The 55,050-nt window shown below is 72.6% G+C and carries 58 protein-coding genes and 2 pseudogenes (1 of these 60 running past the window's edge); 35 read left to right on the forward strand and 25 right to left on the reverse strand.

The genetic code is table 11. From position 1 onward, the window contains the following. A pseudogene (locus AAT21_RS35915) lies at positions 1-196 on the forward strand (class I SAM-dependent methyltransferase); the annotation flags it as partial. A 10-nt stretch (positions 197-206) separates the two neighbouring features. Here the strand turns inward: AAT21_RS35915 and AAT21_RS20475 are convergent. Together AAT21_RS20475 and AAT21_RS20480 are read right to left on the reverse strand one after the other, a co-directional pair. Then, entirely contained in the window at positions 207-698 is a 492-nt protein-coding gene (locus tag AAT21_RS20475; RefSeq protein ID WP_046778219.1) for a hypothetical protein, read from the reverse strand. A gap of 415 nt (positions 699-1,113) precedes the next feature. Then, a complete protein-coding gene (locus tag AAT21_RS20480) occupies positions 1,114-1,878 on the reverse strand; it encodes an alpha/beta fold hydrolase (protein WP_046778220.1) in 765 nt (254 codons plus the stop codon). A 345-nt stretch (positions 1,879-2,223) separates the two neighbouring features. On the opposite strand from AAT21_RS20480, the gene AAT21_RS20485 reads away from it, so the two are divergent. Further along, a complete protein-coding gene (locus AAT21_RS20485; RefSeq protein ID WP_046778221.1) occupies positions 2,224-2,412 on the forward strand; it encodes a hypothetical protein in 189 nt (62 codons plus the stop codon). 230 nt (positions 2,413-2,642) lie between these two features. On the opposite strand, the gene AAT21_RS20490 is transcribed toward AAT21_RS20485, so the two are convergent. Beyond that, the gene (locus AAT21_RS20490) at positions 2,643-2,834 is read right to left on the reverse strand and encodes a DUF5302 domain-containing protein (RefSeq protein WP_046778222.1); all 192 of its coding nucleotides are present in this window, start codon (positions 2,832-2,834) and stop codon (positions 2,643-2,645) included. Between the two features lie 218 nt (positions 2,835-3,052). Between AAT21_RS20490 and AAT21_RS20495 the strand changes: the two genes are divergently transcribed. The 3 genes from AAT21_RS20495 to AAT21_RS20505 all read left to right on the forward strand — a co-directional run bounded on the left by AAT21_RS20495 (position 3,053) and on the right by AAT21_RS20505 (position 5,765). After that, positions 3,053-4,414 (forward strand): FAD-dependent oxidoreductase, encoded by a 1,362-nt coding sequence (locus AAT21_RS20495; protein WP_046778223.1) that lies wholly within the window; start codon positions 3,053-3,055, stop codon positions 4,412-4,414. Positions 4,415-4,578: 164 nt separating this feature from the next. After that, entirely contained in the window at positions 4,579-5,241 is a 663-nt protein-coding gene (locus tag AAT21_RS20500; RefSeq protein ID WP_046778224.1) for an NADPH-dependent F420 reductase, read from the forward strand. A gap of 128 nt (positions 5,242-5,369) precedes the next feature. Next, positions 5,370-5,765: a hypothetical protein gene (locus AAT21_RS20505; RefSeq protein ID WP_046778225.1), complete on the forward strand. Its 396-nt coding sequence runs from the start codon at positions 5,370-5,372 to the stop codon at positions 5,763-5,765. A 56-nt stretch (positions 5,766-5,821) separates the two neighbouring features. On the opposite strand, the gene AAT21_RS20510 is transcribed toward AAT21_RS20505, so the two are convergent. Both AAT21_RS20510 and AAT21_RS20515 read right to left on the reverse strand, forming a co-directional pair. Then, positions 5,822-6,340, reverse strand: coding sequence for a mycothiol transferase (locus AAT21_RS20510; protein ID WP_046778226.1), 519 nt, complete (start codon positions 6,338-6,340; stop codon positions 5,822-5,824). Between the two features lie 80 nt (positions 6,341-6,420). After that, positions 6,421-7,935: an MFS transporter gene (locus tag AAT21_RS20515; protein WP_046778227.1), complete on the reverse strand. Its 1,515-nt coding sequence runs from the start codon at positions 7,933-7,935 to the stop codon at positions 6,421-6,423. A gap of 153 nt (positions 7,936-8,088) precedes the next feature. Here AAT21_RS20515 and AAT21_RS20520 point away from each other — a divergent pair, with 153 nt between their 5' ends. From AAT21_RS20520 to AAT21_RS20530, 3 genes are read left to right on the forward strand one after another with little or no spacing between them, the layout of a single operon-like run. Continuing rightward, positions 8,089-8,526, forward strand: coding sequence for a MarR family winged helix-turn-helix transcriptional regulator (locus tag AAT21_RS20520; protein ID WP_046778228.1), 438 nt, complete (start codon positions 8,089-8,091; stop codon positions 8,524-8,526). Continuing rightward, positions 8,526-8,909 (forward strand): DUF4180 domain-containing protein, encoded by a 384-nt coding sequence (locus AAT21_RS20525; protein ID WP_046778229.1) that lies wholly within the window; start codon positions 8,526-8,528, stop codon positions 8,907-8,909. The genes AAT21_RS20520 and AAT21_RS20525 overlap by 1 nt, the downstream gene beginning before the upstream one ends. Beyond that, on the forward strand, positions 8,906-9,484 hold the full coding sequence (locus AAT21_RS20530) for a HutD/Ves family protein (RefSeq protein WP_046778230.1): 579 nt from the start codon (positions 8,906-8,908) through the stop codon (positions 9,482-9,484). The genes AAT21_RS20525 and AAT21_RS20530 overlap by 4 nt, the downstream gene beginning before the upstream one ends. Before the next feature lie 15 nt (positions 9,485-9,499). Here AAT21_RS20530 and AAT21_RS20535 read toward each other — a convergent pair whose 3' ends face one another. Then, positions 9,500-11,308, reverse strand: coding sequence for a galactose oxidase early set domain-containing protein (locus AAT21_RS20535; RefSeq protein WP_046778231.1), 1,809 nt, complete (start codon positions 11,306-11,308; stop codon positions 9,500-9,502). A 311-nt stretch (positions 11,309-11,619) separates the two neighbouring features. Between AAT21_RS20535 and AAT21_RS20540 the strand changes: the two genes are divergently transcribed. Beyond that, positions 11,620-12,285 (forward strand): DUF4360 domain-containing protein, encoded by a 666-nt coding sequence (locus AAT21_RS20540; RefSeq protein ID WP_046778232.1) that lies wholly within the window; start codon positions 11,620-11,622, stop codon positions 12,283-12,285. 86 nt (positions 12,286-12,371) lie between these two features. On the opposite strand, the gene AAT21_RS20545 is transcribed toward AAT21_RS20540, so the two are convergent. From AAT21_RS20545 to AAT21_RS20575, 7 genes are all read right to left on the reverse strand, one after another. Next, positions 12,372-13,415, reverse strand: coding sequence for a LacI family DNA-binding transcriptional regulator (locus tag AAT21_RS20545; protein WP_046778233.1), 1,044 nt, complete (start codon positions 13,413-13,415; stop codon positions 12,372-12,374). A 58-nt stretch (positions 13,416-13,473) separates the two neighbouring features. Continuing rightward, positions 13,474-14,502, reverse strand: a complete 1,029-nt coding sequence (locus tag AAT21_RS20550; protein WP_046778234.1) for a glutathione S-transferase family protein — start codon at positions 14,500-14,502, stop codon at positions 13,474-13,476. Between the two features lie 9 nt (positions 14,503-14,511). Then, positions 14,512-14,865 (reverse strand): PRC-barrel domain-containing protein, encoded by a 354-nt coding sequence (locus AAT21_RS20555; protein ID WP_046778235.1) that lies wholly within the window; start codon positions 14,863-14,865, stop codon positions 14,512-14,514. 93 nt (positions 14,866-14,958) lie between these two features. Then, a complete protein-coding gene (locus tag AAT21_RS20560) occupies positions 14,959-15,564 on the reverse strand; it encodes a hypothetical protein (RefSeq protein ID WP_157879749.1) in 606 nt (201 codons plus the stop codon). 10 nt (positions 15,565-15,574) lie between these two features. Further along, on the reverse strand, positions 15,575-15,817 hold the full coding sequence (locus tag AAT21_RS20565; protein ID WP_046778237.1) for a hypothetical protein: 243 nt from the start codon (positions 15,815-15,817) through the stop codon (positions 15,575-15,577). Between the two features lie 147 nt (positions 15,818-15,964). Continuing rightward, a complete protein-coding gene (locus AAT21_RS20570; RefSeq protein WP_079025828.1) occupies positions 15,965-17,155 on the reverse strand; it encodes a carboxylate-amine ligase in 1,191 nt (396 codons plus the stop codon). A gap of 144 nt (positions 17,156-17,299) precedes the next feature. After that, entirely contained in the window at positions 17,300-18,136 is an 837-nt protein-coding gene (locus AAT21_RS20575) for a class II glutamine amidotransferase (protein WP_046778554.1), read from the reverse strand. A gap of 127 nt (positions 18,137-18,263) precedes the next feature. Here AAT21_RS20575 and AAT21_RS20580 point away from each other — a divergent pair, with 127 nt between their 5' ends. Next, a complete protein-coding gene (locus tag AAT21_RS20580) occupies positions 18,264-20,696 on the forward strand; it encodes a SpoIIE family protein phosphatase (protein ID WP_046778238.1) in 2,433 nt (810 codons plus the stop codon). Between the two features lie 78 nt (positions 20,697-20,774). Here AAT21_RS20580 and AAT21_RS34985 read toward each other — a convergent pair whose 3' ends face one another. The 3 genes from AAT21_RS34985 to AAT21_RS20595 form a co-directional block, all read right to left on the reverse strand. After that, positions 20,775-21,296, reverse strand: a complete 522-nt coding sequence (locus AAT21_RS34985) for a hypothetical protein (RefSeq protein WP_046778239.1) — start codon at positions 21,294-21,296, stop codon at positions 20,775-20,777. A 1-nt stretch (position 21,297) separates the two neighbouring features. Then, positions 21,298-21,840 (reverse strand): hypothetical protein, encoded by a 543-nt coding sequence (locus AAT21_RS20590; RefSeq protein ID WP_046778240.1) that lies wholly within the window; start codon positions 21,838-21,840, stop codon positions 21,298-21,300. A 90-nt stretch (positions 21,841-21,930) separates the two neighbouring features. After that, on the reverse strand, positions 21,931-23,046 hold the full coding sequence (locus AAT21_RS20595; RefSeq protein ID WP_046778241.1) for a CapA family protein: 1,116 nt from the start codon (positions 23,044-23,046) through the stop codon (positions 21,931-21,933). 82 nt (positions 23,047-23,128) lie between these two features. Here AAT21_RS20595 and polX point away from each other — a divergent pair, with 82 nt between their 5' ends. Beyond that, positions 23,129-24,856, forward strand: a complete 1,728-nt coding sequence (gene polX / locus AAT21_RS20600; protein WP_046778242.1) for a DNA polymerase/3'-5' exonuclease PolX — start codon at positions 23,129-23,131, stop codon at positions 24,854-24,856. A gap of 104 nt (positions 24,857-24,960) precedes the next feature. Here polX and AAT21_RS20605 read toward each other — a convergent pair whose 3' ends face one another. Beyond that, positions 24,961-26,382 (reverse strand): glycoside hydrolase family 16 protein, encoded by a 1,422-nt coding sequence (locus AAT21_RS20605; protein ID WP_046778243.1) that lies wholly within the window; start codon positions 26,380-26,382, stop codon positions 24,961-24,963. 198 nt (positions 26,383-26,580) lie between these two features. Further along, positions 26,581-26,796: a hypothetical protein gene (locus tag AAT21_RS20610; protein WP_046778244.1), complete on the reverse strand. Its 216-nt coding sequence runs from the start codon at positions 26,794-26,796 to the stop codon at positions 26,581-26,583. Positions 26,797-26,823: 27 nt separating this feature from the next. Between AAT21_RS20610 and AAT21_RS20615 the strand changes: the two genes are divergently transcribed. From AAT21_RS20615 to AAT21_RS20630, 4 genes are all read left to right on the forward strand, one after another. Further along, positions 26,824-27,411, forward strand: coding sequence for a MepB family protein (locus tag AAT21_RS20615; RefSeq protein ID WP_079025829.1), 588 nt, complete (start codon positions 26,824-26,826; stop codon positions 27,409-27,411). Between the two features lie 41 nt (positions 27,412-27,452). Further along, positions 27,453-28,037, forward strand: coding sequence for a GNAT family N-acetyltransferase (locus AAT21_RS20620; protein ID WP_046778245.1), 585 nt, complete (start codon positions 27,453-27,455; stop codon positions 28,035-28,037). Positions 28,038-28,393: 356 nt separating this feature from the next. Beyond that, on the forward strand, positions 28,394-29,584 hold the full coding sequence (locus AAT21_RS20625) for an exonuclease SbcCD subunit D (RefSeq protein ID WP_046778246.1): 1,191 nt from the start codon (positions 28,394-28,396) through the stop codon (positions 29,582-29,584). A gap of 1 nt (position 29,585) precedes the next feature. Next, positions 29,586-32,597 (forward strand): AAA family ATPase, encoded by a 3,012-nt coding sequence (locus AAT21_RS20630; RefSeq protein WP_046778247.1) that lies wholly within the window; start codon positions 29,586-29,588, stop codon positions 32,595-32,597. Between the two features lie 122 nt (positions 32,598-32,719). On the opposite strand, the gene AAT21_RS20635 is transcribed toward AAT21_RS20630, so the two are convergent. Next, positions 32,720-32,938, reverse strand: coding sequence for a hypothetical protein (locus AAT21_RS20635; protein ID WP_157879750.1), 219 nt, complete (start codon positions 32,936-32,938; stop codon positions 32,720-32,722). A gap of 248 nt (positions 32,939-33,186) precedes the next feature. Between AAT21_RS20635 and AAT21_RS20640 the strand changes: the two genes are divergently transcribed. After that, positions 33,187-33,426, forward strand: a complete 240-nt coding sequence (locus tag AAT21_RS20640) for an acyl-CoA carboxylase epsilon subunit (protein WP_157879751.1) — start codon at positions 33,187-33,189, stop codon at positions 33,424-33,426. 50 nt (positions 33,427-33,476) lie between these two features. On the opposite strand, the gene AAT21_RS20645 is transcribed toward AAT21_RS20640, so the two are convergent. Beyond that, positions 33,477-35,111: an FAD-dependent oxidoreductase gene (locus tag AAT21_RS20645; RefSeq protein ID WP_046778250.1), complete on the reverse strand. Its 1,635-nt coding sequence runs from the start codon at positions 35,109-35,111 to the stop codon at positions 33,477-33,479. Positions 35,112-35,385: 274 nt separating this feature from the next. Between AAT21_RS20645 and AAT21_RS20650 the strand changes: the two genes are divergently transcribed. The 11 genes and pseudogenes from AAT21_RS20650 (at position 35,386) to AAT21_RS20695 (ending at position 43,319) form a co-directional block, all read left to right on the forward strand. Continuing rightward, positions 35,386-36,483 carry a SchA/CurD-like domain-containing protein gene (locus tag AAT21_RS20650; RefSeq protein WP_046778251.1) on the forward strand — a complete coding sequence of 366 codons (1,098 nt, stop codon included), beginning with the start codon at positions 35,386-35,388 and terminating at the stop codon, positions 36,481-36,483. Between the two features lie 119 nt (positions 36,484-36,602). Further along, positions 36,603-37,046, forward strand: coding sequence for a cupin domain-containing protein (locus AAT21_RS20655; RefSeq protein WP_030965476.1), 444 nt, complete (start codon positions 36,603-36,605; stop codon positions 37,044-37,046). Beyond that, positions 37,043-38,314: a beta-ketoacyl-[acyl-carrier-protein] synthase family protein gene (locus tag AAT21_RS20660; RefSeq protein ID WP_157879752.1), complete on the forward strand. Its 1,272-nt coding sequence runs from the start codon at positions 37,043-37,045 to the stop codon at positions 38,312-38,314. The genes AAT21_RS20655 and AAT21_RS20660 overlap by 4 nt, the downstream gene beginning before the upstream one ends. Next, complete coding sequence (locus AAT21_RS20665) at positions 38,311-39,549, forward strand: beta-ketoacyl synthase N-terminal-like domain-containing protein (RefSeq protein WP_046778253.1); 1,239 nt, start codon at positions 38,311-38,313, stop codon at positions 39,547-39,549. Before AAT21_RS20660 ends, AAT21_RS20665 begins: the two co-directional genes overlap by 4 nt. A gap of 53 nt (positions 39,550-39,602) precedes the next feature. Further along, positions 39,603-39,805: acyl carrier protein (locus AAT21_RS39220; protein WP_235438969.1), on the forward strand; the 203-nt coding region annotated here is incomplete at its 3' end. A gap of 1 nt (position 39,806) precedes the next feature. Further along, positions 39,807-39,938 (forward strand): annotated as a pseudogene (locus AAT21_RS39225) (acyl carrier protein); the annotation flags it as partial. Between the two features lies 1 nt (position 39,939). Further along, positions 39,940-40,419 (forward strand): SRPBCC family protein, encoded by a 480-nt coding sequence (locus tag AAT21_RS20675; RefSeq protein WP_046778255.1) that lies wholly within the window; start codon positions 39,940-39,942, stop codon positions 40,417-40,419. Between the two features lie 21 nt (positions 40,420-40,440). Further along, on the forward strand, positions 40,441-40,782 hold the full coding sequence (locus AAT21_RS20680) for a TcmI family type II polyketide cyclase (RefSeq protein WP_030965470.1): 342 nt from the start codon (positions 40,441-40,443) through the stop codon (positions 40,780-40,782). A 210-nt stretch (positions 40,783-40,992) separates the two neighbouring features. After that, positions 40,993-41,625, forward strand: coding sequence for an NADPH-dependent FMN reductase (locus tag AAT21_RS20685; RefSeq protein ID WP_046778556.1), 633 nt, complete (start codon positions 40,993-40,995; stop codon positions 41,623-41,625). Between the two features lie 63 nt (positions 41,626-41,688). Next, positions 41,689-42,606, forward strand: a complete 918-nt coding sequence (locus AAT21_RS20690) for a MurR/RpiR family transcriptional regulator (RefSeq protein WP_046778256.1) — start codon at positions 41,689-41,691, stop codon at positions 42,604-42,606. A gap of 326 nt (positions 42,607-42,932) precedes the next feature. Further along, the gene (locus tag AAT21_RS20695; RefSeq protein ID WP_030965466.1) at positions 42,933-43,319 is read left to right on the forward strand and encodes a hypothetical protein; all 387 of its coding nucleotides are present in this window, start codon (positions 42,933-42,935) and stop codon (positions 43,317-43,319) included. 6 nt (positions 43,320-43,325) lie between these two features. On the opposite strand, the gene AAT21_RS20700 is transcribed toward AAT21_RS20695, so the two are convergent. Beyond that, entirely contained in the window at positions 43,326-43,700 is a 375-nt protein-coding gene (locus AAT21_RS20700) for a hypothetical protein (protein WP_046778257.1), read from the reverse strand. Between the two features lie 185 nt (positions 43,701-43,885). On the opposite strand from AAT21_RS20700, the gene AAT21_RS20705 reads away from it, so the two are divergent. From AAT21_RS20705 to AAT21_RS37675, 4 genes are all read left to right on the forward strand, one after another. Beyond that, the gene (locus AAT21_RS20705) at positions 43,886-44,398 is read left to right on the forward strand and encodes a hypothetical protein (RefSeq protein ID WP_046778258.1); all 513 of its coding nucleotides are present in this window, start codon (positions 43,886-43,888) and stop codon (positions 44,396-44,398) included. Between the two features lie 43 nt (positions 44,399-44,441). Then, positions 44,442-44,690 (forward strand): hypothetical protein, encoded by a 249-nt coding sequence (locus AAT21_RS20710; protein WP_046778259.1) that lies wholly within the window; start codon positions 44,442-44,444, stop codon positions 44,688-44,690. 45 nt (positions 44,691-44,735) lie between these two features. Next, on the forward strand, positions 44,736-45,677 hold the full coding sequence (locus AAT21_RS20715; protein ID WP_327152753.1) for an aldo/keto reductase: 942 nt from the start codon (positions 44,736-44,738) through the stop codon (positions 45,675-45,677). Positions 45,678-45,924: 247 nt separating this feature from the next. Continuing rightward, positions 45,925-46,098 (forward strand): hypothetical protein, encoded by a 174-nt coding sequence (locus AAT21_RS37675; protein ID WP_157879753.1) that lies wholly within the window; start codon positions 45,925-45,927, stop codon positions 46,096-46,098. 20 nt (positions 46,099-46,118) lie between these two features. On the opposite strand, the gene AAT21_RS20720 is transcribed toward AAT21_RS37675, so the two are convergent. Beyond that, complete coding sequence (locus AAT21_RS20720; protein WP_046778260.1) at positions 46,119-47,423, reverse strand: MFS transporter; 1,305 nt, start codon at positions 47,421-47,423, stop codon at positions 46,119-46,121. A gap of 75 nt (positions 47,424-47,498) precedes the next feature. Here AAT21_RS20720 and AAT21_RS20725 point away from each other — a divergent pair, with 75 nt between their 5' ends. Together AAT21_RS20725 and AAT21_RS20730 are read left to right on the forward strand one after the other, a co-directional pair. After that, on the forward strand, positions 47,499-48,569 hold the full coding sequence (locus AAT21_RS20725; RefSeq protein WP_046778261.1) for an AI-2E family transporter: 1,071 nt from the start codon (positions 47,499-47,501) through the stop codon (positions 48,567-48,569). Further along, the gene (locus AAT21_RS20730; protein WP_046778262.1) at positions 48,559-50,586 is read left to right on the forward strand and encodes a prolyl oligopeptidase family serine peptidase; all 2,028 of its coding nucleotides are present in this window, start codon (positions 48,559-48,561) and stop codon (positions 50,584-50,586) included. The genes AAT21_RS20725 and AAT21_RS20730 overlap by 11 nt, the downstream gene beginning before the upstream one ends. A 462-nt stretch (positions 50,587-51,048) precedes the next feature. Here AAT21_RS20730 and AAT21_RS20735 read toward each other — a convergent pair whose 3' ends face one another. Continuing rightward, positions 51,049-51,510: a hypothetical protein gene (locus AAT21_RS20735; RefSeq protein ID WP_052757900.1), complete on the reverse strand. Its 462-nt coding sequence runs from the start codon at positions 51,508-51,510 to the stop codon at positions 51,049-51,051. Positions 51,511-52,046: 536 nt separating this feature from the next. Here AAT21_RS20735 and AAT21_RS20740 point away from each other — a divergent pair. Beyond that, positions 52,047-52,868 (forward strand): class I SAM-dependent methyltransferase, encoded by an 822-nt coding sequence (locus AAT21_RS20740; protein WP_046778263.1) that lies wholly within the window; start codon positions 52,047-52,049, stop codon positions 52,866-52,868. Between the two features lie 45 nt (positions 52,869-52,913). Here AAT21_RS20740 and AAT21_RS20745 read toward each other — a convergent pair whose 3' ends face one another. Further along, on the reverse strand, positions 52,914-53,921 hold the full coding sequence (locus AAT21_RS20745) for an NAD-dependent epimerase/dehydratase family protein (protein WP_046778264.1): 1,008 nt from the start codon (positions 53,919-53,921) through the stop codon (positions 52,914-52,916). A gap of 78 nt (positions 53,922-53,999) precedes the next feature. Next, on the reverse strand, positions 54,000-54,506 hold the full coding sequence (locus AAT21_RS20750; protein WP_046778265.1) for a GNAT family N-acetyltransferase: 507 nt from the start codon (positions 54,504-54,506) through the stop codon (positions 54,000-54,002). Between the two features lie 200 nt (positions 54,507-54,706). Between AAT21_RS20750 and AAT21_RS20755 the strand changes: the two genes are divergently transcribed. Further along, a protein-coding gene (locus AAT21_RS20755; protein ID WP_235438973.1) for a L,D-transpeptidase crosses the window boundary here: on the forward strand, positions 54,707-55,050 show its beginning. The gene runs 1,054 nt beyond the window's last position; 344 of the gene's 1,398 nt are visible here — the first part of the coding sequence; its start codon is at positions 54,707-54,709; its stop codon lies beyond the right edge, outside the window.

The following is a 55,050-nucleotide window of genomic DNA, read 5'->3' on the forward strand; positions in this document are numbered from 1 at the left end:
ACTCACCGACGCCGACCTCTACCGTGAACGCGACTTGCAGGGCGGCCTCGCCTACACACCCGAATCGCTGCGCTGGATCTTCTCTGACCTGGCAGAGGTCGAACTGCGCCGCATGCGTGAGGAACCGCCTGGGTCAGCGCTGTTCGGCGTGACGTTCCTGTGGACCGCCTTGTTCCGTCGGAGTGCGGCTGCCTAGGCTCGGTCTGTCAGGTGTCGTACTCGCCGTTCCACGGAGCCGAGAAGCCCAACCTGTCCGGATAGAGCTCGGCCCAGTCGTGCTCGCCGTTCCCGTCCTCGGCATGGCACTCCGTGATGAGGCCGAAGACCACACCGCCAACGGTGAGCCGGAACGGCCGGATCGCGATGTCGCCGTACTCACGCTCTGCGAGGCCGGCGAGGAGGTCGGCCAGCCGGGCCTCCGCGCGGGCGACCACGGAACGCTCGTCATACGGGCGCTTCATCTGCTCCGCCCACGTACCGGCGCACCAGATGTCGGACTCCTGGTGGCGCCCGTCGTGGTCGAACGTGTGCAGCACGGCGAAGAGCCGCTTCGGCTCCTCCCAGCCGTCCCCCATCGCGAACCCGTCCGGGAACGCATAGGTGACCGAAGCCAGAAACTGGCCGCCGCTGAACCGGCCGATGGTGCTCGTTCGGTAGTCCGGCTCATGGGCGACAGGGATGATCTCGGGGACAGTCATGCCCGCACCTTAAACACCAGGTGAGCCACGGCCCTTCATGGGGCACAGCGCAGGCGGGGCGGCGGGCGCGGGCGGTGGCGGTGGCGAAACGATCCTGTGGCGTCGGCGTCGGTTCGGCAGACACGGGCCGCACGGAGCCGAAGGGCTCGCGTACGGGTCACGCATGCTTCCGCTGACGCTCCTCCCGACGGCCGGCAGCCACGTGCCCGGCACCGGTTTGCGCTCCTGTGCGGGGGCGTGTTGGGCGGGGCCTCGCGTCGCATGACCGAACCCGCGTACCTCCGCGCAGCGATATCGGTGCGAGGGGCCATGGCCGTCCGGGACCTGTCGGGCGAACTGCCCAGAGAATACGGACTGGGTGCGGCCACTCCTGACGAACTGAAAGGCCCGAACACTCCCGGCCTCGCCGCCATGGTCAGACGTGCGCGGTGCCGCGTGTTGAACCCGTGGCGTGACTCAGGACGAACTCGCTTACGAGTGCCGCCGTGGCATGGCTGGCCTCGAGGGTGACGCCGTGCCGGATGCGCGGCAGGAGTTCGAGCCGCGCACCCGGAATCCGGGTTGCGGTGAACTCGGCGACCGAGGAGCGGACGATCGGGTCGTCCGCCCCGTGAAGAACCAGAGTGGGTGTGGTGATCTCAGCCAGGCGGGCCGTGCAGTCGTGGTCCTCGACCGCTGCTGCGCGACGCGCACCGGCGTCCGCCGGGCGGACGCGCAGGGCGCGTGCGAGGACGGCGACCAGTTCCGGGTCGGCAGCCCGGCCCTCTGGGCTGAGGACGAGGTCCAGCATGAACTGCTCCCGCTCGTCCGGCCCCAGGGCCGCGATGCGGTCCGTGAGGTCCTCGGTCATGGACAGGCTGGGGGTCGTTCCTACGAGGGTGAGGGATGCGATCCGTCCCGGGTGGCGGAGCGCCAGCCGCATGGCGATGATCCCGCCGAACGAGGCTCCCAGGACGTGGACGCGCTCGTGGCCCAGTGCGTCGACGAGCCCGGCACAGTCGTCGGCCAGCCGGTCAAGGTCGTAGGGCTCCGGCCCGTTACGGGTGTCTCCGGTGTCGCGCTGGTCGTAACTGATCGCGCGTATACCTCCGTCCAGCAGGGAGCGGAATGTGTCGAACTGACCACGGTGCCCTTCGCCCCCGTGCAGCAGGACCAGCGGTTCCCCCTCGCCCGAGGTGATGTAGGCGGTCTAGACTCCGTCGACCGTCATGTGCTCGTACGCAGTGGAATGCATCCACACATTCTCTCCGCCGCCGCTGACCACCCGGGGAAGACGGCAAGTCAGCGCCATCCGACTGACTGCGAAGCCGGGCACATGGCCTGCGGGACGGACGAGGACGGTCAAGCTGCAGGGACTTCGGACGAGGCCACTGGCAGAAGGTCCTCGACAGGTACGAGGCCACGCACCCCGAAACCCACCTGCTCCGGGCCCAGACCGCATCCTCCAGCCCGCCGAGTGGAGCCGGCCCGCCGACGGGCGCGGCAGGGCGCCGGTGCAGGCTGGGCGGTAAGGGACGGACGGCCGGTGGTCGACGTCCTGGAATGGGACGGCAGCGTCACCCCCGCCCGCCCCACAGGGGTGCAGACCGCGCTGATCAGGGCCAACTACCGAGCGGGGCCTTGTGGGGAAGCGGGCTGGCAGGAGCCGATCGCCACTCCGCCCGAGACGGCCGCCGGCAGTGAGTGCGAGGACATCGACGTACCGGCGGGCTGACCGGGCGCCGGCCGCACCCTCAGGGGCCGTCGCCGGCGGATGCGCGGCCGGCCGGCCGGGTCGGGTGAGGGCGGTCGCCCTGCGCGAGAGCACTCTGTCCGGGTGGCGCTCACCCCTCGCCCCAGCGTGGCCAACTCATTGAGGCTGAGCACGGATCCACCCCGGCCCCATGCTTCCGGACCCCCGGTCCGCCGCGGTGGCGGCGGACCGGGGGTCGGCTGGCCGGTGCGTCAGCCGCTCTTGCGGCGGACCTTCTTGTTCTTGCCGCTCGCGGCGCTGCTGGAGCCCTGGACCTTGGCCCGGTTCTGGTGGGACTGCTGCGCGTGGGCCTTCGCGGCGTTGCGCTCCATGGCCTCCCGGAAGCGGCGCTTGGCGGCTTCGGCCGGGGACTCGTCCTGCGGGGTGCCTGCTTCGTCAGCCATTCGTCCTCCTGGAGTGATCAAGCGGCTCCAGTCTGACAGTCGCCGCACGCGCTGACCAGCGACTTCCTGGATGCCCCAAGGGAGGCTTGGAGAGGTCATAAGATTTGTTTATGGGGTCATAAGGCGATACCGGGTGCTGGGTTAGGTTTACCTTCGTTTAGAGTTCCCTCTGATCAACTCTTGCTCCGCCCTGCCGTCGCTCGAAGGGAACCTCTGCCATGCCTCGCCCTCTGCGGGTAGCAATCGTCGGTGCCGGCCCGGCCGGCATCTATGCCGCCGACGCGCTGCTGAAGTCCGAGGCCGCCGTCGATCCCGGTGTGTCCATAGACATCTTCGAGCGCATGCCCGCGCCCTTCGGCCTGATCCGCTACGGCGTAGCCCCGGACCACCCGCGCATCAAGGGCATCATCACCGCCCTGCACCAGGTGCTCGACAAGCCGCAGGTCCGCCTCTTCGGCAACGTCGACTACCCGGGCGACATCAGCCTCGACGAGCTGCGGTCCTTCTACGACGCCGTGATCTTCTCGACGGGCGCCACGGCCGACCGCGCGCTGGACATCCCCGGCGTCGACCTCGACGGCTCCTACGGCGCCGCCGACTTCGTCTCCTGGTACGACGGCCACCCGGACGTGCCGCGGACCTGGCCGCTCGAGGCCGAGAAGGTCGCCGTACTGGGCGTCGGCAACGTGGCCCTCGACGTCGCGCGCATCCTCGCGAAGACGGCCGACGAACTGCTGCCCACCGAGATTCCGGCCAACGTCTACGACGGCCTCAAGGCCAACAAGGCCCTCGAAGTGCACGTCTTCGGGCGCCGCGGCCCGGCCCAGGCCAAGTTCAGCCCCATGGAGCTGCGCGAGCTGGACCACTCGCCCAACATCGAGGTCATCGTCAACCCCGAGGACATCGACTACGACGACGGCTCGATCGCCGAGCGGCGCGGGAACAAGCAGACCGACATGGTCGCCAAGACCCTGGAGAACTGGGCGATCCGCGACATCGGCGAGCGGCAGCACAAGCTGTACCTGCACTTCTTCGAGTCGCCCTCGGAGATCCTCGGCGAGGACGGCAAGGTCGTCGGCCTGCGCACCGAGCGCACCGAGCTCGACGGCACCGGCAACGTCAGGGGCACGGGCCGGTTCACCGACTGGGACGTCCAGTCCGTCTACCGTGCGGTCGGCTACCTTTCCGACGAGCTGCCCAAGCTCCCCTGGGACGTGGCGACGGGTACCGTCCCGGACGAGGGCGGCCGCGTGATCGACGCGGGCGGCCACATGCAGTCGACGTACGTGACCGGCTGGATCCGCCGCGGCCCGATCGGCCTCATCGGCCACACCAAGGGCGACGCGAACGAGACCGTCGCGAACCTGCTCGCCGACCACGCGGAGGGCCGCCTGGCCACGCCGGCCTCGCCGGAGCCGGAAGCGGTCGAGACCTTCCTCGCCGGGCGCAGCGTGCGCTACACGACGTGGGAGGGCTGGTACCGGCTGGACGCCGCGGAGAAGGCCCTCGGCGAGCCCCAGGGCCGCGCGCGCGTGAAGATCGTGGAGCGCGAGGAGATGCTCGACGCGAGCGGAGCCTGAGCTCGGCGGGGGGCCGGGACCGGACGGGTCCCGGCTCCCCGCACATGCGGCGCCCCCCCCGGCGTCCCTCGTCCGGGGGACGGCCGCTGCGGGGGCGGAATGCCGGGCCGCCGAAGGGAGTTGGACACGAGCACGACACCGACCCCGCAGGCACTGGAGGGCTCATGAAGATCGGCATCATCGGAGCGGGCAACATCGGCGGCAACCTCACCCGCCGGCTCACCGCCCTCGGACACGAGGTCGCGGTGGCCAACTCACGGGGGCCCGAGACCCTGACCGCGCTCGCGCAGGAGACCGGCGCCACCCCCGTCACCGTGGACCGGGCGGCGCAGGGCGCCGAGATCGTCGTCGTGGCCATTCCGTTCAAGAACGTGCCGGACCTGCCCGAAGGGCTCTTCGACGGTGCCGCACCGGGCTTCGCCGTCATCGACACCGGCAACTACTACCCGCGCCGGCGCGACGGCCGGATCGCCGGCGTGGAGGACGACGGCCTGACCGAGAGCCGCTGGACCGAGCGGCAGCTCGGACGCCCCGTGATCAAGGCCTTCAACGGCACCTACGCCGAGGACCTCCTCGACCGCCACCGCCCGGCCGGTGCTGCGGACCGGATCGCGCTGCCCGTGGCGGGTGACGACGAGGCGGCGAAGAAGGCCGTACGCGACCTCATCGAGGAACTCGGCTTCGACACGGTCGACTCGGGCGGCATCGACGACTCCTGGCGGCAGCAGCCCGACACCCCCGTCTACGGACTGCGGGAGGGAATCGAAGGGGTCACCCGGGCCCTCGCCGAAGCCTCCCCGGTCCGCCCGGAGGCCTTCCGCGGCTGACGGCCGTGGGAACGGCAGGCCGTGCGCCTGCGTCTGTGCGGTCATAGTGATCGGGGCCGGACCGGACGGCCGGACGGCGGTGAAAGGGCGGGGCTGTGCGGGAACGCCGAGGGGCAGGAGCGGCGCTGGTGGCCGTCGCGGTGGGGGTGCCGCTGCTCGTGGCCGCGACCGTCATGGCGGTCGTGTTCACCGGGACCGGTGTCGTGGGGCGCAGCCCGCTGCACCGGGCGGTGGACCAGTACCTCGACGCGGTGGGCGGCGGCGGTCCCGCACCGGCCACCGGACCGGGCAGCGGGTGCCCCGGCGGCGCCCCGGACCCCGCGGACGCCCTGCGCGGCCTCGCGCCACGCTTCGGGCACCGCATCGTGTCGTCCACCGAGAGCGGCGACAGCGCCGCCGTCAACGTGGACCTCACCCCGGTCGGCGGCGACCCGGTCGCGGTGCTCCTGGAACTGCGCCGGACCGGGGACCGCTGGGACGTGTGCACGGCCTCGACGGGCCGGGCCGCGATCGACCCGTTCTGAGTGCCGGGTTCCGGGTACCGCGCGTTGCGTTCGGTACGGCCGGACCCGCGGGGTGCTCAGGAGTCCCGGCCCCGCTCCAGCACACCTCGGACATAGGCCGCCTGGCCGGCGTGCTGGAGGTCGTCGGCGATCACACTGACCAGGCGCACGCCGAGGGTTACCGGCGGGTCCCAGCGCTCGTCGACCACCCGGTCCAGGTCGGCGGCCGTGAGCCCGCGGACGAAGTCCAGGGTCTGCTCGTGCACCGCGTCGAAGTAGCCCAGGAGCAGCTCGCCCGAGTCGACCCGGACCGTGCCCGCCTGCCGTGCGGAGTGGCCGTAGCCGGTGGACGCGGCGGGCAGCGGCAGGCCGAACCTGTCCGCCCAGCCGCCGGTCTGCCACACCTGTTCCCGGGCCGCCGCGGCCGCGAGGTGGTCGTCCTGGATCCGGGTGAGGTGCCAGACCAGCCAGGTGATCGAGTTCGCCGCGGGGTCGACCCGGGCGTCCAGCAGCTCCACCGGCAGCCCGTCCACGGCCTCGTGCACGACCTCCCGGATCCGACCGAACCCGTCCGCGATGACGTCCGTAGCCTTCATGCACCCACCATGCAAGGCCCGGCGGCCCGTCCTGCGCGAACGACACGCGGGGGCGGGCCGCCGGGCCGGCGGTCGCCGGGTCAGCCGGCGGCGTCGGCCTTCACGGGCTCGGCGCTCGCGGCCGGTCCGGCCGCGGCGGGCCGCGCGGGGGCCGCCGTGGCGGGCCGGTGGCCACCGCGCAGGCCGAATCGTCCGATCAGCGCGACGAGGGCGAAGGCGGCGGCCCCGATCGCGAAGGTGAGGGTGAACCCGGACTCGGCGGGCAGCGGCGGCACCCCGGCGGGCAGGTGCTCGATGGTCCGGGACGCGAGGATCGTCGTGACGACGGCACTGCCGATCGCACTGCCCGTCGAGCGGGAGATCGAGTTGATGCCGTTGGCGATGCCGCTCTGGTGCGGCGGGACGCTGGACATGATCACGGCGGGCATGGCGGCGTAGCCGAAGCTGACGGCCGCGCCGACGACCAGGCCGGCGCCGATCACCGAGAAGGCGTGGCTGTGGTCCACCACGAGCCAGGCGAAGCCGGCCGTGCCCAGTGCGGCGGCCACGCCCAGGGCCGCGCGCGGCCCGCGGTGGCGCACGATCCGGCCGCCGAGCGGCGAGGCCAGCAGCGAGACGACCGCGCTGGGCAGCAGGAACTGCACGGAGGCGCGCAGGATCGACGCGTCGAAGCCGTAGCCGGTGAGCGCCTCGGGCATCTGCACGAGGTACGAGACGCCGAGGAAGCTCGCGAACATGCCGAAGCCGACGAGGAGGCCGGCCAGGTTGGCCATGAGCACCGGGCGGTGCACGAACATTTTCATGTCGACCAGGGGTTCGCGGACCTTGAGCTCGGTCACCACCCACACGGCGGCCATGACGGCGGCGCCGGCGAAGCTGCCCAGCGTACGGCCGGAGGCCCAGCCCCACTCGTGGCCCTGCGAGATCGCCAGCAGGAGCAGCAGCAGTGCGGCGCCGAGGGTCAGGGCGCCGAGGAAGTCGGTGCGCCCACCCGTCCTGGTGCGGGTGGCGGGCACCAGCACGAGGACCGTGAGCAGGGCGAGGACCGCGAGGCCGGTGGCCATCCAGAAGGCGTCGCGGTAGTCCGCGTCTGGTCCGGAGGTGAGCAGGCCGGTCGCGACGAGCGCCAGGCCGCTGCCGAACGCGAGAGTGCCGCTGACCAGTGCCATCGCACCGGGCAGCTTCTGCGGGCGGATCTCTTCGCGCAGCACCGAGAGAGCGAGCGGGAAGATCGCGGTGGCGGCGCCCTGCAGGACGCGGCCCAGGATCAGCAGCGGGAGCGAGGAGGCCAGCGCCGTGAGGACGGAGCCGGCGACCATCACACCGAGGACGGCCACCAGGGTGGGCTTCTTGCCGTGCTGGTCGCCGAACCGGCCGAGGAGCGGCGTGAAGACCGCTGCCGACAGCAGGGTGGCGGTGGTCACCCAGCTGACGTCGGCGGTCGAGACGCCGAGGTCGTCACGGATCAGGCCGAGGATGGGGACCGGCAGGGTCTGCATCATCGACACGACCATCGCGGCGAGGCTCAGGGCGAGGACGACGACCGTCTCGTTCCGCTGCCCGGTGGCCGGGGCTGCGGGGGATGGGGTGCTCATGGCTGCGGGGACCTTCTTCGTGTTTCGGAGCTGAGGAGCTTCGGAACCCAGATGTTTGATGTCATCAAGTAACTCGGTCGAAGGTAGAGGTCGATATTTGAGGTAGTCAAGTAAACAATTGATAATGTCAAGCGTTCTGAGTAGGCTCCGGGTATGAGCGAGACCGCCACCCCCGCCCCCACGAAGGTCCAGCTGCTGGAGCTGCTCGCCGCCATCGGCACCGCCCAGTGGCGCGAGTTCGCCGCAGCCGCGGCACAGCACGGCCTCACACCCACCCAGGCCCGCGTTCTCGCCCAGCTGGAGGGCCCCGTGCCCATGCGCGGCCTCGCCGTTCTGCTGGTCTGTGACGCCTCCAACGTGACGGGCATCGTGGACCGCCTCGAAGCCCGCGACCTGGTGCGCCGTGAACCGGACCCCCACGACCGGCGCGTCAAGAACGTCGTGGCCACGGACGCCGGCCGCCAGGTCATCCGGCGCGTACGGGAGGAGATGCAGGCGGCCCACGGCGCGCTCGACACCCTCGACGAGGCCGAGAGCGCGACGCTCTACGCCCTGCTGGCCCGCCTGCGCCCGTCGATGGAGAAGGGCTAATGTCGAGCCCCGTGGACACCCTTCAGACGATCAACGACGTGCCCGTCCTGATGTGCGCGGCCGAGGGCGGGACCATCGCGGGTGAACGCGAGGCCCTGGACTTCATCGGAAACGCCTCCTACCAGGGCGCCGAATGGGCCGTCATCCCCGTCGAGCGGTTCGACGAGGCGTTCTTCCGGCTGAGCACCCGGGTCGCTGGCGAGATCATCCAGAAGTTCGTCCAGTACCGGGTGGGCATCGTCGTCCTCGGCGACATCTCCCGCCACACGGCCGCCAGCCCGGCGCTGCGGGACTTCGTCCGCGAGTGCAACCGGGGGCGCCAGACGTGGTTCCTCGCCGACACCGAGGAGCTGCGCGAGCGGCTGACCCGGGGCTCGGCGTGAACGGCGGCGGCGACATCCGCGTCCTGAGCGCGGCCGACCGGCCCGCCACGGTGTGGAAGAACGGCGGGGGAGTCACCCGCGAGATCGCCGCCTGGCCCGCGGACGCGGACATGGAATCGTTCCGCTGGCGGGCGAGCCTGGCCGAGGTGGCGGCGGACGGCCCCTTCTCGGTCTTCCCCGGGATCGACCGCACCCTCACCCTCGCCGAGGGCGCGGGCATGGACCTCGTGGTGGCGGGCGCGCACCGGCTCGTGGACGAACGCTTCGTGCCGCAGGACTTCGCCGGGGACGAGCCGACCGACTGCCGGCTCCTCTCCGGTCCCGTCGTGAACTTCAACGTGATGTACCGCCGCGGCGCGGCCACGGCGGAGACCGCCGTCGTACGGGGCCGGCTCGGCCTGACTGCCGAACCCAGCGAGACCCTGCTGGTGGTCGCCCTGGACGGCACGGCGACGCTCGAAGCCCCATGGGGTCCGGGCCACGCCCTGGGCCCGTACGACGCGGCCCTGGTACGGGGCCCGTTCACCGGCCTCGTACGGACCGCCGGCCGCGCGGCCGTGGTCCGCCTCCGCTAGTGCTGTGACGGCGGCTCAGCGGGCGCCGAGCTTGATCCATTTCGCGGTGCTCGGTACGCCCTTCGCGTCGAGCAGGAAGAGCATGTAGAGGCCGGGCGGGGCGTCGGCCGCGCCCGGCGGGGTCCGCAGCCCGATCCTGTCGCCCCGGACGCCGGTCATCCGCAGATCCAGGTGGCGCTGGCTGGTGTTCACCGAATGGGTGACGGTGGTCGGGGCGAGCAGGACGGCCCGCCGGGCGTCCTTCGCCGTCGAGCTGGACACCTCGAAGGCGGTGTCGTACGGCAGGTCGCCCGCCGGGACCCGGTCGAGCACCGGCCGGGCGCCCCGGTGCAGATAGGCCGGCTCGTAGAGCTCGATGCTCCCGTCCATCCCGTCCGTGATGTCGGGGTCGTTGGCGATCTGCTGGAGCTCGTCGCCGGTGACCATCATCCGGCCGTCCGGCAGGATCAGGGCGTTGGAGTGGTAGCCGCGGGGCAGCCGCTGGGCCGGCCCCAGCGTCCACCGGCCGCGCGCGTCGCGCAGTTCGATCTGCCGGTACTTCGGATCGGCCTTCGGGTTGAACGGGCCGTGTCCGTAGTCCCGGGTGTCCAGGGCCCCGTTCACGGTGATCAGCGTGCCGTCCGGCAGGATCAGGGTGCCGTCCTGGGTGCGGCCGAAGGCGCGGGGCTCCTCGGTGGTCCAGCGTCCGCCGGACAGCCGGTACGTGTGCGGGTCGCGCGGGTCGCCGCCGAGGACCAGGACGGAGTCCGGGCCCCGGAACCCGGCCGGCAGCGGGACGGCCGAGCCGTAGCCCCGGAAGTCGGCGGGCCGCCGCGGCAGGTCCCTGCGTACGTCCCCGACCGGGTCGAAGAGCCACTGCTGGTCCGCGTCGCGCCCGAGCCCGTAGATCATCCCGTCGCGCAGCGAGAAGAGGTGCGGGTAGTCGTTGCGGAAGGGGGCGTCCGAGCGGAGCCGCCCGGCGGGGACGCCGACCGGGATGTCGTACGGCCGCCAGGGCACGCGGTGTCCGAGCGCGGGGAAGCGCTCCACCACCGGGGTGGGGGTGCCCGTACCGCGCTCGGACTGGCCGGACATGATGACCTGCCGGCCGTCCGCGCCGGTCACGACCGAGGGGTACCAGCGGCCGACCGCCATGTCGCGGTTGCGGAACCACTTCTCGGTCCACGGATCGAAGACGAAGGACAGCCTGGCGCCGCTGCCGCCCTTGCCGCCGACGTTGCCGCCGAAGACCCCGACCATCCCGTTGGGCAGGTAGGAGTGCCCGGCGCAGAAGAACGGCGCCGGGCGGGGGGAGTAGGTGCCGTCGGGCACCAGCACCACCGGGGGCGGCACGTTCGTGAAGGCCCCCGCCCCGGTCCCCGCGGCGGGGTCCCACAGCCAGGCGCGGCCGGCGTTGGTCCGGCCGACGGTGTTCGTCGGCCCGGTCTCCTTCGTGGGGTCCGCCTCCACGCGCTCGAAGGAGAACAGCAGCACCTTGCCCGTGGGCAGCAGGGCCACGTGGACCCCGAAGTCGGGGGAGGGGAAGAACCGTGTGAAGCGGCCGAACCGGGCGGCGCCGAAACCGGCGTTGGCCCTGCGCTGGGACTCCTTCAGCGCCGCCAGGCTCGCCGTCCGCCTCGACTGCGGATACCCCTGGGTGCTCCTGGCCGCCTGGCGCAGCTGCGCGTGGGTGCGGGCGTGGTCCTCGCCCAGCACGGCGGCCTCGTCGCCGGTGTGGTGGACCGCCGCCCGGGCCGGCGCGGGCGGCGGCCCGGCCACCGGGAGGGTCAGGGCGGCGGCGAGCGCCAGCACCGACAGGACGGCGGACCGCGATGCGCGGGACATGGGACTGACTCCTCACCGCAGAAGGGCCCGGTGCCGGGGCCGGCTCCGGCACCCGCTGATGCCCTGAAGGATCTCGGCGATACTAGGACAAAGCGGAAGCGTGAGCGGTTGCGACCCGGCCCGACCGGTGCGTTCTCGGGGCCACTTGGGGCCACTTGGGGTGATGTGGGGCCACTGAGGTGACGTGGGGCCGTTCGGCGGGTCGGTATATGGCGGTTTATCGTTTCTGCGGTGAACCGTTTCGGCCGTCAAGGTGAGAGCGCGTACCCGTCGACCCCATCCGCCCGCCGCCGACCGCTATCCATGTCGGTGTGATCAAGTCGCTCCGTACCGGTTTCACCGCAGCCGCCGTGACCGCAACGCTCGTCACGCTCAGCCCCTCCGCCGGGGCCTCCTCCTCCCCCTCCTCCCCCGCCGCCCCCGCCGACCGCGTGACCGTGGACATCGCCACGGTCAACGGATCGGGCTGCCGTCCCGGCAGCGCCGCCGTCGCCGTGTCACCCGACAACTCGGCCTTCACCGTCACCTACAGCGAGTACGTGGCCCAGGCCGGCGGCGGCGTCCCCGCCGTCGAGGGCCGCAAGAACTGCCTGCTGTCCCTCGTCGTGCACGTCCCGCAGGGCTACACCTACGCCATCGCCAAGGCCGACTACCGGGGCTTCGGCAGCCTGCAGCCGGGCGCGGTCGGCACGCAGAAGGCCAGCTACTACTTCCAGGGCATGAGCCAGACCGCCTACCGGACCCACCGGTTCGACGGCGCGCTCGACGACAACTGGCAGGCCACCGACACCACGGGCATCGAGGCCCTGGTCTGGTCCCCGTGCGGCGAGCAGCGCAACTTCAACATCAACACCGAACTGCGCGCGGAGGTCGGCACGTCCGACCCGTCGAGGACCAGTTTCATGGCCCTTGACTCGACGGACGGCAGCATCAACAGCGTGTACCACTTCTCCTGGAAGCAGTGCCCGCAGCGCTGACCGTGCCGGACCCGGGGCCCACGACGGGCCCCGGGCCCGCCCGGGTTCCGCGTTCGCCCGTGTCGCGCGTCAGCCCGTGTCCCGCGTCAGCCCGACGCGCGCTGCACCAGAGCCGTCTCGGTGATCACCGGGCCCGGGACGGTCCGGCCCTCACGACCGTCGGCCAGCCGCTCCATCAGCAGCCGCGCCATCATCCTCCCCATGCCCTCGATGTCCTGACGCACCGTCGTGAGCGGCGGGTCGGCGCTCTCCGCCAGCGGTTCGGCATCGTCGAAGCCCACCACCGCCACCTCCCCGGGAACCGACCGGCCACGCTCCCGCAGTACGCGCAGCGCACCCGTCGCCATCAGGTCGTTGCCGGCGAAGACGGCGTCGATCGAGGGGTCCCGGTCGAGCAGTTCGGCCATCGCGCGGACCCCTCCCGCCGCGGTGAAGTCCCCCACTGCGACCAGCTCGCGCCCGGCGGCCGGGAGCACGTCGTGGTAGCCGCTCAGCCGGTCGGCCGCCGACGTCTGGTCGAGCGGGCCGCAGATGTGCGCGATCCGCCGTCGGCCCTGCGCCAGCAGATGCCGTACGGCGTCCCGGGCGCCCCCGCGGTTGTCCGCGTCGACGTACGTCACCCGGTCGTCCTCGCCGGGCCCGGGGGTCCAGCCGGGACGGCCGCCGTAGACCATGGGCATGCCCATGCGGGCGGCGATGGCGGGCAGCGGATCGTCCGTGTGCAGGGAGAAGGCGAGCGCCCCGTCGACATGGCCGCCGGCCAGGTACCGCTCGATGCGGTCGTAGTCGCAGCGGTCCTCCACCAGCAGCAGCACCAGCTGGGTGTCGTGCGCCGTCAGCTCCTTGCTGATGCCGCGTATCTGACGGGAGAAGAAGGGGTCCGAGAAGATCCGGGCCTCGGGCTCGGGGATGATCACCGCGACGGCGCCGGTGCGCCGGGTGACCAGCGTCCGCGCCGCGTGGTTCGGGATGTATCCCAGTTCCTGGATCGCCGTCTGCACCCGGTCCGCCAGATGCGGGCGGACGCCGTCGCCGCCGTTGACCACGCGGGAGACCGTGGCCCTCGAAACGCCCGCGAGCGCCGCGACGGCCTCCAGGGTGGGGCGGCTGCCGGAACGCGGTTCGGGCACGTGATTTCCTCCATGATCAACAGGCGGTGGCCTCGCCGAACAGAAGGGTAACGGGTGATCAACGCAGGGTGTGAGGTCGGGAGGCGAGCGGGGTGTGCTCCGGTGGTACGGCCTCCTGCGGGCGGACCGGCGCGGGCGGTGTGCCGTCGCCGAACGGACGGCCGCCGAGCGTCTCCCGGCGGTGCGGTACGAGCCAGTCGGTCAGGTCCGGCCCGGCGGGCACGATCCCGGTCGGGTTGATGTCGTCGTGGACCAGGAAGTAGTGCCGCTTGATGTGATCAAAGTCCACGGTGTCGCCGAACCCGGGGGTCTGGAACAGGTCCCGCGCGTAGGCCCACAGCACCGGTGACTCGGACAGCTTGCGCCGGTTGCACTTGAAGTGGCCGTGGTAGACGGCGTCGAAGCGCACGAGGGTGGTGAACAGCCGCACGTCCGCCTCGGTGATGGTGTCACCCACCAGGTAGCGGGACGCCGCGAGCCGCTCGCCGAGCAGGTCCAGACGGGCGAACAGCCGCTCGTACGCCGCCGCGTAGGCCTCCTGCGACCCGGCGAACCCGGCGCGGTAGACGCCGTTGTTCACCTCCTCGTAGACCACCTCGTTCACCGCGTCGATCTCCGGTCGCAGCGCCCGCGGATACAGGTCGGGGGCTCCCGCACAGTGGTACGCCGTCCACTCCGTCGACATGTCGAGCGTGATCCGCGCGAAGTCGTTGGTGACCACCCGGCCGGTCGGCACGTCGACGATCGCGGGCACCGTGACACCCCGGTCGTAAACCGGGTCGCGGGCCAGGTAGGCCTCCTGGAGCCGCTCGATGCCGAGCACGGGATCGCGGCCGCCCGGGTCCATGCCGAAGGTCCAGCTGCGGTCGTCCTGGGTGGGGCCCGCCACGGCCATGGGCAGGGCCTCCTCCAGCCCGAGGAGCCGCCGTACGATGACGGCCCGGCTCGCCCACGGGCAGGCCCGGGCCACCACCAGCCGGTAGCGGCCGGCCTCCACCCGGAACCCATCACGCCCGTCGGCCGTGATCCGCGTGGTGAGGTACCGGCTGTCGCGCGTGTACTCCCGGCCGGGACTCACGTACCTCATGGGCGCCCCTCACATGTGGGACTGGCCGTAGTAGTGGCCGAAGCGGTCCATGAAGTTCGGTTCGCCGGCGTACTTGGCCTCGTCGTAGTCGGGTGCGTTCTTGATCTGCTCCTTGGTCAGGTTGAGGTAGACCTTCTCCTCGGCCGCGTCGATGCGTTCGACGGTGCCCGCCGGGAGCAGGACGTGCTTGCCGAAGATCCAGACGCCCGTGTCGACGACGATGTGGGAGGCCTGGAAGTCCGCCGAGTGCTTGTCCACCTTCCCGATGGGGCCGTCGGTCGCCTCGACCTTGTAGCCGACGAGATCGATGCCGCTGTGGTGGCCGGAACCCTCGTGGTATCCCCAGATGTCCTTCTCGGTCACGGCTCTCGCCTCTCTCGTGGCGGTACGTGGCGGTACGTGTACGTGTACGGGTGCCGGTGCCGGTGCCGGTGCCGGTGCCTGGGCCCGGGCCGGTCAGGTCGGGCCCGGCCTGGGCAGACCGCGCAGGCCGCGGCGCCACACGGCCTCCGCCGCATGGGGTGTCGCGGCCCGGCCGCGGGCCTCCCGGGCGAAGAGCTGCGACGCGCAGGCGCTGCGCATCGCCTCCAGGGCACGGATCTGCCGCTCTGCCCGCTGGAGGAGCTCCTCGATCAGGGCGGTGTCGATACGGGGGTCGGTGCGGGCCAGGCTCCGCAGCGAACGCCAGCAGGCCGCCTTGCCCTCCACCCCCACGCGCATCGCTTCGAGCTCCAGGACGTCGCTGAGCGGAGAGCGGGACAGGATGCGTCCGTTGAGCTTGAGCCTCCCCACCTTCTCGGCGAGCCGGCCCAGAGCGGCCCTGGTCCGCATCACGGGAACGTCGAGATCGGCCATCAGGGTGCGCAGGCTCAGCCGGTCCTGCGCCACCTGCTCGGCGAGCGACTCCAGGGAGGTGCCGAGGACCCCGCCCCGGCGGGCGTCGGCGGCCCGGCGGAGCATCTCGACGCCACCGTTCGCACCGGTCAGGTGGTCGTTGAGGTAGATGGCCAGGAAGCTGGGGGCGCGGCCCATGGGCGGCCGGTGACTCCGGTTCCGGTTCACGCGGGCCTCCTCAGTGCGACCGGCGAGGGTCGGCGGGCCGTTCCTCGTCCGGACCCGTCCACCGCGTGCCCCGGCCCGGCCCGCCGGACTCCACCGGCCGGTCCAGCCGGCTGGCCTCGTCGGTGTCCGCGGCCCGCGTGGTCCCGTCGTCCCGCTTCGGCTTCCCGGCCCGTTGCCCGGCGTGCGGAGCCCGGTGCCGGCCTTCGTCGTCGTGGTGCAGCGGGACTCCTCCTGCGCCGCCCTGGTCGTCCATGACAGCTCCTTTCGTGCCCCCGGGTCCTCTCACCTCTTCCCGCGGTCCACTCGGGACCCCGGAGCCTCCCCTTCCCCGGCGCGTGCCCGGCCGGGGTGACCGGAAACCTGGGAGACCTCGTACGAGGGGCCGGTCCCGGCCCGCTGCTCACGCGGACGCCGTCGCCCTCGCCAGGCCGTCGACCACGTCGGTCAGCCTCCCGCGCCGGACATGGTCGGCACGCTGACGGGCGGCCCCGCCGCCCTCCGCGCGCAGCCGGTCGAGCACGGTGTCCACCAGGTGCAGGTCGCCGGCCGCGGCGAGCCCGGGAGCGGCCCGCTCGCGCAGCCGGTCCAGCATGTCCCACATGGGTATGTGAGCTCCGCTGACCGGATCGAGGCCCTCACCGCCGCACAGCCCGTGCAGGGCCGCGAGCCGGTGGGCCTCCCGCAGCCGCCCGCACTCCAGGAACGGCGGCGGCCGGCCTTCCTCGCGCTCCGGCAGCAGCACCCCCGCGAGCCCGCGGACGAGCGCCGCGAGCAGCACGACGGTGTCGAGGCGCGCGTTCACGTCGGCGACGCGGATCTCCAGCGTCGGGACGTGTTCGGACGGACGGGCGTACCAGTAGATCATCCGCCGGTCGAGCAGGGCACCGCACTGCACCAGATCATGCGCGATGCGCTCGTAGGAGGCCTCGTCGAGGAAGGGCGCGGGCCCCACGGTGGGCCAGCGGGCGTGTTCGACCGCCCGCCAGCTGGCATGCCCGGTGTCCCGGCCCCGGTCGAAGGGGGAATTGGCACTGAGGGCCTGCAATGTGGGCAGCCAGGGCCGGATGCGGTTGGCCAGGTCCAGGGCCTGCGCCCGGGAGGACACACCGATGTGGACATGGCAGCCGCACACGGGCTGGTCGTAGCCCCCCACTGCGGAGGCGAAACGGACCTCCATCCGTTGGTACCGCTCGTCCGTCGTGATGGCCAGCGGAGCCTCCGGCGGGATCACCGGAGTTCCGGTCCCGACGAGCAGGCAGTCCGCCGCGTCGGCCGCACGGACCAGCTCGGCCCGCAGCCACGCGAGCTCGGCCCGCAGCACGGCCGTGCTCGACGTGGGGCTCGTGCACGACTCGACCTGCGCGGTGAAGAACTCCGGCTGGACCAGCGGTCCGAGTCTGCCCGCGGCCGCCTCGATGACCCGGGCCGCCCGGCCCACCGGGGCCCGGGTGCGGCGGTCGACGAGCAGGAACTCCTCCTCCACGCCCATGGTCGGCACGGTGGCCGCGGCGGAGCCGCCGCTTCCCGGTCGGAGGGGCGCGAGGGTCCGGCTGCCGCGGTGGGGCGCCGACGTGGACACGGCCAGTGACATCGGGGGTCCTTCCGGGTGGGGGTGGGCGCCGTCGGCAACCGGTGGACACCGGCTGGACCGAGGCGGTGGTGCCGTCCTTCCAGGCCCTCCCCAGAGCTTCACCTACCCGCCGTACCGTCCTTCACTCAAGGGCACGGCCGTGGGTCAGAACTCCGGAATGAAGGGGAGATAGTCCACGTCCGGGCCGGACGGGATGACTGCGTAGCTGCTCTCGGGGAGTTCGTTCCACACGCCCGGCAGGTCGCCCAGCGGCTCTGAGACCACGATCCGGGTCTCGTCGGAGACCTCCCTCAGATAGTCGATCTCCGGGTAGAGGTGGCGGACCGTGTCGGCCCTGCTGCTGTAGTAGAGCGAGCGGGACCTGCCCTGGCTGGAGTACCGGAACGCCCACACGCGCTCGCCGTCGCTGACCGCCACCGTCATCTGGAGCGGCTCGGCCACGCCGTGCTCCTTGCCCAGTCGCTCCACCAGCCCCGCCATCCTGGCCACGGCGCCCGGAACGTCCTGGTCGAGCCCGTAGGTGACCGCCAGGTAGAACATCACCTCGGAGTCCGTGGACCCCTCGATGCACGGGAACAGGGCCGGGTCGACGGCCATGCACAGATCGCGCTGGAGCCGGTTGAAGTCCCCGATCGCCCCGTTGTGCATCCACAGCCAGCGGCCGTGCCGGAACGGGTGGCAGTTCGTCTGCTGGATCGCCGAGCCGGTCGAGGCCCTGACGTGCGCGAAGAACAGCGGGGAGCGGACGTGCGCCGCGAGCTCCTGGAGGTTGCGGTTGTTCCAGGCCGGGCCGATGTCACGGAAGACCGCGGGCGTCCCGTTGCCGTCCGCGCTGTACCAGCCGAGCCCGAAGCCGTCGCCGTTGGTCGACTCCACACCCATCCGGGACCGCAGGCTCTGGTTGATCAGCGAGTGCTCGGGGCGGTAGAGCACGGTGTCGAGCAGCACGGGCGTACCCGAGTAGGCGAGCCACCGACACATGCGCACCATCCCTTTCACGGCTTGCTCCGAGGGTAACTCCGCGGGCCGCCCCCTTCCCGCGGGGCGCACGGCGCCCCGGGCCCGCAGCCGGGCGCGCACCCGGGAACCGCCGTGCCATCCTCAAGGTATGACGCACCACGTCGTGCCTCCCGACGAAGGTGCCTCGCCCGAGGTGCTGGCGTTGGCCAAGGTGGTGGCCAGGCTGCGGTCGGAGATCGCGGACCTGGAGGGCATCGCCGCGGCCACAGCCGTGCTGGAGCGCGCCAAGGGCGTCCTGATGGCCCAGACGGGAATCTCCGCCGACGCGGCCTACGAGGAGCTGCTCGAACGCGCCGCCCGGCGGCACCGGACCCTGATGGAGGAGTGCTGGCTCGCGCTGGGCCGGATCCGCTCCGACCGGCCCCCCGCACCCCTGACCGGCCCGTCCCCGCCGCCCGCCACGGCCCAGGACCGGACCCGGCGGCAGCCGGACGCCGGCTCCGCGGTCCCGTGCGACGGTCCGCCCGACGAGGACGGGCTGCGCCCGCTCCTGGCCCGGATCGCGGAGTGCCTGGCCGAGGCGGGCGACGAGGCGGACATCGCGGAGCTGCTGCGGGCCGTGCTGGCCGAGCCGGTCGGAGTGGACGCCGTCATGATCTACACCGTCACGGCCGCGGGCAGCCTGGAACTGACCGGACACGCCGGCATCGACGAGGAGCTGGCCGATCAGTGGAGCCACGTGCCGCCGCTCGGCGGCGTCGCCGCCTTCGAGGCGATCGAGGCGCGGCACCCGGTCTGGCTGGAGGACCCGGTGGCGGACGCACACCGCTACCTGCTGATCGGCAACCCGCCCGAGCGGTGGCCCTCGCGGGCCTGGATCCCCGTGCCGTCCGACGGACTCGCCAGGGCCGCCGTGGGGTTCCTGCGCACCCGGCCCGGCGCCTTCGACCCCGCCACGCGGACGCTGCTGCGCCAGGCCGTACGGCTGTGCGGCGCGCTGCTGCGCGCCTTCGGCACGACCGCGGGCGCCGAGGACGGGGCGGCGATCGCCCCCGACGTCGTGGAACAGGCCCAGCGGATCCTCGACGTGCTGTCCGGGCCCGCCGTGCTGCTCACCCCGCTGCGTTCCCCGGCGGGGGAGATCGAGGACTACCGGATCGACGCCGCCGCGCCGGACTCCGTCGACGTGGCCGGCCGCCGGGGCAAGGAGCTCATCGGGCGGAAGGTCCTGGAGACCTACCCCACCGTGGCGGGGACCGCGCTGTGGGAGGGCTACCGGGACACGCTCGCCACCGGCGCGGTGTACGAAGGCGAGCCCTTCCGCTACCAGGAGGTGGGCGCCGGCTTCCCCCAGGAATCCGTGTACTCCGTCCGGGCCACACGCCTCGGAGGACGCCTGATCGTCTCCTGGATCCGGCACGACACCAGCGAACGGGAACTGCGCAGGCTGGCCGACATGCAGCGGCTGGGCAACCTCGGCTGGGCGGGATGGCAGCTGACGACGGACCGGGTCGCCTGGTCCGACCAGGTCTACGCCATCTTCGACCGCGAGGCCGCCCTGGGGCCCATCGGCCTGGAGGAACTGCCCCGCCACGTGCTGCCGGAGGACCAGGCGAGGCTCGCCGCCGCCGTCCGACGGCTGCTGAGGCTCGGACACCCCGTGGACCAGCCCTTCCGGATCACCACCGCGGACGGCGTACGGCACCTGCGCATCGTCGCGGAGGCGCAGACCGACGCCAACGGCACCCCGGTCGAGGTGCACGGGTTCTTCCAGGACGTCACCGCCCAGCGCGACGCCGAACTCGCGCTGCGCGAGAGCGAGCGGGCCGTCCTCCTCCAGCGCGGCATGCTCCAGGCCGAACGCGCCCTCGCCGCGCGGCTCCAGGCGACCCTGCTGCCGCTGCCCGAACAGTCCCTGGAACTCGCCGGCCTGTGCGTCGGCGTGGCCTGCATACCCGCCGACAGCGGGGTCAACGTCGGCGGCGACTGGTACAGCGCCATCGAACTGCCCGACAGGAGCGCGCTCTTCGTCGTCGGCGACGTGGCCGGCCACGGCCTCGCGGCCGTCGGCACCATGGCCCAGCTGCGGTTCACCGCCAAGGGCATGACCATCACCGGATCGGCCCTCATCGACGTCCTGCGCCGGCTCAACAACCTCCTGCTCCACCCGGATTCGGAGCCGTCCGCCACCGCGACCATGTTCATCGGCCGCTACCAGCCGGAGGAACGGCGTCTCACCTGGGCGAGGGCCGGGCACCTGCCACCCCTGCTGATCCGCGACGGCCGGGGGAGTTTCCTCCCGCAGCCCGACGGCTGTCTCCTGGGCGCCGCCCGCGACTCCGTCTACCGACAGGCCGTCATCGACCTCCTGCCGGGCGACCGCCTGCTGGTCTACACCGACGGGCTCGTGGAGGAGCCGGGCGAGGACATCGGTCTCGGACTGGAACGGCTCGCGCAGGACACCGTACGCCTCCTGCGGGACGGCCTCGACGAGCAACTCGCCCACACACTTGCGGGGCGGCGCCTGGCCAACCGGGACGACATCTGCGTCCTGGACATCCATGTGCCGGACGAGGCGTGACCTTGTCCGGCACATGGGGCACCCGGGGCCGGCGGACGTCCGGGCGGACCGGGCGGTTCAGGTCCTGAACCGCCCGGTTCAGGTCTTGAGGAGACGGTTGAAGAACGAGCGGTAGTGCTGCAGCGCCACCCGCAGATCCTCCGTCGCCACCTGCTCACCGCGTCCCCACTGGCCCTCCAGGCCCTGCTTGCGCGTGGAGAAGCTGCTTGCCAGGTCCTGCATGACCTCCGCCACCAGGGTGTCCGCCGACCGCACGGCGTCCTGCGGATCGTCGACGAAGCGGCCCTGGATCTCACTCCACTTCCTGCGGTACTCCTCGGTGTCCGCCGTGCCGAGGAGCGGTTCCTCGGTGTCGGCGGCCACGTGTTCGCCGGTGTCGGCCCGGCCGGCCGACTCGGCGGTGCCGGCTCCGTCGGTCCCGGCCGGCTCCTCGTCCCGTGCGCCGCCCGGCCGCTCGGAGGTGGCCTCCCCGGGGTAGAGGGGCGCCTGCCCCTCGTCGCGCGCACCCGAATTCGTATCGCGCGCACCCGAGTTCATGATGTCTTCCGTGGTCGGACCGGATTCGCCGGCCCGGGCCTCCTGGTCTCCACGTATCCGCATGTCAACGACTCCTCTGATCCGTCAGAAGTTCTTGGAACAGGGCGCGGTAGTGCACCATCGCCCCGCGCAGTTCCTCCGTGGTCGCCCCGCCGTCGCCGCTGCGCACCTTGACGTCGTGCGCGGCCCGGTAGTGGTCGAGGGTGCGCCCGTGTTCGACGGACAGGTCGCGCAGCCGGCCCTCGTACCCGGTGGTGGGGTAGCCGCGCTCGTCCATCAGCCTGGCGACCAGGTCGTCCGCCTCCGCCACGGAGCTCTCCGGGCGGTCCACGAAGTGTTCCTGGACGTCGCTCCAGGCGTCGGCGTACTCGCGCCGCCGCCCGGCGGGGAGTTCCTTGATGTCGAGCTGTTCGTGCCGCTGTTCACGGGCGCGCAGGTCGCGCTCGGCAGCCCTCGCGCCGCCCTCCTCCTGCACGGTGCGCTCGTACTCGGGGCCGAACCGGTCGCGCAGGTGCCGTCGGCGCGCCGACAGCCACAGCGTCGCGATGATCGCGAGTACCACGACCGCCGCGATGACGATCAGCAGTACGAGTGTGGTGGTGGACATGTCCGCACTCCATTCCGGTGCCTTTGCCTGTGTGTCACGCGGCTGCCCGCACTGCGGTGGGCCAAACCCGGACGTATCCTGCTCGGTCGCTCACCGGGCCGTATGGACGGACAGCGTGTCCTGCGGGGTACGGGACACCGCGGTGCCGAACGTACGGCCGGCGCGGGTGAGCGCCTCGCCGAGCCCGTCGGCGTCCGCGCGCGAGGCGCGGCGCAGCCGCATCCGGTGGGCCTGCAGGGGGACCAGGCTCGCGTCGTCGAGGAGTCCGGTGTCCGGCTCCAGGCGCAGGAGGTACAGCAGCCGGAGGTCGTCCCGGTACTGCTCGTGGCCGCCGATCCCCTCGTAGTCGTCGATCAGATCCCCGCAGCCGTAGAGGACCGGATGCCCCCGGTACACCTCGATCGGGCGCGGATGGTGCGAGGAGTGCCCGTGGACGACGTCCGCGCCGCCGTCGACGAGGGCGTGCGCGAAGCGGACCTGCTCGCGGGGGACGGCGTAACCCCAGTTGGAACCCCAGTGCACGGAGACGACCGCGAGGTCGCCGGACCGCTTCGCCCGCCGGATACGGCCCGTCACCTCGGCCGCGTCCCCCTCCGAGGACTCGTCGACGAGGTCGACCCCGCTCCGGCCGGCCCCGGCCGCCCAGCCGTGGGGGATCCCGCTCGATGCCGACCCGAGGGCGAAGACCAGCACGCGCCGGCCCCCGGGCAGGGGGACCACCGCGGGCCGCCGCGCCGCGTCCAGGTCGCCGCCCGCACCCGCCGTCCGCAGCCCGGCGGCGGCGAGCGCGTCGAGGGTCTCGGCCAGACCGCGCCGCCCGTAGTCCATGACGTGGTTGTTGGCGAGGACGCAGACATCCGGACGGGCGACGGCCAGCGCGGGAAGGTTGGCCGGGTGCATCCGGTAGTGGACCGCCTTCCCGGGCGCGAGGTCGTCGCTCACGGTGACGGAGGTTTCCAGATTGACGATACGGGCATCCGGCGCGGCCGCCTCCAGGACCGGCAGGGCCTCGCCCCAGGGCCAGGTGTACGGAACCCGGCGCGGGACGGCGCCGTTCGCCGCCTCCGCCAGCTCGACGTAGGTGCGGGCATCACGGACGTACGCCTCCGGCAGCGCGGGGTCACCGGGGTGCGGGAGGATCTGGTCGACGCCGCGGCCGAGCATCACATCACCGGCGAGGAACAGCGTCACGAACGCACCGTCCACCCCTCCAGGCTATGCCCCGCCCGCCCCCGCGCCGCACGTCCGTCCGGGTGCCCGCCCCGCACCCGCGGGGCACCCTGGAGGCATGGCACGAGCCAACGACCAGGTCGAGGCGATGCTCCAGGAGTACGCGGACCTCATCGCGATCCGGGGCGGAGAAGCGTTCAAGGCCCGCGCCTACGAAAAGGCCGCCCGGGCCGTCGGCGGCCACCCCCAGGACGTGGCCACCCTCGATGCCGAAGGTCTGCGCGAGATCCCCGGCGTCGGCCGGTCGGTCGCCGGCAAGATCCTCGAATACCTGCGGACCGGCCGCATGACCGTCGTCGACGAGGCCAGGGCCTCCGTACCGGCCGGAGTGCGCGAGCTGATCGCGATCCCCGGACTCGGACCGCGCAAGGCCATGATGCTGTACGAGGAGCTGGGCATCACCTCCGTCGACCAGCTCCTCGAAGCCGTCCACCAGGAACGCCTGCGCGACCTCAAGGGCTTCGGCGAACGCACCGAGGACAACATCCTGCACGGCATCGCACTGCTGCAGAAGGCCGGCGAGGGCCGGATCCTCCTCGGCGCCGCCATGGACGCCGCCGAACAGCTCGTCGCCGAACTGTCCGCCGTCCGCGGCTGTGTCCGGTGCACCTACGCGGGCTCCCTGCGCCGCATGCGGGAGACGATCGGCGACATCGACATCCTGGTGGCGGCCCGCAGGTCGGCGCCGTTCATGGAAGCCCTCACCTCCCTCCCGTACGTCGCCGAGGTCATCGCGCGCGGCGAGAAGAAGACCTCCGTACGGACCGCCACGGGCCTCCAGGTCGACCTGCGCGTGCTCCCGCCCGCCTCCTGGGGCGCCGGACTGCAGTACTTCACCGGATCGAGGGCGCACAACATCCGCACCCGTGAACTCGCCGTGCGGCAGGGCCTGAAGCTCTCCGAGTACGGGCTCTTCGACGCCGAGAGCGGCGAGAGCATCACCTCGGAGACCGAGGAGTCCGTCTACGAACGGCTCGGCCTGCCCTGGATACCGCCGACGCTGCGCGAGGACCGCGGCGAGATCGCGGCCGGGCTGCGCGGCGAACTGCCGGCCCTCATCCAGGACAAGGACATCCGCGGCGACCTGCACACCCACACCGACCTCACGGACGGACTCGCCCCGCTGGAGGACATGATCGCGGCGGCGGCCGCCCGCGGGTACGCCTACTACGCGGTCACCGACCACGCCCCGGACCTCTCCATGCAGCGCATGACCGGCGAGAAGATGCTCGCCCAGCGCGAGCGGGTGCGCGAACTGGACGGCAGGCACCGCAGGATGCGGCTGTTGCACGGCACGGAACTCAACATCGGCCCGGACGGCTCCCTGGACTGGCCCGACGAGTTCCTCGCGGACTTCGACCTCTGCGTGGCCTCGGTGCACTCGCACTTCAACCAGAGCAGGCAGGACCTGACCCACCGTCTCATCCGCGCCTGCGAGAACCCGCACGTCGCCGTGATCGGCCATCCGACCACCCGCCGCATCGGCAAACGCCCGGGCATCGACGCCGACTTCGACGCGGTCTTCGAGGCCTGCGCGCGGACCGGCACCGCCCTGGAGATCAACGCCCACCCCGAGCGGCTCGACCTGTGCGACGAGGACATCCTGCGGGCGAAGCGGTACGGCGTGAAGTTCGCGGTGAACTCCGACGCCCACGCCACCACCCATCTGCCCTACATGCGCTACGGGGTGGGAACGGCGCAGCGCGGCTGGCTGACGGTGGACGACGTCATCAACGCCTGGCCGCTGACACGACTGCGCCGCTTCCTGGACAGGAAGGCCGCCTGACGCGGGCGCGCACGGTGGTGCGCGCCCGCGCCCGCGCCGGCGCCGGCGCCGACGGCCGCGCGCGCAGCTCGGCCAGGGCGGGCCAGGCCGGGGCGGGGCAGTGCTCAGTGACCGAAGTCGAACCAGTTGACGTTCACGAAGTCGGCCGGCTGGCCGCTGGTGAAGGTCAGGTAGACGTCGTGCGTGCCCGTGACCGCGGTGATGTTCGCCGGTACCGTGCGCCAGCTCTGCCAACCGCCGGTGTTCGCGACGGAGAAGCTGCCGACCGGAGGCGAGGTCCTGCTGTCGAGCCGTACCTCGACGAGCCCGCTCACTCCGCCGGCGGCGCCGCTCGCGACCCGGCCGCGGAACTGCGTCGCCGGGGCGGAGCCGAAGTTCACCCCGCGGAAGAGGGCCCAGTCGCCGTTGCCGAGGGCCGCGAGGTTCCGGCCGCCGCCCGTGTCCGTGGATGGCTCGGTCGCCGTGCCCGACTGGCCGTCGTACGACTCGGCCTGGATCGCGGCGTACGCGTCACGGTTGCCGGCCGGCGGGGTCGTGGGCGGCGTGGTCGGGGGAGTGGTGGGCGGGGTCGTGCCGCCCGTCGACCGCAGGACCGACACGTAGTCGACGACCATGGCGTGGCCCGGCTCGGTGCCGGCGTCCGGCCCGCCCCCGAAGGCATCGGGGAAGCCGCCGCCCATCGCGACGTTCAGGATGATGAAGTAGCCGTGGTCCGTGGCGTCGGCCCAGGTCGTCGCGTCCACCTGATCGGCGCGCACCGTGTGGAAGTTGAGCCCGTCGACGTAGAAGCGCATCTGCTCGACGGCGGTCGAGCGGTCCCACTCGACCGCGTAGGTGTGGAAGCCGGCCTGGCAGGTGGCCCCGGGGCAGACGCGCTGACCGCCGATGCCGGATGTCTCGTTGCAGGGGCCGCCGGGGCTCGTGCCGCAGTGCACGGTGGCCCAGACGGTGTTGAGGCCCTGGACGTTCTCCATGATGTCTATCTCGCCGATGCCCGGCCAGTTCCACCAGTTCCCGCGGTACGGGGTGCCGAGCATCCAGAAGGCGGGCCAGTAGCCCTTGGCCGCGGGGCCGGTGACGTTCGGCATCTGGATGCGGGCCTCGGTGCGCAGGGTGCCGCCGGCGGGGGGCTGGAAGTCGCCGCGCCGGGTCTCGACGCGGCCGGACGTCCACCGGCCGGCGGAGTCCCGCCGGGGGGTGATGCGGAGATGGCCGGCGCCGTCGAGGGAGACGTTGGCGGGGTCGGCGGTCATCGTCTCGATCTCGCCGGTACCGAAGTTGGCGGGGCCGCCGGGGTAGCTGGTGCCGGTGGTGTACTGCCAGTCGGCGGTGTCCACACCGGAGCCGGCGGGCCCGTCGAACTCGTCCAGGAACACCTGGGACCAGCCTGCGGGGGTGGGGGGAGCGGCGGCGCTCGCGGGCAGCACGACGCCCGTGGCGGCGGCCGCCACCAGGGCCGTCGTACCGACGGCGGCCAGGACGGCCCGTCGTAAGGTCGCTCGTTTCCTGCCGGATGTGTCGTGCATGGGTGCCCTCTCTGAAGCGCGCGGTGCGGCGCGGGTGCGGGGGGACGTAGAGCCGGGTCCACCATTCTGAGAGCGCTCTCAGAACGGTGGCCACTGTGCTCTGCGCCCCCGCGGCCGTCAAGAGCCGCAACAGGCGTCTCCCCGCCGGGTGCGACTCGGCGGGGAGACGGTGCAACGGGGATTCGGGAGAGCGGCCGGTCAGTCGAGGTGGCCGAAGAGGTCGACGACGACGTGGGCGGAGCCCCAGCCGAGGTTGGCGATCTCCACCTTGCCGTCGGCGCCGACCGGCACCGTGACCAGCTTGGCGACGGTCCGCCCGCTCGTCCGGTTGAGGTTGGAGGAGCCGGGGCGGGCGCGGTGATCATCCGTCGCGCAGAAGTTCCCCTGCTGTGGACGCCCAATCGATTCGTTCAACTGTTCGAGATCTGGCAGGATGGGGGCATGGTGACGGAACGCGAAGTTCACGAAGCGGGTGAATGGGGCGACGTGGGCGGAGCGGGTGAGGCCCCTTCACGGATCCCGGACGACCTGCTGCGGGCCAGGGCGCTCGTGTACGACCCGGGTGGGTTCACGTGCTCGCGGCCGGAGCCCGAGGCGGAGAGTGCCGACTACGGGGCGTGCGGATTCACCCTGGACGGCCTCGCGGTCAGGTTCCGGGTGGCCCGGACGACCCCGACGAAGGCCGGTCAGTTCGTCACGGTGTGGAAGAGGTCCGCGGGCGGGCCGATCCAGCCCTTCGACGCCGCGGATCCCGTCGACCTGTTCGTCATCAGCACCCGCGAGGGCGATCGGTTCGGGCAGTTCGTCTTCCCGCGGGAGGTGCTGCGCGAGCGGAACATCGTGTCGACGAACGGCTCGGGCGGCAAACGTGCGTTCCGTGTCTATCCGCCGTGGGTGACCACGACCAGCCGTCAGGCCGCAGCTACGCAGGCCTGGCAGGTCGAGTACTTCCTCCGGCTGTCAGGGGACGAGCCGGTCGACACCGCCCGTGCGTACGCGCTCTGTCACCCTGCGGTGGGCAGCCCTTAATACGTTGTCACCGGCAGCCGGGCTGAGGGAGCATCCGGTGCATGGAAGAGCCCGCCGAGAGTTTCCGTTCGGAGCTGGTCGACCTGCGCCGGTGGCGCATGAGCGACCTCGACGCCCTGGAACGGGCGATCCACGAGTCACTGGACCATCTCGTGCCGTGGATGCCCTGGGCCGCCGATCCCGGCAGGCGGCAGACCGCCGCGTTCCTCACCCGGGTCGACGAGGAGTGGGAGACCGGGCGGACCTACGCCTACGCCATCACCCTGGACGCCGAAGTGATCGGCGGCTGCAGCCTCATGCGCCGCATCGGGCCGGGCGCCCTTGAGATCGGCTACTGGATCCACTCCGCCCGGACCGGACGGGGCCTGGTCACCGCGGCCGTCGCGGGCCTCGTCGGCCAGGGCTTCCGGCTGGCCTGCACCGACCGCGTCGAGATCCACCACGACGTCGCCAACCACGCCAGCGGGGCCGTGGCGCGGCGCCTGGGATTCACCGAGGTGGAGCGCGTACCGGCACCTGAAGGCCCGCTCACCCCGGGCGAGTCGGGGACCGACGTCATCTGGCGCATGACGGCGGACCACTGGAGGACACGGACCGCAGAGGCCGCCGCCCGCCGGGCGAGCTGACCAGCGGCAGCCCGGGAAGGAAAGGACGGCCGGGAGGCGGCCGTCATCTCCTTCCGACGTGGAGCGCCCGGAGTCGCTCGCCGCCGTTCTCCGGGCGGATCCGCTCGGAAGCCCGGACCCGTTGGCCCGGCATGAGCGGCAGGCTCCTGGTCTCGAAGCGCTCCAGCTCTGAACTGCCGCTCAGGTCGGTGGTGGTGGGTCCTTGTCCGGTCACGGGTCTCGGGCTTTCAGGGTTCTCCTTGCCCGCCGGCCAAGAGGGGAAACCTTCCTGCAGCCGCCGCCGGACCGGTGTGCGCGGTTCCGCCTATCGGCAAAACCGTCCGTGAAGCGCATCCGTGCGGTTACGGTCTGTGCCCATGAGGTTCCTGCACACTTCGGACTGGCATCTGGGCCGCCGGTTCCACGGAGAAGACCTGATCGACGCCCAGCGCCAAGTCCTCGACCACATCTGCGAAACCGTCCGGGCCGAGCGGGTGGACGCCCTGCTCGTCGCGGGTGACATCTACGACCGGGCCATCCCCGGCATCGACGCCGTGCGCCTGTTCAGTGACGCCCTGCACCAGCTGGCGGATCTCGAGATACCCACCGTCATGATCAGCGGGAACCACGACTCCGCGCACCGGCTGGGCGTCGGGGCCCGCCTGCTGGCCCGGGCCCGGGTGCACCTGCGGACCGACCCGGCCGACGTCGCCACCCCGGTCCTGCTCGAGGACTGCCAGGGCCCCGTCGCCGTCTACGCCGTGCCCTACCTCGAGCCCACCCTCGTACACACCCGGCTCGGCGCCGAGACCGCCTCCCACCAGGCCGTGCTCACCTCCGCCCTGGACCGGATCCGCGCCGACCTCGCCGCCCGCCCCGAAGGCACCCGCTCCGTCGTCCTCGCCCACGCCTTCATCACCGCGGGCGGCACCCCGGCCGGCGAAACCGGCAGCGAACGCAACATCAGTGTCGGCGGCGTCGCCGACGCCGATGCCGCCGTGTTCGACGGCATCGGCTACACCGCCCTCGGGCACCTGCACCGTGCCCAGCGGGTCACCGACCGGGTCCACTACAGCGGTTCGCCGCTCGCCTACTCCTTCTCGGAAACCGGACACGACAAGTCACTGACGCTCGTAGACCTGCCGGGTGATGCCGAGCCCAACGCCGTGCCCACCGTCACCCGCAAGCCCTTACCTCCGGACCTGCGGCTCCCACTGGCCCGCGTGACGGGCCACCTGGAGGACCTGCTGACCGACCCGGCCCAGGAGACCCTGGTCGAGTCCTGGCTGCACGTCACCCTCACGGACACCGCCCGCCCCTACGAGCCGATGGCCCGCCTCAAGCAGCGCTTCCCCCACACCCTGCACATCGAGCACACCCCCGCGGTCGTCCCCGCCCAGGCCACCGGCTCCTACGGCGAGCGACTGCGGGGCCGGGGCGACCTCGACATCACCCACGACTTCGTCACCACCGTGCGCGGCACCGGACCCACCGACGAGGAGAGCGCGCTCCTCCAGGAAGCGATCGACGACTCCCGCATCGGCGCCCAGGTGAAGGAGACGGTCTGACATGCGCCTGCACAGCCTGCACCTGCAGGCGTTCGGACCCTTCGCCGGCACCCACACCGTCGACTTCGACACCCTGACCCGCGACGGGTTGTTCCTCCTCCACGGTGACACCGGAGCCGGCAAGAGCACTCTCTTCGCGGCCATCTGCGTCGCCCTCTACGGAGAGCCGCCCACCGACCGCAAGCTCCAGCTGCGCAGCGACCACGCGCCCCCCGGCCTGCTCACCGAGGTGACGCTCGACGTCACCCTCGCCGGAAAGCGCCTGCGGATCCGGCGCGTTCCCGCCCAGCAGAAGCCGAAGGTCCGCAGGGAGGGAACCACCCAGCAGTCGGCCGAGACCCACCTCAGCCAGTGGTCCCCGGGCCCCACAGGACAGGGCGAGTGGGAACCGCTGAGCAGGTCCCACCGGGAGGCCGCGGACGAGATCAAGGCCCTGCTGGGCATGAGCCGGCAGCAGTTCTGCCAGGTCGTCCTGCTGCCGCAGAACGAGTTCACGAGGTTCCTGCGAGCCGGCGCCTCCGACCGCAAGGACCTCCTCGGCAAGCTCTTCCACACCCACCGGTTCGGATCCGTCGAGAACTGGCTCGCCGCACGCAAGAACGCCCTCGCCGCACAGCGCGACGAGGCCCGTACGTCCGTCGTGCACCTGACCGAGCGCATCCAGCAGGAGGCCGGGGAGGAGCTCGAACCGCACCAGGGCGCTCCGTCCGCCGCCGACCCCGCCGGCCTGACCGGACCCGCTCTCGCCTGGGCCACCGCCCTGCATGCCAAGGCCGTCACCCACGAGTGCGACGCGGCCACCGCCGCCGGGCTGGCGCAGGAGGAGCTGACCGTCTTCCGGGACGGCGAACACGCCGTACGCGAACTCGCCGCCCGGCAGGAGGCCCACCGCCTGGCGGGCGACCGGCTCAAGGCCCTGGACGAGCAGGCGGACCGGCAGGCCGACCTCGCCCGGCAGCGGCAGGAGGCGTTGCAGGGGCAGAAGGTCGCCCCCCTCCTGGAAGCCGCGGCCACCGCGGCCGGCCGGCACGCCGACGCGCAGGAGGCCGAGCACCGGGCCCGTGCCGCCCTGGGCCCCGAGCACGCGACCCTCGACGCCGCCGGACTCACCCGCGCAGGACAGCGGCTGCGCGCCGACATCGGCGCACTGCACGCCCTGCTGCCCGACGAGGCCGCCCTTCAGCAGCACCGGACGGACCTGTGCAAACTGGACGACGAACGCCAGGAGCTCGTACAGGATCTGAGTGACGCCCAGGCGTGGCTGGACGAAGCACCTCAGCAGCGTACGGAGCTCCGCGCCCGCATAGAGGCCGCACGCACCGCGGAGGAGGCGGGCCGGGGGCACACCACCGCACTGAACCTGCTCGACGCCCGCGCCGACGCGGCCGAACGCCGTGACGCGCACGTCGAGCGGATCGGCGAGGTCGGTCGGGATCTTGCACAGGCGCAGCGCGCGACGGGCGAGGCTGCCCGGGAACACATCGGCATCCGGCGCAGGCGCACGGACGGCATGGCCGCCGAACTCGCCCTCGGTCTCGTCGACGGGGAACCCTGCGCGGTCTGCGGTTCACCCGTCCATCCGGACCCGGCGGCCCCGCACCCCGACCAGCCCACGGCCGCCGACGAGAAGGACGCCGAAACCCGCCACACGCAGGCCCAGCACACCGAACGGGAGCTCCAGGACAACCTGCAGCAGCTCCAGCAGCAGGCAGCGGCGGCCCGCGGCGAGGCGGGCGGGGACACCGCCCTGGCCGATCTCGTCGCCGAACGCGCCGCGCTGCGGGACCGCCTGGCGGCAGCCCTCGAAGCCGCGGCCGACAGCGGCCCGGCGACCGAGGAACTCGTCGCGCTGGAGCGCCGGCACGCCCAGACCGACGAGGCCCGGACCGCCGCGGCCACCAGGCTCGCAGCGGCCGACGCCGCCTACGAGGCCCTCGCCCAGCAGGTGGAGGAACTCGACCGGAAGATCACCGGCGCCCGCGCCGACGACCCCACGCTCACCCTGCGCATCGCCCGGCTGACGCGGACGGCCGACCGTCTCACCACCGCGGCCGAACACTGCGGGGCCACCGTACGCACGGCTGCCGAGCACGAGGAGTCGGCCGGGGCCGCGGATCGGGCCGCCCGCGCGGCCGGCTTCGACTCCCTGGAGGCCGCCGCACGGGCCCGGCGCTCCGACGACGAGCTCCGTACCCTGCAGGAAGAGATCGACCAGTGGCGCGAACAGCGCGCCGTGGCCACCGCACGCCTGGAAGAACCGGGCATCGCGGCGGCCGCCGGGCTGCCGCCCGCCGACCCGGAGGAAGCAGCCGGGCGGCTCGACGCGGCCACCGCCCGCCACACCGCTGCCGCCGCCCGGGCCGCACACGCCGCCGCCCGTGCCCGCGCCCTCGCGGACCTGCTGGCCCGGCTCACGGACCAGGTCGAAAGCCTCGAACCGGCCGAACGTGCCCACCGTACGGTCGACCACCTGCACGGTCTGATCAACGGGACCTCGCCGGGGAACCGGCTGCGCATGCAGCTGGAGGCCTATGTCCTGGCCGCCCGCCTCGAAGAGGTCGTCGCGGCGGCCAACACCCGCCTCACCCGGATGTCGGATCACCGCTACACCCTGGTCCACTCCGACGTCCGGGCCTCGCACGGAGCACGCTCCGGCCTCGGCCTGAAGATCACCGACTCCTGGACGGGCAAGGAGCGTGACACCGACACCCTCTCCGGCGGTGAGTCCTTCTTCGCGTCGCTCTCCCTCGCCCTCGGCCTGGCCGATGTCGTCACCGCCGAATCGGGCGGCCAGGCCCTCGACACCCTGTTCATCGACGAAGGGTTCGGCACCCTCGACGAGGACACCCTCCTCAAGGTCCTCGACGTCCTCGACGACCTGCGTGCGCACGACCGTACGGTCGGAGTCATCAGCCACGTCCCGGAACTGCGACGGCGCGTCACCCACCGCCTCCACGTCCGCAAGACGACCACCGGCTCCACCGTGGCCCTGCTGACCGAGGCGGAGCAGTGACGCCGTCCGCCCCGTGCGAGGAGGACACGGCCCGCTGACCGCCCGCCGGCGGCGGGTTCCGTCCGCCGCGGGGCTGTCCGCGGCGGACGGGTACTCACCCGTGCGGCCCAACGCGCCCTGTTTCAGCGCCGTGGGCCCAGGACCTCCTCGGCGCCGGGCAGGTCGTGGACGGAGATGCCCCTCCCGGTCAGCGGCAGCAGGCCCGCGAGCGGGCACGACATGGGCATCTCGTGGTCGACCTCCCACTGGCCGACCTTGTTCCCGCCCGTGTGGTCCGTCGTGCAGACGGCGTACAGATGGCCGGCGCAGCCCCGGCAGAGCAGGGGCTGGTGGCCGTTCACGGCCACCCCGCCGGATGCCGAAGCCCCGGCGTGCCGCGTCCGGCGGGCGCTTGTACCGTCGGTCGCGACAGGGGTTCCCCGGATCCGACAGGACCAGGACCAGGACCCCGCAGGCCGGTTCGCGCATGCGGAACACGTCCCGTCGGCGCGCCGAGCCACCCGTGTGCCGCCCGCGTCGACGCCGAGCCGGTCAGGCCCTCGCGACGCGACAGGGCGCACGCGCAGCCCCCGTGAGAGAGGCCGTGCCGATGTCGAACGATGTTCCGATAGCGAGCCTGCTGCGTGTGGAGAGGGGCGTCGCCGCCCCCGAGGAACTGGCTGCGATCGCGGTCGTCGTCGCGTGTTACGCGAACCGGACCTCCCTCGACGGCGACCGTGACAGCGGCGCGACGGGCGGCGCCGGGAAGGGGGCCGGCGGCGGTTCCGGCCGCCGCCGTACCGTCCAGCCCGACGCCGGCTGCTGGGCAGGGTGCTGGACCTGCCGCTGAACCCCGTCCGCCGGCCGCGCGCACGGCCGGCGGACGCAGGGAGTGGGTGGTCACGCCCGGCGCAGCACCGTCGAGAGGACCTCGCGCAGCGCCGCCGCGGGATCGGCCACCGCGCCCTCCGCGCGCCAGGCCACGAACCCGTCCGGGCGTACGAGCACGGCGCCGTCGGCGGCCATCCGGTGGACCTCGGTCCAGGGGGCGCCGCCCGCCGGGACCAGGTCCGCATCCGGCGCGGAGCCGATCGCGTAGGCCTCCAGCCGTACCTCCAGCTGCCGGGCCACCTGTTCCGCGGCCGCCCGCCACGGCGTACCCGCGCCGCTGAGCAGCACGAAGGAGCGCTCGTACAGATCCAGCGTGGAGATCCGCTCACCGGCCCTGGTCAGCCACATGTGCGGGGCCCGGGTCCCGGTGTCCCCCATCGACTGCAGCGTCTCCGGGATGACCGGCCGCCCCGGGGTGCCGCCGACGAACGCGCCCTGCGGGTAGCAGTAGGCCATCGCCGTGGTGAGGACACCGCTGCCCGGTCCGCCGCCCATGGTGGGCGGAGGCGCGTATCCGGGGTGGCTGTGTTCGGCCGAACGGGCGGACGCCCGCTCGCTCGTGGCCCTGGCCACCGGGAGCCGCTCGGCCTGGTAGGTGTCGAGCAGCTCGATGCCCGCCGACCCGTCCAGCACCGCGGCGATCTTCCACGCCAGGTTGTGCGCGTCCTGGATGCCGGTGTTGGAGCCGAAGGCCCCGGTGGGGGACATCTCGTGGGCGGCGTCCCCGGCCAGGAACACCCGACCGGACGCATACCGCTCCGCCACCCGTTCGGCCGCGTGCCACGGAGCCTTGCCGCCGATCTCCACGTCCAGGTCGGGGACGCCGACCGCCTCGCGGATCTGGTCCACGCACCGCTCGTCGGTGAAGTCCTCCAGGGTTTCGCCCTGGTCGGGGTGCCAGGGGGCGTGGAAGACCCACTGGGTGTCGTTGTCCACCGGCAGCAGCGCCCCGTCGGCGCCCGGCCGCATCAGGTAGCAGACGATGAAGCGCAGGTCGCCCAGCACCTTCACCAGCCGCTCCGAGCGGAAGGTGACGCTGACGTTGTGGAACAGCTCGCCGTTACCCGTCTGGGGGATCCGCAGCTGTTCGCGGACGGGGCTGCGCGGCCCGTCCGCCGCGATCAGGAAGTCCGCCCGCACCGTGATGTGCTCGCCCGTCGTCCGGTCCTTCACCACGGCGTTCACCCCGGTGGAGTCCTGGTCGAAGCTCATCAGCTCGTTGCCGAAGCGGATGTCGGCGCCCTGTGCGCGGCTCTGTTCGGCCAGCACCGGCTCGATGTTGTTCTGGCTGCACAGGCACCACTGCGTCGGGCTGAAACGCGCCAGCGCGCCGGACGGGTCGATCGACTTGATCAGCCAGTTGTGACCGGCGGTGTCGGTCAGCGACCGCGCCTGCAGGATGCCCTGAATGCCCTCCAGTACGGACGCCGCCCGGCGGATCGCGTGTTCCGCCCCTGCCGTGCGGTACAGCTCCATCGTCCGGGCGTTGATGCCACGGCCGCGCGGGTGCGGGGAGGTACCGGAGTGCTTCTCGACCAGCAGGTGCCTCACTCCGTGGCGGCTCAGGAAAAGCGAGGTGGACAGGCCCACGAGGGAGCCGCCCACGACGAGAACCGGTACGCGAACATCGGCGTTGTCTTCCATCAGCTGCGGGCTCCTGTTTTCTGTGTGGGGGAGTGGACTCTTTATGCCCCCGATCCGGGATGAGGCCCAGTTGATTCGCCGGTTGTCACCCGCTTGATCCCGACATGTAGCGGTACGCCCCTACCCGGATGACGATGAGCGACAGCGGCTCCCCCCGGACGCGCCGGCCTGTCCTTCCCCGGTGAGGCGGCCGCCGGCCCGGGCGGACGCCACCGGTGACGGACGAGGGGTCCGTACGCGATGGATCTCCACCCCCTCATGAAGGAGTGAGTAGATGACAACCACCCTGTCCGAACGGGTGTCGCAGTCAGCCTTCGACGGCTCCATGCTCCGGGTCGTCCTTCTGATGGATCTCCACGAGGGGACCCAGCAGCGGTTCTTCGAGGCGTACGAAAAGCTCCGCAACGACATCGCGTCGGTCCCGGGCCACATCAGCGACCAGCTGTGCCAGTCCTTCGAGAACCCCTCGCAGTGGCTGATCACGAGCGAGTGGGAGAGCGCCCCGCAGTACCTCGCCTGGGTGAACAGCGAGCACCACGCCGAACAGGTGCGGCCGCTCGGCGCGTGCGCGCGCTCCATGCGCCCGCTGAAGTTCACCGTCCTGCGCGAGACCGGCCGGGGCTACGACCAGGCGTCCCGCCCGTCCACGGCACGCCTGCAGGCCACGCCCCGCCTGGGCGCCGGGATCGTGCGCCACGCCCTCACCTTCACCGTGAAGCCCGGCAGCGAGAAGGACGTCGCGGCCATCCTCTCCAGTTACGCCTCACCGGCGGCCCGCGTCGACGACCACACCCGCCTGTGCCGCACCTCGCTGTTCATGCACGGCAACCGGGTGGTGCGCACGGTCGAGGTCCAGGGCGACCTGATGGCGGCCCTGCGGCACGTCTCGGAACAGCCCGAGGTACGCGCCGTCGAGGAGGCCATCAACCCCTACCTCGAACAGGACCGGGACCTCGGCGACCCGGAATCGGCCCGCATGTTCTTCATGCGCGCCGCCGTCCCGGCCGTCCACCACATCGCCGCACCCGAGCCCGAGTCGGCCGACGTGCAGCGGCACGCGGTCTTCTACCCGGCCAAGCCCGGCTGCGGCCAGGCGCTCGCCAGGTTCCTCGCCCGACAGGACGAGACGGCCGCGCGCCGGTCCGAGAGCCCCGTCCGGAGCAGCAGCATCTTCCAGCGCGACGATATCGTCGTCCGGCTGATCGACGTGCGTGGCCCGCTGGAGGCCGACCCCGAGACCGTCTACGGCATCTCGGGCCCCCGCAAGGCCGCGGTGCTCGACCGCCTGACGGTCGCGCCCGGCGGGCGGGGCCGCGCCGCGCACCACACCATGAACCTGATCACCGACCGCCGGGCACCCGCGCAGTCCTGATCCCTCCCGGGGCCGACCGCTGCGGCCCCGCCCCAGCCCTGCCCCGACCCCCCACCCCCGGACCCCCGACCCACCCGATCTCCGTCGAGGCTCTCCCCACACGCCAGGAGGCACCCACCATGACCCAACAGCGCCCACGCATCGTGGACCTGAGCGAGACGCCGCCCAACCGCCGGCGCGGTGGCGACCTGCGGGCCGTACTCACCCCGACGTCGGTGGGTTCGACCAGCGGCTTCATGGGCCTGGCCATCATGGCCCCCGGAGAGTCGATCGCCGAGCACTACCACCCGTACTCCGAGGAGTTCGTGTACGTCGTCAGCGGCCGGCTGGAGGTCGACCTCGACGGGGAACCCCACCCGCTGCGCACCGACCAGGGACTCCTGGTCCCGCTGAACACCCGGCACCGCTTCCGCAACGTCGGGGACACCGAAGCCCGCATGGTCTTCCACCTCGGCCCCCTCGCCCCGCGCCCCGAACTGGGGCACGTGGACACCGAGCAGGCCCCGAACCCGGAGGGAACCGCATGGGAGCAGCCGCCGGACCGTACAGGAGCGGTCTCGTGACCCGCCGGCGGGTGGCCGTCACCGGAGTGGGCGTCGTCGCGCCCGGCGGCATCGGCGTCCGCGACTTCTGGGACCTGCTGGCCAACGGGCGTACGGCGACACGGGGCATCAGCCTCTTCGACCCGACGGGATTCCGCTCCCGGATAGCCGCCGAGGTCGACTTCGACCCCGCCGCGCACGGCCTCGACGACGAGGAGGCGGCCCGTGCGGACCGGTACATCCAGTTCGCCCTGGTCGCCGCCCGCGAGGCGGTGCGCGACGCCGGACTCGACCTCACCTCGGACGAGGCCTGGCGGACCGGTGTCTCCCTCGGCACCGCCGTCGGCGGCACCACCCGGCTGGAGCACGACTACGTCGCCGTGAGCCAGTCCGGCTCCTGGTGGGACGTGGACCACAAGCTGGCCGGCCGGCACCTGCACCGGGCGTTCACACCGGCCACCCTCGCCTCCGCGGTCGCGGAGGAGACGGGAGCACGCGGCCCCGTCCAGACCGTCTCCACCGGCTGCACCTCGGGACTCGACGCCATCGGGTACGCGGTGCACGCCATCGCGGAGGGCCGGATGGACGTGTGCATCGCCGGAGCCTCGGACTCGCCGATATCGCCGATCACGGTGGCCTGCTTCGACGCCATCAAGGCGACCTCGCCGAACAACGACGACCCGGCGCACGCCTCCCGGCCGTTCGACGCCGACCGGGACGGCTTCGTCCTCGGCGAAGGCGGCGCCGTCCTCGTGCTCGAAGAGCTGGAACACGCCCGCGCCCGCGGTGCGACCGTCTACTGCGAGATCGGCGGCTACGCCACCTTCGGCAACGCCCACCACATGACCGGGCTGACCACCGAGGGTCTGGAGATGGCCCGGGCCATCGAAACCGCCCTCGCCCAGGCCGGGGTCGCCGCCGACGAGATCGACTACGTCAACGCGCACGGTTCGGGCACCAAGCAGAACGACCGCCACGAGACCGCGGCGGTCAAGAAGGTCCTGGGTGAGCACGCCTACCGGACGCCGATGACCTCCATCAAGTCCATGGTGGGTCACTCCCTCGGCGCCATCGGGGCCATCGAACTCGCGGCCTGCGTCCTCGCCATGGTCCACCAGGTGGTGCCGCCGACCGCCAACTACGAGACCCCGGACCCCGAGTGCGACCTGGACTACGTGCCCAAGGTCGCCCGGGACCGGAAACTGCGCAGCGTGCTCTCCGTGGGCAGCGGCTTCGGCGGCTTCCAGTCCGCCGTGGTCATGACCCGGCCGAAGGAGGAGGTCTCGTGACCAGCCGTACGGTCATCACGGGCATCGGGGTCGTCGCACCCAACGGCATCGGCGCCGACGCCTTCTGGAAGGCGACCCAGTCCGGCCAGAGCGTGCTGGACCGGGTCACCAGGGCGGGCTGCGAGCACCTGCCGCTGCGCGTCGCGGGCGAGGTCCGGGGTTTTGAGCCCGGCGCCCTGGTCGAGGACCGCTTCCTCGTCCAGACCGACCGGTTCACCCACCACGCCCTCGCCGCGGCCGACCTCGCCCTGGAGGACGCCCGGCTCGGCCGGGCCGACTACGAGGGCGACCCCTTCGCCTTCGGGGTCGTCACCGCCGCCGGTTCCGGCGGTGGCGAGTTCGGCCAGCGCGAACTGCAGCACCTGTGGGAACAGGGGCCGCGCTTCGTAGGCCCGTACCAGTCGATCGCCTGGTTCTACGCGGCGAGCACCGGCCAGATCTCCATCCGCCGCGGGCTGAAGGGACCCTGCGGGGTCGTCTGCAGCGACGAGGCGGGCGGGCTCGACGCCTTCGCGCACGCCGACCGGGCGATCCGCCGGGGCAGCCGGGCCATGCTGGTCGGAGCGACGGAGGCGCCCCTCGCCCCGTACTCCATCGTCTGCCAGCTGGAGTACGAGGGACTGAGCACGCGGGACGACCCGGAACGCGCCTACCGCCCCTTCACGGACCAGGCCTGCGGCTATGTCCCCGCCGAGGGCGGCGCGATGTTCGTCGTCGAGGACGAGCACGAAGCCCGCCGGCGCGGCGCCACCGCGCGCGCCGTCCTGGCCGGCCACGCCGCGACCTTCAGCGGCACCCGGCGGCCGGACGAGGCCGGCGAGGGACTGGCCCACGCGGTCCGCGGCGCGCTCCGGGAAGCCGGATGCGCCCCCGAGGACATCGACGTGGTCTTCGCCGACGCCCTCGGGACACCCGAGGCCGACGCGGCCGAAGCGGCCGCGATCCTCCGCTCCCTGGGCGACCACGGACGGAAGGTGCCGGTCACGGCGCCCAAGTCCGGTACCGGGCGGGCGTACTGCGCGGCACCCGCCCTCGACACCGCCGCCGCGGTCATGGCGCTGGAGCACGGCGTCATCCCGCCGACCCCGAACGTCTACGACGTGTGCCACGACCTCGACGTGGTGACGGGCAGCGCCCGGCAGGCGGAACTGCGCACCGCGCTGGTGCTCAGCCGCGGCCGGATGGGATCGAACTCCGCGCTCGTCGTCCGCAAGGCCTCCCCGGCGGCCTCGTAGGCCGCGTAGTCCGCCGGGGCCCGAGCGGCCCCTCACAGGAAGGGAGCACCCACATGTCCGACCGACTGACCGTGGAGGAACTGGCGGCTCTGATGAAGACCGCCGGCATCACCGTCGACCCCGCCGAGATGGCGAGCCGTCCGGACTCCTCGTTCGACGAGTACGGCCTCGACTCGCTGGGCCTGCTGGGCATCGTCGGTGAACTGGAGAACCGGCGTGGGCGGGCCCTGCCCGCCGACGCCGACCGCTGCAAGACNCTGGGCCTGCTGGGCATCGTCGGTGAACTGGAGAACCAGCGTGGGCGGGCCCTGCCCGCCGACGCCGACCGCTGCAAGACCCCCGGGGAATTCCTCGACCTCGTCAACCACAGCCTGATGACCGGAGCCTGACATGCCAGGACACACCGAGAACGAGATCACCGTCAACGCGCCCGTGGAGCTCGTCTGGGAGATGACCAACGACCTCCCGAGCTGGCCGCAGCTGTTCAGCGAGTACGCCTCGCTCGAAATCCTCGACCAGAAGGGCGACACGACCACGTTCCGCCTGACCATGCACCCCGACGAGAACGGCAAGGTGTGGAGCTGGGTCTCGGAGCGGACCGTCGACCGCCAGGGCCTCACGGTCCGCGCCCGACGGGTCGAGACGGGCCCCTTCGCCCACATGGACATCCACTGGCAGTACTTCAAGGTGCCCGGCGGCACCCGGATGAAGTGGACCCAGGACTTCGCGATGAAGCCGGAAGCACCCGTGGACGACGCCTGGATGACCGACAACATCAACCGCAACTCCCCGATCCAGATGGCGCTCATCCGGGACAAGATCGAGCAGCGCGAACGCGAGAGCCGCGCCCCCGCCGCCAGCCGCATCTGAGGACGAAAGGCAAGCAGCCGGATGAACGACACGCACCGCGCCCTCATCGTCGCCCGCATGGCACCGGGTTCGGGCCCCGACATCGCCGAGCTCTTCGCGGACTCCGACGCCGGTGAACTGCCGCGCCTGGTAGGGGTCACACGCCGGAGCCTCTTCCAGTTCGGCGACGTCTACATGCACTTCATCGAGGCGGACCGGCCGCCCGGCCCGGCCATCGCCAAGGTCACGGAACACCCCGAGTTCCGCAGGCTGAGCGACCGGCTCCAGGCGTACATCAGCCCGCACGACCCGGAGACCTGGCGCAGTCCGAAGGACGCGATGGCCCACGAGTTCTACCGCTGGGAGAACCCCGGCGCGAAGTGACCCGGCGGCCCGGACGGGACCCGCACACCGGCGTGTGCGGGTCCCGCCGCGCGTCGGCCGCCCGCCCCGCCGCCGCGGCCTGCCACCGGCGGCCCGAGCGGAACAGCAGACAGCAGCAGAGGAGCAGGAGACGGCATGAACCCGACCGACACCGACCACTTCCCGGCGGATCCGGGCCGCCCGCACGACGGTGAGCACCCGCGCACCTCGCTGCGCGCGCTCGTCCTGTCCGGGTCCTCGCGCACCGGCTCCGTCAACGTCCGGCTCGCGGCCCTCGTCGCCGCGACGGTGCGCGGCGCCGGGGCCGTCGCGGAACCCGTCACCCTCCGTGACTTCCCCATGCCGCCCTACGACGGCGACGCCGAGGCCGGCGACGGACTGCCGGAGGGCGCCCTCGCCCTGTGCAAACGGATCGAGTCCGCGCAAGCGCTGATCATCGCCTCGCCCGAGTACAACGCCTCCGTGCCGGGCGTACTGAAGAACGCCGTGGACTGGGTCTCCCGCTACCGTCCGCAGCCCTTCAAGGACAAGCAGACCCTGCTGGTCTCGGCCTCGCCCTCGATGGTCGGGGGCAACCGCGGACTGTGGGCCCTGCGCGTCCCCCTCGAACACCTCGGCGCCCGCGTCTACCCCGACATGTTCAGCCTGGCCGGTGCCCACCAGGCCTTCACCGAGGACGGCGCCCTGACCGACCCGGGCCTCGGCGAGCGGCTCACCGCCACGATCGGCTCCTTCCTCGACCTCGTCGAGGCCGACACCCGCTACCTGTGCCTCCAGCGCCGCTGGTACGAGTTCCTGGGCGACCGCACCGACGCCCCGGTGACCGCCCGCGCCCAGGACTGATCATCATCGGCCACGAGGGGTGAGCTATGTTTGGCGCGAGTGACATGAGAAGGAGGCCCTCCGGTGTCATCGGGGCAGCAGGCACGCGCGCAAGCGGCTGCGATCACGCCGAGCGGTCAGCCGGCCACCGAGGTCCGCCCTCCGGCCGACCGGCTCCTCGCGCTCTTCGACGGCCGCCGCCTGTCCCCGGGCCAGCGGCGCATCGCGCAGTACCTGATCGACCACCTCACCGAGGCCGCCTTCCTCTCGATCACCGAGCTCGCCGAGCGGGTCGGCGTCAGCCAGCCCTCGGTGACCCGCTTCGCGGCCTCCCTCGGCTTCAGCGGCTACCCGGCGCTGCGCGACGTGCTCCAGCCGATCGCGCTGAGCGCGGTGGCCGGCGCCCCGGACACCCGGGAGCAGATCCGTCGCAACGAACTGCAGGCCGCCGTCGACGCGGAGATCGAGAACCTGGAGAACGTGCGCCGGCTGCTCGCGGACACCAACCAGGTCCTGGACATCGGCCGTGAGCTGGCCGCGTCGGTGCCGCTGACAATCCTCGGGCTGCGCATCTCGGTCTCCCTGGCGGAGTACTTCGCGTACGCCGCCCGGCGGATCCACCCCGACGTGCGCCTCGTGACACGCGGCGGCAGCGTCGCCTTCGACGCGCTGCTCCAGTCCCGGGCGGCCGGCGGGACCTGGGTGCTGGCGTTCGCCATGCCGCGGCACGCCAAGGAGACCCTGTCCGCCATCCGGGCGGCCCGCAGTACGGGGCTGCGGGTGGTCCTGATCACCGATCCCACCCTCGGGCCGCTGGTGGACGAGGCGGACGTGGCCCTGACGGCGGCGACCGGCTCCCGTCTGGTGTTCGACTCCTACGCGGCGCCCGGGATGCTTTCGGCGGCCCTGCTGCAGGCGATGGCGGACGCGGATCCCGAGCGGACGCAGGCCCGGCTGGAGGACTACGAGCACGTGGCCGACCAGCACGGCTTTTTCCTGTAGCGGTTCGTAGCCGCTCCGCTCCGGCTTCACCAGGCGATATTCAGCCTTCGAGGTGCATGAAATTTTTCATACGCTTGCTTACTCGACGGTATATATGTTTACTGACGACGGCGCTCCTGATCCACCAGATGCCAAGGAGGACGACCCCACGTCCTCTCGAACGCGCCGCGGTACGACGAACCTCCTCCTCACGTCGCGACCGCGGGACGAGTCCAGGCTTACGGATCCCGCAGAGCGCCCATGGCGGCCTCGGTCAACCCCTGGGCCGAGGCCGCCCCTTCAGAACGTCTCGATCAGAGCTTCGACACCACTCGGAAGTGACGAGAATGCCCCAGACGGCCACGTTTACGCTCAGCCCGGACTGGCCCCTGCAGGTCAAGGCGCCAGGTACGCACGACTGGGAGCGCACGGCGACGCGCTGGCTGCGTGACCTCCTGCCGGCCCGCTACGGCGGCTACCTGACGCTCACCCGTCACCACGCGCTCCTCGCCCGGCACGTCCAGCTCCAGCTGCAGCACGAGATGCGCGCGGTGCGGGCGGCCCTGCAGACCAGCCGCGCCGAGCTGCCCACGATGGGCATAGCCGAGTCGGTCATCGAGAACTCGATCAGGATGTACGCCCTGGAGCTGGAGCAGCTGAGCCGCCTCGCCCGCGGTGCGCGGCTCGTCTCGGACGCGCTCCTGGTGGGCACCCCCGCCCAGCGCCGGCGCTGACCGGCCTCAGGCCGGCTGCCACGAGCGCAGCCGGGCGGCGACGTCGTAGACGCTGACGCGAAGCGTGCGGATGTCGGTGATCAGGTCGCGCCACTGCTCGTAGGAGGCCTCCACCGCCTTGCCGGAGGCCTCTATGTAGGCGACGGCGACCCCGTAGGCGAAGTACTCGTTCGAGGTGGGCAGCGGCCGGAGCAGCACGATCGCGTCCAGCAGGGCGGCCGCGCGCCAGTAGGCGTCGGGGTCGTCCACCTCCAGGCTGGGCGTGTTGACCCGGTGCCGGGCCACGGCGGCGACCAGGGCGGAGTGGTCGGCCACCGCCACGTCCTTGAACAGCGCCTCCTGCCGCTCCAGCAGCCAGCGGTGATCGATGTGCAGTTCCACGCGTCCGAGTATCCCCGCCGCGGGCCCGGCCGTGGGGCTTTTCGGACCGGCCCGACGGCCGGTTCGCGGCGACCATCCCGTCCCGGCCACGGTGGCCGGATCGGATCCGACCGCGCAAAGGTGTTCCGCAGCGGGACTTTGCCTCCTACGGTGCGTGCAGCACAGTTCCGGGACCAGGAGGCAGCGTGAAGCGCGAGATCGACATCGACATCGACCAGCTGGTGGCGGCCATGCGGGCGGTCGACGAGGCGGGGCGGCTCTTCGAGGAGGCGCTCGCGGCGTACGAGTCGCGCGGCCTCAAGCGCACCAGCGACGACTTCATGGTGGCCGGCGGCTGCGTGCAGACGCTCCAGGGCGCCGAGGAGATGGCCCTGGGCACCCGGAAGTTCCTCGCCGAGCTCGCGCTGATCCTCGGCTACGCGACGGCGGGTGTCGAGGACCGGGTGGCCGCCCGGCCGACGGTGGTCCGCGCCGGATTCACCGGCATCGGCGGCGGCGGGGCCCGGATGGCGCGCCCGCTGCTGGAACCCACGCTGCGGGGGCTGCGCCTGCTGCTCGACATCGACTTCTTCGAGCCCGCCTTCAAGGACGAGATCGAGGCGGTCGTCCTGGCCGAGAAGGCCACCTACCCCGACCCCGCCACGTTCCGCGTCCGGGCCTCGGCGGACGCCGCTGCCTCCGTCGGCCGGACGCGCTGACTCCCGGGATGCCGGACCGGGCCGCTCCGGCGAGGCTGGGGGTATGCGTCACGCGCCCGTCGTCGTGCACCGGATCTTTCCCTCGGGAGGCCGGCAGGTGACCCTGCGGACCGCCGACCGGGAGGAGCCCCTCGGCCTGGCCCGTTCGGACGAGGACCTCATCGAGTTCCTGCGGCGTGCGGGCATGCCGGACCCCGACGACGTCGTCCTCGGCGGCGCCGAACTGGTGGAGTGGCAGTCCGACACCCCGCATGTCTACGAGGCCGACCCACCGACGGAGGACCTCCCCTGAGCCTGGCCCTACTAGGGTGGCGTGGTGACGGACGAGGGTGTGGGCATGAACGACGACGACCGGGTGCTGTACGGGTGCATGGGCCTCGGCGGGAGCTGGGAGCCGGGACCGTACGGACCTGGCGACATCGACGCCGCCGAGGCGGCTGTCGAGGCCGCCCTCGACAGCGGGATCACGGTCTTCGACCACGCCGACATCTACCGGCACGGCAAGTCCGAGGCGGTGTTCGGCGAGGTGCTCGCGCGGACGCCCGGTCTGCGGGACCGCATCACGCTGCAGACCAAGTGCGGGATCCGGCTCGGCGACGAGGACCGCCCGGGCCTGTACGACCTGCGCGGGGAGACCATCACCCGGCGGGTGGAGGAGAGCCTCACCCGGCTGAGGACGGACGTGATCGACGTCCTCCTGCTGCACCGCCCCGACCCGCTGGCGGACGTGGACTCCATCGCGGCGGCGCTGACCTCCCTGCACCGGCAGGGGCTGGTACGGCGCTTCGGCGTGTCCAACATGGGCGCCGCGCAGATCGCCCGCCTCCAGGCCCGGCTGGAGCTGCCGCTCGTGGCCAACCAGCTGGAGATGAGCCTGCACCAACGCGACTGGGTGGAGGCCGGGGTGCTGCTCAACACCCCCGCCGCCACGGCCAACGGCTTCCCCTTCGGCACCCTGGAACACTGCCGCGACCACGGCATCCGCCTCCAGGCGTGGGGGGCGCTGGCCCAGGGCCGGTTCACCGGCCGCCAGCAGACACCGGCCGAGCGGGCCACCGCCGGGCTGCTGGTCGAGCTGGCCCGGCGCAAGGGCACGACGCCCGAGACGGTCCTGCTGTGGTGGCTGATCCGGCACCCGTCGCGGATCGCCCCCGTCATCGGCACGGCCCGCCCCGACCGCATCCGCGCCTGCCGCGACGCGGCCGTGCGCGAACCCGACCTCACGCACGAGGAGTGGTACGAGCTCTGGGTCACGGCCCGCGGCGTCCCGCTGCCCTGACCGGCGGACGCGCACGCCGGCGGCCCAAGTCAGCACGCCGACACCGCGCAACCCGTACGGCTTCGCCGGCCTCCGCGGGGTGACGGCGACGGCACGCGGGCGCCGCAGCGGAGCCGTTCCGGCGGCGGTCCCGCGCGGCCGAGGTACCCGATTCTCATCCGTACTTGTGGGTACTGCGGCCGAATGGCGCCGGATTTGATAGTTCTGGACAGGTCCGGTGTGAAGAAACCTGCGGGAAGGACTGGGCATGTTCGATCTACTGCGCCCGGAGACCGTCATGTGCCCCTTCTGCAAGGCGACCGCCGCCGACGGCGCGGTGCGCACGCTGCGGACGGGGGCGGGCTCCCTCTCGGTGACCTGGCACGCCCTGAACTGCCCGCACTACGCGGCCGACCGCATCCTCGCCGAGCAGGAGAGCTGAGGCCGGCACCCGGGCCGGCGTCACGCCGCCGTGCCGGCCCCCGCACCGCTCGGCTCCGCCTCCCGGGCGGCCCGGCGGCGCAGCGCGTCCTCGTCGGTGTCCGCGTCGTACGAGATCAGCTTCGGCAGCAGCGCGGCCAGCACCGCCACCGAGGCCACACAGGCCAGCCCGCCGCTCCAGAAGGCCGGCCGGGTCCCCGTCCAGCCGGCCATGGTGCCCGCCCGGACCTGGCCGAGCTGGGGGCCCACGCTGTACGAGAGCACCTCGATGCCCGCCAGCCTGCCGCGCAGCTCCTCGGGGATCGTCTGGTTCCAGATCGTGGCGCGGCCCAGCCCGCTCAGCATGTCGGCGGCGCCCGCCACCGCGAGGCAGGCCAGCACCAGCCAGATGCCGGGCGCCACACCGGCCGCGGTGATCGCCAGACCCCAGACCGCCGCGCCGCACACCACCAGCAGCCCGTGCCGCCGCACCCGGGAGACCCAGCCGCTGGTCAGCCCCAGCAGCATCGAGCCCACCGCCCCGGCCGCGTACATCAGACCCAGCGCCCACACCGCGTCCAGCTCGTCCGCGAGGAACGGGAAGATCGTGTTCGGAAAGGCGAAGAGCATCGCCGCGAGGTCCACGGCGTACGTGCCCAGCAGCACCGGCCGGCTCCAGGCGTAGCGCGCGCCCTCGGCGATCCCGCGCAGCGACGGACGTTCGGCGCCCTCGACGGGCGGAGCCGGATTGAGCCGCGAGCACAGCAGGACGGAGCCGAGGAAGCCCGCGACCGTGACGGCGTAGGCCGAGGCGTGACCGGCGTAGGCCACGACCAGGCCGGCCAGCGCCGGACCGAGGATCGCCCCGAACTGGTAGCGAAGCCCGTTGAGCGCCGCGGCGGCCGTCAGCTGGTCGTGCGGCACGATCCGCGCCATCAGCGAGTCCAGGGCCGGCCGCTGCAGCCCGGCGAGGGCCGACACGCCCGCCGCGACCACGTACAGCGGCCAGAGCAGCGGGTCGGGCAGCAGCGCGTTCACCAGGAGTACCAGGGCCAGCACCCCTAGCCCGGCCTCGGTCAGCAGGATCATCCGCCGCCGGTCGACCGCGTCCGCGAGCGCGCCCCCGTACAGTCCGAAGACCACCAGCGGGACCAGCTCCACCGCACCCATCGCGCCGACGGCCAGCGGTGAGCCGGTCAGGTGCTTGATCTGCAGCGGCAGCGCGATCATCGCCATGAAGGAGCCGAAGTACGTCACCGTCCCCTGGTAGAACAGGAGCCGGAAGTCACGGCTGGAACGCCACGGGGCGAGGTCGGGCAGTACGGCCGTCAGTCGGGAGGTGCTCACGGCAGGCCATCGTGCGCCGCCCGCCCGACCGGGGCAAAGGGTTTTCTTCCGGGCCCGCCGTGGCACCCATGGTCCATGCCGCCGCCGGTGTCACCGTTCCTGCGTACAGCCGCGTCGTACGCCTGGCGCCTGCTGGTCGTCGGCGCCGCCGTCTACGTGGTCTTCGCCCTGCTGGGCAAGTTCCACGAGATCGCCGTCGCGGTCTTCCTCGGCCTCGTCGTCACCGCCCTGCTGTGGACGCCCACCCGTCGCCTCGCCCGGGCCGTGCCCCGGACGATCGCCGTCGCCGTGAGCCTCCTCGGCAGTGCGCTGCTCCTGCTGGGCGTGCTGACCCTGGTCGGCGAGGCGGTGGCGGGGGAGACCACGACCCTGGCCCGGGAGTTCCGCGCGGGACTCGCCAGCATCGAGGCCTGGCTGGAGAAGCCGCCCTTCCGGCTGAACCGGCAGGCCCTCTCCGACGTCCAGTCCCGGATCGGCGAGTACCTCTCCAGCCACCGCTCCACGGTCCTCAGCCAGGCGGTCAGCGGAGCGGGCCGCCTCGTCCACGTTCTCACCGTCCTCGCCCTCGCCGTCTTCTGCTCCTTCTTCTTCCTGCACGGCGGCGACCGCCAGTGGGCGTGGTTCTGCGACCAGCTGCCCGGGACGGCACGGGAACGCGTGACGATCGCCGGCCGCGCGGGCTGGCGCACCTTCACCGGATACACCCACGGGATCGTGGTGGTCGCGGCGACGAACGCGGTCCTCGTGGGGCTGGCGCTGTACCTCCTCGGGGTCCCGCTGGCCGTGCCGCTGGCGCTGCTGGAGTTCTTCGCCGCCTTCATCCCCCTCATCGGGTCACCGGTCGCACTGGCGGTCGCCGCGGTGGTCGCCCTCGCCGCGAAGGGCCCGCTCGTCGCGGGGATCGTCGTCGCGCTCATCGTGGTCATCGGCCAGATCGAGGGACACGTGCTGCATCCGCTGGTGATGAGCCGGGCCGTCCGCCTGCACCCGCTGGTCGTGGCGATCTCTGTGGTCGCGGGCGCGATCGCCGCCGGCGTGGTCGGCGCCGTGGTCGCGGTCCCGCTGGTCTCCGTCGTCTGGTCGGTCCACTCGGCCCTGCGCGACGCCCGCGGCCCGCTTCCTGCACAATCGCCTGATGAGCGATGAAGACCCCTACCTGTGGCTGGAAGACGTATCCGGCGAAGCCGCCCTCGCCTGGGTCCGGGAGCGCAACGCCGAGACCGTCGACGCGCTGACCGGAGACCCCGGCTTCAAGGTGCTCGAGCAGGAGATGCGCGAGGTGCTGGACGACGACGGGCGGATCCCCTACGCCGTCCGCCGCGGCCGCCACCTCTACAACTTCTGGCAGGACGCCGACCACGTACGCGGCCTGTGGCGGCGCACCACCCTGGAGGAGTACCGCACGGACCGCCCGGACTGGGAGGTGCTCCTGGACCTCGACGCGCTGGCCGAGGCCGAGGGGGAGAAGTGGGCGTGGGCCGGCAGCAGGGTCCTCGCCCCCGAGCACCGGCACGCCCTGGTCCTGCTCTCCCGGGACGGCGCCGACGCCTGCGTCGTGCGCGAGTTCGATCTGGAGACCCTGGAGTTCGTCGCGGACGGGTTCACGGTCGCCGAGGCCAAGACCCGGATCGGGTGGATCGACCACGACCGGGTCTGGATCGGGACCGACTTCGGTCCCGGCTCGCTGTCCACGTCCGGTTACCCGCTTCAGGTGCGCCGCTGGCTGCGCGGCACACCCCTCGAAGCCGCCGAGCTCGTCTACCAGGGCGGCCCGTCCGACCTGTCCGCCTCCGGCTGGCACGACGACACTCCCGGCTTCGAGCGGGACTTCGTCCACCGGCAGATCGACTTCTGGAACCAGGAGCTGTTCCTCCTCCCCGAGGACGGCAACGGCCCGCCCGTGAAGATCGACGTACCGGACGACGCGAACGCCTCCGTCCACCGGGAATGGCTGACCGTCACCACCAGGACGCCGTGGCTCGGTCACCCGGCGGGCGCCCTCCTCGCCTTCGGCCTCACCGCGTTCCAGGAGGGGGCGCGGGAGGCCGAGGTGCTGTTCACCCCCGACGAGCGCACCGCCCTCGCCGGGTACAGCTGGACCCGCAACCACCTCATCCTCAGCACCCGGGCCGACGTCTCCTCCGCCATGGAGCTGCTCACCCCCGGCCCGGACGGCTGGAGCCGGGCACCGCTGCCGGGCCTGCCGGCCCTGTCCACCGCCTCGGTCACCTGCACCGACCCGGACGTCGGCGACGAGTACTTCCACCTCGTCACCGGCTTCCTCCAGCCCTCCACGCTCTACCGGGGCACGGCGGGCGCCGAGGACGACAGCGAGCCCGTCAAGCAGAGCCCGGCGCTCTTCGACACCACCGGCCTCACCGTCAGCCAGTTCTTCGCGACCTCCGCGGACGGCACCCGAGTGCCGTACTTCGTCGTGGGTCCCGAGGACCGGCCCGGTCCCGGACCCACCCTGCTCTACGGCTACGGGGGCTTCGAGATCTCCATGGTCCCCTCCTACAGCGCGGTCACCGGCCGCGCCTGGCTCGCGCGCGGCGGCACCTACGTCGTCGCCGGCATCCGGGGCGGGCACGAGTACGGGCCCGCCTGGCACCGGGCGGCGCTCGGCGCGAACCGGGTCCGGGCGTACGAGGACTTCGCGGCCGTCGCCCGGGACCTCGTCGCCCGGGACATCACCACCCCGGCCCAGCTGGGCATCGAGGGCGGAAGCAACGGCGGCCTCCTCATGGGCGCGATGCTCACCCGCGAACCGGAACTGTTCGGCGCGGTCGTCGCGCACGTGCCGCTGCTGGACATGCTCCGCTTCCACAAGCTCCTCGCCGGCGCCAGCTGGATCGCCGAGTACGGCGACCCGGACGACCTCGCGGACCGGCCCCACCTGGAGGAGATCTCCCCCTACCACCGGATCCGGGCGGACGGGCCCGCGTACCCACCGCTGCTCCTGCTCACCTCGACCCGCGACGACCGCGTCCACCCCGGGCACGCCCGCAAGATGGCCGCCCGGCTGCGCGAGGCCGGTCACCCGGTGTTCTTCCACGAGCACCTCGGCGGTGGCCACGCGGGCGCCACGGATCACCGGCAGACGGCCTTCAACGAGGCCCTCGTGCACACCTTCCTGTGGGAGCGCCTGACCCCGACGACGTGAGCGGCCGGCCGGGCACGCGCGTACCGCGTGCCCCCGTACGGCGGTCCCGGGGGCTGTCAGGCCGCCCTGCGGCGCAGGAGGGCCCGGAGGGCGATGCCGCAGAGCAGGAGGACTCCGGCGCCGGCACCGGCCCACAGCGCGATCTCCCGCCTTCAGCTCCACCCGCCAGAAGGGTGCCTCGCCGACGGCGATCGACTGCCGGTGGGTGCCCGGCCCGATGGGGGTGGCGCTGTTGAAGGAGAAGCCGCCCTCCGCGTCGGCACCGGTTCGGGGCTCCGGGGTGCGTGCTCCGGCCTCCTAGGTCGTGGCGTCGGCGATGCCGACGAGGAGCTCTACGGGCATCGGCCTGTCGCCGGACTTCGTCACGTCGTTCTCGACCATGATGCAGCCGGTGTCGTCGGGAGCGGGCTTGTCGTTGCCCGATCCGGGCTTGCTGCGGCCGCCGGCGGTGATGACGTTCGCCTACCCCATCGACTGGTCGAACTCGCGCAGCCACGCGCGGGGTTCGCCGTCTCCCGGCGGACCGGCGGCGACGGTGATCACGGAGCCCCGCCCGTACCCCTGCTCGGCGACAGCCGTGGCGCTCACCTGGAGCCGCTGGTCGGTCCGCTTCTTGACCTTGTAGTAGAGGTCGCGTCCCCCGGTGAACCTGTCCAGGTACTGGCCGGGTGCGACGAGCGGAGCGTCCTGGCAGCCGTTCAGGGAGCCGGAGACCGGCTTTCCGGTGGCCTGGTAGGTCCGCCATCCCTTGCGGAACAGGGTGCCCAGGTTGCCGGTCAGCGAGTCGGCGTCCTGGGCGTCCGCGTACGACCCGCCGGTCACGTCGGCGATGCACTTCAGCTGCGTGCGCGCCGAGGAGGGCGTGCGGAAGCCGACGACGTCCACGGCGAGGTCGACCCCCTGGGCCTTCAGCTCACGGGCCACATCGCAGGGCGGCGGCGGAGCGCAGGTGTCCTCCCCGTCCGAGACCAGGACGATCCGGCGGTTGCCGGTCGTGCCGAGGTCCTTGGCGGCTTCGCGGAGGGAGACGCCGATCGGCGTGAACCCGGCCGCCGTGAAGCCCTCGAGGCGACGGCTCCGAACTCCCCGTCCGGCACGCCGTCCACGGCCCCGGCCGGCTCACCACCTGCCTCGCCGAACCGGTGACGGCTCCCGGGGCCCGCATCAACCTCAGCTTCTACACGCCCGCGGACGCGCCCTGACCCTTGCGGAGGGTCTCGACCCGCTGCTCGATCGCAGCCCGGCCGGCCCGCTCGCGCCGCCGGGCCCTCGACCCGGAACGCCTTCCGGCGCAGGCCGCGAAACGCCGGGCGAACGCCGCTGGAACGCCACATGGCGGGGGAGTGGCGTCCCGGGGGCGCCCGACAGACATCCGTTCGGGGGACTCGGGACGCCCGGGGCACGCGGAAGCCGCTTCCGTGCTCCACGATCGGCGGGTGCAACCCCGGAGGGAGGACCCCATGAGCACCCCGTTCGCGTCCGCCGCCCCCTACTACGCCCGCTACCGGCCCCCGTATCCGCGGGAGTTCCACGACCTGCTCGCGGACCGCTTCGTGCTCGACGGCTCCCAGACCGTCCTGGACCTCGGCGCCGGCCCCGGCACGCTCGCTCTGCCCCTGGCCCCGCTGGCCGACCACGTGTACGCCGTGGACCCGGAGCCGGCGATGCTCGCCGAGGGGACACGGCTCGCCGAGGAGCGCGGCCTCACGAACATCTCGTGGCTGCGCGGCGACGACGCCGCCGTCACCCGGCTGTGCCTGCCCCGGATCGACCTGTGCGTCATCGGCAGGGCCTTCCGCCGGATGGACCGCGCGCGGGTGCTGACCGGCCTCGACGAGGTGCTCGCGCCCCGGGGCGGGCTCGCCGTCGTCGCCTGCCTGCACCCGCCCGGCGCACCGCGGCCGGCCTGGCTGACCGTGGTCGACGAGGTGCGCGCACGCTTCCTCGGAACCGGCCGGGCCGACGGGGACGGCCGGGAGGACACCGAGATCCGGGACGACTGGGAGGACTGGGTCGAGCTGGGCGAGCTGGGCGACCTCCTCGCGAAGTCGCCGCTCTCGCGCGTCGAAACCCACCAGTGGGACCAGACCGTCCGCCGCACCGTGGACGAGGTGGTCGGCCTCCAGCTCTCGCTCCCCTCCTGCGGCCCGGCCGTGCTGGGCGACCGTACGGCAGCCTTCGGGACGGAGCTGCGCCGGGCCCTCCTCGACCACGATCCCGGCGGCACCTACGTCCGGACCGTCCGTATCGGGGCCGCCGTCGCCACCAGGCCGCGGCGCTGACCGGGCCGCGGCGCTGACCGGGGCGGGTCGCGACCGCGGCCGGGCTCAGCCGTCGAGTTCGGCGCCGTCGAGCGCGGCGAGGAGTTCGCGTTCGTAGCCGGTGCTCAGGCCGGCCCGGCGGACGCGGTCCAGGCCCTCGGCGCGCTCCCACTCCAGGAGGTCCGCGAGCATCTGCGCGCGCGGCCGGTGCCGCAGCCCCGCCGCGCGCGCCGCGGCACCGCTGCGGGCGGAGAAGCCCGCCCACCGCGGGTCGGTCATCCACATGGCCAGCGACTCCGGCCCCATGAACGGCGCGACCTCCCGGTCCAGGAACCACTGCGGGTCCGCCGTCGCCACCTCCCCGGTGTGCCCGGCCACCCGGCGCGACAGGCCGACCCACTCGTCGAACGGCACGACGGGCCCCACCGCGTCGAAGGTCCCGGCCGTGCCCTCCCGCGCCAGGTCCAGCAGCCATCCCGCGAGATCACGCACGTCCACCACCTGCGTCGGCAGGCCGGGGGAGTGCGGTACGAGCATCGGCTGGTCCACCGTGCGGGCGGCGCGCGCCACCCAGTAGCCCGACCGCCCGGTGTGGTCGCCCGGGCCGCCGATCAGTCCGGCCCGGGCGACGACGAGCCGGTCCCCGACCGCCGCGCGTACGGCCGCTTCGCAGGCGACCTTGGCCTCCCCGTACTCCTCCCGCCCCACGTACTGCTGCTCCGTGGGCGCGAGGAGCGCCGCCGACTCGTCGGCGCCGACCGTGCCGTGGTCGGCGTAGGCGCTGACGGACGAGACGTACGTCCAGTGCCGGGTCCGCTCCGCCAGTGCCACCAGTGCGTCGCGGACGAACGCCGGCTGCCAGGACACCTCCAGTACGGCGTCCCAGTCGCGGTCCAGGAGACCGGCGTAGGCGGCGGCCCCGTCCTGCCGGTCCGCCGCCACCAGCCGGGCGCCCGGTGCGACTTCGCCGCTCTCGCCGCGGGCAAGGCATGTGACGTGGTGGCCGCGTTCCACCGCCTGCCGGGTGATCTCACGCCCCAGCCACGCGGTCCCGCCCAGTATCAGAAGCTCCATCCGTCCACCCCAGCACACCGGGGCCGCCGGCCGCGACCCCGGTTCGCGGTCGGCGAAGACGCGGGCGCCGCACCCGCCTCACAGATCGCGGCGCATGCAGACACGGGGCCACCGGTCCAGCCCGTGCGCCGCCTCGCGCGCGCGGATCTCCCGCAGGCCCGCAGTGAGCGCCTCCGCGGCGAGGGGACGGAAGCCGCAGCGGACGTAGTACGGGGCGTTCCACGGGACCTCGGTGAAGGTGGTGAGCGTCAGCGCGGGCACGCCCTCGCCCACGGCGACCGCGGCGAGGTGCTCCAGCAGGGACCGGCCGATGCCGCGGCGGGCGTGGTCCGGATGCACGGACACCTGCTCGACGTGGAGGTTGCCCGCCACGCGTTCGGCGATGAGGTAGGCGACCGGGGCGTCGGCACCGTCCACCGCCACCCAGGCGAGCCCCGCCTCCCGGTAGGGGGCGAGCTCGCCGAGCGTCAGCGGCTCGTCGTCGGCGATCTCCGGCATTCCGATGTCCCGGAAGCAGCGCCCGGCCGCCCTCTCGATGTCCTGGAGGACCGTCAGTTCGTCAGCATGGACCGCGCGTACAGGCATGGCGGCATTGTCCGCGCGGAACCACCCGGATGCACACGGGTTTTCGCCGCGGCCGCGGTGGTCTGTGCTCCGTCCGAGTTCACTTCGGGTGCCCGTTCGGCCCCAGGGCCGAGCGCATGATCATCATGTTGGCTCCCCATCGGTTTGATACGGCTATGCCACGAATGCGACGGACACAACCGACCAAGGCGTGGGGCGCCGTGGCTGCGGTGACGGGGGCCATGCTGGTCGTCGCCGCAGCGCCGGGCCGGGCCCCCGATACGACCTCACCGGACACCACCCCCGCGGGCCAGGCGCGCGAAGCCGCGGTCACCCTGCTGGTGGGCAGGGTGCTCGAAGGGGCCCACGGTACCGGCGAAGGGCGGTGCGCCGCCCGGGTGTTGCAGCCCGGCCTGTGCGACGGCTGGCAGGAGCAGCGGGTACGGGCCACCGCACGCGGCGTGGGGTCCGTACTGAAGGAGCCGGCCTTCGCCGACGCCGCCTGGGCGGAGGTACGGCCCACCGACGCGGGCGGGCCCCTGGAGATCACCCTCGGCGAACCGGG

Source organism: Streptomyces yangpuensis (genome assembly GCF_001005295.1).
Taxonomy (GTDB): Bacteria; Actinomycetota; Actinomycetes; order Streptomycetales; family Streptomycetaceae; genus Streptomyces; species Streptomyces yangpuensis.

Excerpts from the sequence above, each read along its gene's own strand:
- AAT21_RS20590 (WP_046778240.1), bottom strand. The coding sequence starts at position 21,840 with ATGTCCACCACCACACTCGTACTGCTGATCGTCATCGCGGCGGTCGTG.
- AAT21_RS20580 (WP_046778238.1), top strand. The coding sequence starts at position 18,264 with ATGACGCACCACGTCGTGCCTCCCGACGAAGGTGCCTCGCCCGAGGTG.
- AAT21_RS34985 (WP_046778239.1), bottom strand. The coding sequence starts at position 21,296 with ATGCGGATACGTGGAGACCAGGAGGCCCGGGCCGGCGAATCCGGTCCG.
- AAT21_RS20680 (WP_030965470.1), top strand. The coding sequence starts at position 40,441 with ATGAACGACACGCACCGCGCCCTCATCGTCGCCCGCATGGCACCGGGT.
- polX (WP_046778242.1), top strand. The coding sequence starts at position 23,129 with ATGGCACGAGCCAACGACCAGGTCGAGGCGATGCTCCAGGAGTACGCG.
- AAT21_RS20495 (WP_046778223.1), top strand. The coding sequence starts at position 3,053 with ATGCCTCGCCCTCTGCGGGTAGCAATCGTCGGTGCCGGCCCGGCCGGC.
- AAT21_RS20500 (WP_046778224.1), top strand. The coding sequence starts at position 4,579 with ATGAAGATCGGCATCATCGGAGCGGGCAACATCGGCGGCAACCTCACC.
- AAT21_RS20575 (WP_046778554.1), bottom strand. The coding sequence starts at position 18,136 with ATGTGTCGGTGGCTCGCCTACTCGGGTACGCCCGTGCTGCTCGACACC.
- AAT21_RS20515 (WP_046778227.1), bottom strand. The coding sequence starts at position 7,935 with ATGAGCACCCCATCCCCCGCAGCCCCGGCCACCGGGCAGCGGAACGAG.
- AAT21_RS20625 (WP_046778246.1), top strand. The coding sequence starts at position 28,394 with ATGAGGTTCCTGCACACTTCGGACTGGCATCTGGGCCGCCGGTTCCAC.
- AAT21_RS20655 (WP_030965476.1), top strand. The coding sequence starts at position 36,603 with ATGACCCAACAGCGCCCACGCATCGTGGACCTGAGCGAGACGCCGCCC.
- AAT21_RS20730 (WP_046778262.1), top strand. The coding sequence starts at position 48,559 with ATGAGCGATGAAGACCCCTACCTGTGGCTGGAAGACGTATCCGGCGAA.
- AAT21_RS20725 (WP_046778261.1), top strand. The coding sequence starts at position 47,499 with ATGCCGCCGCCGGTGTCACCGTTCCTGCGTACAGCCGCGTCGTACGCC.
- AAT21_RS20570 (WP_079025828.1), bottom strand. The coding sequence starts at position 17,155 with ATGTCACTGGCCGTGTCCACGTCGGCGCCCCACCGCGGCAGCCGGACC.
- AAT21_RS20615 (WP_079025829.1), top strand. The coding sequence starts at position 26,824 with ATGGTGACGGAACGCGAAGTTCACGAAGCGGGTGAATGGGGCGACGTG.
- AAT21_RS20650 (WP_046778251.1), top strand. The coding sequence starts at position 35,386 with ATGACAACCACCCTGTCCGAACGGGTGTCGCAGTCAGCCTTCGACGGC.
- AAT21_RS20645 (WP_046778250.1), bottom strand. The coding sequence starts at position 35,111 with ATGGAAGACAACGCCGATGTTCGCGTACCGGTTCTCGTCGTGGGCGGC.
- AAT21_RS20750 (WP_046778265.1), bottom strand. The coding sequence starts at position 54,506 with ATGCCTGTACGCGCGGTCCATGCTGACGAACTGACGGTCCTCCAGGAC.
- AAT21_RS20525 (WP_046778229.1), top strand. The coding sequence starts at position 8,526 with ATGTCGAGCCCCGTGGACACCCTTCAGACGATCAACGACGTGCCCGTC.
- AAT21_RS20550 (WP_046778234.1), bottom strand. The coding sequence starts at position 14,502 with ATGAGGTACGTGAGTCCCGGCCGGGAGTACACGCGCGACAGCCGGTAC.
- AAT21_RS20535 (WP_046778231.1), bottom strand. The coding sequence starts at position 11,308 with ATGTCCCGCGCATCGCGGTCCGCCGTCCTGTCGGTGCTGGCGCTCGCC.
- AAT21_RS20715 (WP_327152753.1), top strand. The coding sequence starts at position 44,736 with ATGAACGACGACGACCGGGTGCTGTACGGGTGCATGGGCCTCGGCGGG.
- AAT21_RS20565 (WP_046778237.1), bottom strand. The coding sequence starts at position 15,817 with ATGGACGACCAGGGCGGCGCAGGAGGAGTCCCGCTGCACCACGACGAC.
- AAT21_RS20710 (WP_046778259.1), top strand. The coding sequence starts at position 44,442 with ATGCGTCACGCGCCCGTCGTCGTGCACCGGATCTTTCCCTCGGGAGGC.
- AAT21_RS20640 (WP_157879751.1), top strand. The coding sequence starts at position 33,187 with ATGTCGAACGATGTTCCGATAGCGAGCCTGCTGCGTGTGGAGAGGGGC.
- AAT21_RS20745 (WP_046778264.1), bottom strand. The coding sequence starts at position 53,921 with ATGGAGCTTCTGATACTGGGCGGGACCGCGTGGCTGGGGCGTGAGATC.
- AAT21_RS20475 (WP_046778219.1), bottom strand. The coding sequence starts at position 698 with ATGACTGTCCCCGAGATCATCCCTGTCGCCCATGAGCCGGACTACCGA.
- AAT21_RS37675 (WP_157879753.1), top strand. The coding sequence starts at position 45,925 with ATGTTCGATCTACTGCGCCCGGAGACCGTCATGTGCCCCTTCTGCAAG.
- AAT21_RS20630 (WP_046778247.1), top strand. The coding sequence starts at position 29,586 with ATGCGCCTGCACAGCCTGCACCTGCAGGCGTTCGGACCCTTCGCCGGC.
- AAT21_RS20510 (WP_046778226.1), bottom strand. The coding sequence starts at position 6,340 with ATGAAGGCTACGGACGTCATCGCGGACGGGTTCGGTCGGATCCGGGAG.
- AAT21_RS20675 (WP_046778255.1), top strand. The coding sequence starts at position 39,940 with ATGCCAGGACACACCGAGAACGAGATCACCGTCAACGCGCCCGTGGAG.
- AAT21_RS20605 (WP_046778243.1), bottom strand. The coding sequence starts at position 26,382 with ATGCACGACACATCCGGCAGGAAACGAGCGACCTTACGACGGGCCGTC.
- AAT21_RS20695 (WP_030965466.1), top strand. The coding sequence starts at position 42,933 with ATGCCCCAGACGGCCACGTTTACGCTCAGCCCGGACTGGCCCCTGCAG.
- AAT21_RS20740 (WP_046778263.1), top strand. The coding sequence starts at position 52,047 with ATGAGCACCCCGTTCGCGTCCGCCGCCCCCTACTACGCCCGCTACCGG.
- AAT21_RS20620 (WP_046778245.1), top strand. The coding sequence starts at position 27,453 with ATGGAAGAGCCCGCCGAGAGTTTCCGTTCGGAGCTGGTCGACCTGCGC.
- AAT21_RS20490 (WP_046778222.1), bottom strand. The coding sequence starts at position 2,834 with ATGGCTGACGAAGCAGGCACCCCGCAGGACGAGTCCCCGGCCGAAGCC.
- AAT21_RS20520 (WP_046778228.1), top strand. The coding sequence starts at position 8,089 with ATGAGCGAGACCGCCACCCCCGCCCCCACGAAGGTCCAGCTGCTGGAG.